We start from the raw sequence: 42,190 nt of genomic DNA, 5'->3' as shown, positions 1-42,190 counted from the left end.
GATTCGCGGCTGCTCCGGCGGCCGCCGTCGCCTCGATCTTCTTCATGCTCCGGCCCGCTCAGGGCGCGGAAAGGCGAAGCCGTGCGCGCAGGTGTCGCAACGGCTGGGCGGGATGAGGCCTTTGAGAACAAGTCTCGCCGGTTGCGCCCCCTCTCCCCGTAAGGACGGGGCGAGGGGGCGCAACCGGCACGCCACCTCCTTCAATCGTCTCATCTCGCCCAACCGGCGAGGGGACGCGAGCGCCCAACCGGCAAGGGTGCAGGGCGAGCGCCGAGGCTTGCACGATCGTTCAAGACGGATGGCCGGAAAGATTCCATAGCCTGCCGCTTCGACAGCGAGGCTAGGCAGACAGATGGAAAAGACGTACCAGGCGATTAAATTTTCGGAGAAGCTCGCGAAAATCACGGATTTCTGGCAGCCGCGCGTCGTCGCCGAGATGAACGACTACCAGTTCAAGATCGTCCGCATCGAGGGAGACTTCATCTGGCACGATCATCCCGAAACGGATGAGACCTTCATCGTGCTCGGCGGCCAACTGCGGATCGACTTTCGCGATGGCTTCGTCCTGATCGGCCCCGGTGAGATGTTCGTCGTGCCCAAGGGCGTCGAGCACAAGCCCTATGCGGAACGGGAGGTCGAGATGCTTCTGATCGAGCCGCGCGGCACGCTCAACACCGGTCATGTCGGCGGGGACCGCACGGCCCAGAACGACGTCTGGATTTGAAGGCGCCGCTGGAACTCCGCTTCACACCGCCCAGGGCTGCCGCACCGCCTGTACCGTGGTGCCACCAGCCACCGCCTCCTCGATCAGCAGCGAGAGATACTGGTCCTGCGCGGCCTCGGCGAAGCTGTAGACCGGCTTGCCGCCGCGCACGCTCTCGCCCATGCCGTCTAGGATGGCGGCCACGGCGATCTCGTCGTCGGTGAGCGAGGCGCCGGGATAGGGGTTGCGATAGACCCAGCCCTCGCCGGCCTGGATGCCGCGATGGAAATAGCCTTCGTGGTTGTTGTACTGGCCGGTGTCGCTGCGCCGGAGCGTGAGCTCCACGGGTGTGCGGAAATTCTTGAGGTAACGCACCTCGCGGTCGACGATCTCGCCCTTTTCGCCCCGCACGGTGAGGCGATAGGCCCGCACCCAGGAGAAATATTGCGAGCCGGCAAAATCGAAAATGCCGAGCCTGTCGCCGAAGTCGAGCTCGGCGATGACCTGGCGCACCGTATCGATCTTGTGCTCGGCCGGCGGCCCCTGCCGGTTCGGGCCGGCCACGAGGGTGGAGCTGAAAGCGCGCCCTCTGATCGCTGGCTCGGTGAAGCCGGCATCGAGATAATGCCGGATCAGGCTGGTACCGTGGTAGCCATGGGCGTGGCTGACATGGGCGTAGCTCACCGGCCCGAGCTTGCCGGCGTGGATGAGGGCGAGCCGGGCCTGGTGCAGCGGCTGATAGATATATTGTTCGGCCACCTCGATATGCGCGCCCTTTTCGACCAAAGCCCATAGCCGCAGCAGGCCCTCCAGCGTCTGGGCCGGCGGCGTTTCCGTCATGATCGGCAGGCCGGCGGCGGCCACCAGCTCGATCATCGCCGGTGCGGCCGGCTGGGCCACGGAGATGACGACGAAATCCGGACGCTGATGGCGGATCATCGCGTCGAAATCGGTGAAGGCCGGCACGCCCCATTCGGCCTGGAGTTTTTCCGCCTTGGCGCTGTCGCGCGTGAGAATGCCGGTGACGCGGAACTTCTCCGGCAGCGCCCTGGCGATGCGCAGGAAAAACAGGGTGCGCCAGCCCGAACCGATAATGGCAAATTGAACAGTGTTCATGATTTTCGTCATCCAAATTGACGGCCGTCGCGGCCGCCGCCCGTCCCTGTATAGGGTTCGCCGGGGGTCCAGTCATCGGCCGGTGGCATCTTTGCTTCGTCCTGCAACGGTAACGTGATGACCCGGCGCAGGCGGCTGGAGAGATAGGCGCCCTCGCACAGCTCCAGCGCCACCAGGGAACAGTCCGGAATGGTGTAGTCCGTCGTCCCGCCGGCGATCATGGCGGCGAGATTGTCGAGATGGCGCTGATGCGGCGGGCGCTCGTCATCCGCGGGCTCGAAGCGCTGGCCCGTGGGATAGGCGGCATTGAGCAGGCGGTAGTCGTTGGCCCAGCCCCAGAACTCGATCATGCCGAGCGTGCCGACCAGGCGGAAGACGAATTGACGTCCCTCCTCACCATTCACCCGCAGCGTGTCGCCGGTGTGCAGGATGCAGCGCACGCCCGAGCGGGTCTGCACCGAGGTGACGGCGGTGGTCTCCACCTGCATGCCATCGCGATAGGTCCGCGTGCCGGCATCGCAAACGCCGAGCACGTCCATTGGCGGATCTCCGCCCGTCAGCGCCACGAAGAAACTCAGCCAGTGGATGCCGGCATTGATGATGTCCCAGCCACGGCACTGGATCTCCACGAGCTTGAGATCGCCGATCTCACCGCCCTGCACGCGCTTGATGATCTCCAGCGGCGTGTGCTTGACCAGGAGGCCGTGCGGCACGGCCATGGGCAGGTGGCGCGCCTTGATCGCCTGGAGGATGCGGCGGCCGGAGGCGGCGGTGTGGCCGAGCGGCTTTTCGACCAGGATGCCTTTCAGGGGCAGCCTCAGCGCATCCATCGTCACTTCCTCGTGGGACGGCGGGAAGGTGGAGACGCAGACGATATCGGTCGGGCACTCCCGGAACATCTGCTGGTGGTCGGTGAAGGTACGGATGCCGGGAAAGTCTCGTTCCAAGGTGGCCAGGACCTCCGGGCGCAGGTCGCAGGCGGCCTTGAGCTCGTAATGCGGCGAGGCCGCCAGCGCTTTCAGGCTAAGTCGGCCACCCATGCCGCCGCCGACCACGGCGGCGGTGTATCGCTGCTGGGAGACGGTCATGGGGGCTCCGGGTTAGGGGAAACAGGGTGTTCGTTGGGGCGCGATGAGACAATTGAGAAAAGGGCCTGCCAATTGCGCGCCCTCGCCCCGGTTACAGTAGGGCCGTCCGGAGAAGGTAGGGCGCGGATCGCCTCCCCCAGCTCCGTGGGGGAGGCTTCCCGCGCCTACTCGTGCACTTTCACGCCACCCTTAACAGCGAGGCGATCGAGGGCTCCTTCTTGCGCAGGTTCTCGGGGATCCAGTCGCCATGGGCGTCCATAAGATCGTCCACCAGGCTCCAGATCTGGTCGAGATTGAGTTCGGCCGAGGTGTGCGGGTCGAGCATGGCGGCGTGATAGATGTGCTCGCGATTGCCGGTCAGGATGGCCTCCACCGTCAGCTGCTGCACGTTGACATTGGTCTGCATCAGTCCGGCGAGCTGGGGCGGCAGGCGGCCGATGCGCACCGGCTGCAGGCCGTTCTTGTCGACCAGGCAGGGCACCTCCACCGTGCAGTCCGGCGGCAGGTTGGTGATGAGGTCGCGGTTCTCGACATTGCCGTAGACCACCGCCGGCTTGCCTGTCTCCATGGCGTGGATGATGGTCGAGCCGTATTCGAGGCTGCGGTTCACCTCGAAGGGCACGGTGGGGTCCTGCAACTGGCGGGAAAGATCGCCCCATTTGCGGATCTGGCGCTCGCTGCGGTCGATATATTCGTCGAGCGGGATGTTGTAGCGCTCGATCAGCTTCTCCTGGCCCGATTTGATGTACCAGGGCACATATTCGCAGAAATGCTCCGAGGATTCGGTGACGAAATAGCCCAGCCTGAGGAACATGTCGTAGCGCACCCGGTTCCAGTCCGGCACGCGTCCCTCTTCAACCACCTTGCGGATGAGAGGATAGAGATCCTCGCCATTGCGCTGGAAGGTCAGGTAGAAGGCCATGTGGTTGATGCCGGCGCAGGTGTAGTTGATCTCCTCGATCGGCACGCCGATATCCTCGGCGATTTGCGCGGCGGTACCCTGCACGCTGTGGCACAGGCCGACATTCCTGATCTTCGTCGCCCGGTTCAGCGCCATGATGTTCATGCACATCGGGTTGGCATATTGCAGGTGGAAGACGTCCGGGCAGAGCCGTTCCATGTCCCTGCTATAGTCGAGCAGCACCGGGATGGTGCGCAGGGCGCGCATGATGCCGCCGATGCCGAGCGTGTCGGCGATGGTCTGGCGCAGGCCGTATTTCTTCGGCACCGCGAAATCCGTCACCGTGCCGGGCTTGTAGCCGGCGACCTGGATCATGGTGATGGCATAATCGGCGCCGTCGAGCGCACGCTCGCGATCCGTCGTGGCCTCGATGGTGGCCGGGACCTTCAGCGTCTCGACGATGCGGCGGCCGACGCGTTCGGAAACGGCGAGGCGTTCGGGGTCGATGTCATAGAGGCAGATGCGGGCCTCCGCCAATTCGGGGAATGACAGAATATCGCCCATCAGATTCTTGGCGAACACGGTGCTGCCGGCGCCAATGAAGGTGATTTTCGGGGAAGACATTATCGGGACTCCAGTATGAAGCTTCAAGGCGACGGGTAGGCCCGGCGCCGTTGCTGTTGGGCTCGGCGGTCGCGCCGCCCGCAAGGGCTGTGTCAGAACACGCTGTTCACGTGGTCATTGGCATCCTTGAGCACGGTTGCCGCGTCGACATCGTTGAGGAAGATCTGCTCCAGCGCCGCCTTCATGGTCGAGTTGATCTCGGACGAATGGTCGGTGATGGGGAAGTAGAAGGTCTGGTCGGGCGTTGCCTCCTTGAGGAAGGCCGAGACATCCCAGCCCTTCTTGAAGGAGGTGTCCTGCGAGAGCTTGGCGGCCTCCTCGATGGCCGGGAAGACCACCCCCGAGGCGCCCACGATCTTCTCGCAGGTCGGGGAGGCCAGGAACTTCACCCATTGCCAGCTTTCCTCGGGATGCTTGGTGCCGGTCCAGATGCCGTCGGCGAGGCCGTTGAACATGGTCCTGCGGCCCGCCGGACCCTTGGGCAGCAGGGCATAACCGACCTTGAACTTGGCATTGCTGCCATAGAAGCTGATCTTCCAGGAGCCATCCGGCGTGATCGCCGCCTTACCGGCGACGAACAGGCCCGAGGCGTTGTTGCCGACATCCTTCTGGGGAATGGCGAAGCCCTTCTTCAGCCCGAGATCGCGCTGCCAGGTGAGCGTTTCGGCAAGCTTGGGATCGTCATAATGGTAGGCGGTCGCCCACAGGCCATCGACGAATTTGAAACCGTCGGAGACGGCGAAATGGCTCCACTGCGTCTGGCCATAGCCGTCGAGCTCGGGCGTGACAAAGCCATATTGCCTGACGTTCTTGGCATCGAAATTCGGCGACAGGCCGTTATTGCCGTTGGCGTCGATCGAAAGCTTGGCGATGATCTTCTCGAAGCTGCCGCCGTCCTGGGGGTTCCAGGTGGCGCTGTTCAGCTCCTCCTCGCTCACCCCGGCCTTGGCGAGCATGTCCTTGTTGTAGACCATGGCCACGGTGTCCCAGTCCTTGGGCAGGCCGTAGACATGGCCATCCTTCGACCAGAGGTCGAGCAGGCCCTTGTAGTAGATGTCGGTCGGCACATTGTCGCGCTTGATCAGGTCGCTGATGTCGGTGACCTGGTTGTTGTTGACGAATTCCGGGTAGCGGCTGAGCTGGTTGGTGAAGACGTCGGGCGCCTCGCCGGAGACGAAGCCGGTCGACAGGGCGGTCCAGTAATCGTTCCAGCTGAATTGGCTGATCTTGATCGAGATGTCGGGATGCTGCTTGTGGAACTCGTCGGCGCAGGCCTGGTAGGGCGGGACCTGGTTGTTGTCCCACAGCCAGTAATTGAGCTGCGTCTCGGCCAAAGCAGGTGCGCAGGCGCCGCCAAAGAGCAGGGCTGTCAGCGCCGCAGTGATTTTTCTCATCGTTTCCTCCGGGATGATGTGTCGTGATCGTCTATTTCAGGCCGCTGAATTGCAGGGACTCGACCACGCGCCGGCCGAGGATGACGAGCAGCAGGATGATCGGCAGGATCGACAGGAAGGTCGCGGCCATCAGGCCGGTCCAGTCTGGATTGCCGTTGGGCTGCTGCTGCAGGAAATTGGTGAGCGCCACCGAGAGCACGCGGGCGCTCTCGTCGCGGCCCACCAGATAGGGCCAGAGGAACTCGTTCCAGCTGTTGATGGTAAGCAGGATGGCGAGGGTGGCGATGGCGCCGCGATGCACCGGCAGCACGATGCTCCAGAAGATGCGCAAGGGGGAGGCGCCGTCCAGCCTCGCCGCATCCTCGAGCTCGGAGGGCGTCGACAGGAAGAACTGGCGCAGGAAGAACACCGCGAAGGGGGTCATCAGCACGAAGGGTGCCACCAGGCCTGGCATGGTGTTCAGCCAGCCCAGTTGCTTGATCAGCACGAAATTGGGGATGAACAGCACGATGGCCGGCACCATGGTGGCCGAGATGAACAGATAGAAGATGACATCGCGGCCGAAGAAGCGCAGCCGGGCGAAGGCATAGGCGGCGAGGGAGGAGAAGGCGATCTGGCCGGTAACGCAGATCACCGTGAAGATCACGCTGTTGAGGAAGGCCGTGCCGAACTTCATCTCGGCGTTGAAGCCGCCCTGCTGCTCGCTGAGGCCGAAGATGCGGGTGAAGTTCGAGGTGGTGACCTCGGTCGGAATCGGCGAGGTGGCGGTGTCGTAGAGATCGAGCAGCGGGGTGATCGCCGTCTTGAAGGCGATCCAGATCGGGAACAGCGAGCCGAGGATGAACAGCCCCAGGATCAGCCAGGCGAAGGCCCGGCCCAGGCTCCATTGCCGGGTTGCGGTGGCTCCCAGCATCATTCGAGATCCGATCTGTCGGCGCGCAGCACGCGCATCTGCACGAGGGTGACGGCGATCAGCACCAGGAAGAGCAGCACCGACATCGCCGAGGCATAGCCCATCTTGGAGAAGCGGAAGGCGCTCTCATAGATGTACCAGATGATGGCGCTGGTGGAGTTGACCGGGCCACCCCTGGTCGCAACGGCGATGGTGTCGAAGATCTGGAAGGAGCCGATCACGCTGGTGACGACGATGAACACCAGCACCGGACGCAGCAGCGGCAAGGTGATGTGCCAGAACATGCGCCATTCGCTGGCGCCATCGATCTTGGCCGCCTCGTAGAGGCTTTTCGGAATGGCCTGCAGGCCGGCATAGAAGAGCAGGGCGATCAGGCCGGTATGACGCCAGATGTTGATGCCCACGATCGAGATCAAGGCAAGGCCCGGCGTGGTCAGGAAGGGCTGGCGGGCAATGCCGACAAGGTTGAGGAAGGCGTTGGTGACGCCGAGCACGGGATCGAGCAGCCACAGGAAGATCAGGGCGACCACGACATTGGAGAGCAGATAGGGCGCCACCACGATGGCGCGCACCGCCACCGATTTCGACAGGCGGTCGAGCAGCACCGCGAGCAGCAGGCCGAGAGCCGTCTGCAGCGGGATGTTGTAGATCACATAGAGCAGGGTGATCCTCACCGACTGCCAGAAGCGCGGATCGCCCATCAGCTTGACGTAATTGTCGAGACCGACGAATTTCGGCGCCCGCATCAGGTTCCAGTCGGTCAGGCTGATCTCGATCGCCCGGATGGTCGGCAGGAAATAGAAGACGATGAAGCCGATCAGGGCCGGCAGGATGAACAGCCAGCCGGTGAGGTTCTCGCGCCACCACCGGCCGCTCGCACTCCAGCCCTCAGGGCGCGCCGTCTCGGCAAGCGCAGCCTCGGCACGCGCAGGCACGGACCTGGACTCGTTGATCGACACCAAAGGCATCCCTCCCCAGGATGATTCGATTTATCGATTCAATTGTAGTGACACGTGTTATTATGCTATTTACACGTGTTAGTATGACTAATGTCGGTTGTCAAGGCAGGTTTCCAGCGGGGCCGCTTGACAATAGGCCGTCGGCTCAAGCCAAAGCGTTTTGCGATTTGACGAAATCGGCAAGAATCGCAGAGACGCGTCGAAACAAAAAGTGAGAGTAAAGCAGCGTTTACGCTTAAGCGGGCTCTGCTCGAGGAGAGGACGGGGAGGGGTGGATGGATCGGCCCAAGGTGACCAGCCATGACGTCGCCGAGCGTGCGGGTGTCTCGCGCGCCACCGTGTCGATGGTGCTCAATCGCTCTCCCGGCGTTTCGATCAGCCAGGAGACGCGCGAGCGCGTGCTGCTGGCGGCGGCGGCGCTCGGCTATCGGCCCAATTCGGCGGCCCGCATGCTGGTGCGTGGCGATACCGAGACGATCGGCCTCGTCGTCACCGAGCCGGCCTCGCTCCATGTCGACGGCTTCGTGCCGCAGCTTCTCACCGGCATCACGCGTGTCAACCAGCGCCACGGCTATGGCGTGCTGCTCGAGGTCGTCGAGCCCAATCGCGCGCCCAATGCCTATGTCGACCTCGTCCGCAGCCATCGCATCGACGGGCTGATCGTGCTCAACCCGGCCACCCATGATCCGGCGCTGCACGCGCTCATCGACGACGCCTATCCGCTGGTAATTCTGGGTTCGGTCGGCCATCCCGGCGAGCATTCGGTGAATTTCTCCACGCGCCGCGCCATTCGCAAGGCGGTGGACCATCTCGTCGACCTCGGCCACCGGCGCATCGCCCATATCGGCTTTTCGGACGTCGGCTATATCGCGACCGATGTCCGCCTCGCCGCCTATCAGCGCAGCCTGGCCGATCGCGGCATCACGCCGGATCCGGCCCTGGTCGGCTTTGCCCATTACAGCGCCGAGAGCGGCCATGCGGCCATGGCGGCGCTGCTGGAACGGGCCGATCCGGCCCCCACCGCGGTGCTGGCCGGCAACGACACGGTGGCGCTCGGCGTGATCGCGGCCATCAATGCACGGGGGCTGGCGGTGCCAGGGGATATCGCAGTGATCGGCTTCGACGACCTGCCCATCGCCGCCTATATGCGGCCCTCACTCACCACCATCCGCAATCCCGGCATCGAGCAGGGCGAGAAGGCGGCGGAAATGCTGATCAAGATGATCAACCGCGAGCCGGTGGAACGGCCGAAGCTGGTGGTGGCGACGGAACTGGTGATCCGGGAGTCGAGCGGGGGAGCGAGGACATAGGAAAACGGAGCCGGAAAAAGCGCGGGAAGCCTCCCCCACGAAGCTGGGGGAGGTGGCCGAGCGTAGCGAGGTCGGAGGGGGTGTGGTCAAGAGAAGGCACGGGAAGCGCCTTTCTAGAGTCCGTTTCCTGCGTCTCACTCCGCCCACACCCCCTCCGTCACGGCTTCGCCGCGACACCTCCCCCAGCTTCGTGGGGGAGGCTTTCCGCGCTCTTGTCGGTTCTGTCCTGCGTCCTACCGCGCCACTTTCGTCGCTTGGTACAGCCGCCGGAATGCCGCCACCTTCTCCGCATAAGCCTGCGTCAATTCTGTCCGCGGCTCGGCCACGTCGAGCACCGGCGGCTTGGTGGCGATGGCGGCGATGTCCTCACCCGTCACCGCCGCGCGGGCGAGGCGGGCGGCGCCGAAGGCCGGGCCTTTCTCGCCGCCGCGATAGCGCTTGAGCGGCATGCCCAGCACATCGGCGAGGATCTGCACCCAGAGGGCGCTGCGGGCGCCGCCACCGATCACCGCAGCCTCGCCGAGCGTCGTGCCGGCCTCCTCCAGGCAGGCGGCGGCATCGGCGAAGGAGTAGGCGACACCCTCGAGCACGGCGCGGATGAGATCGGCCTTGCCGGTGCCGCCCGTCATGCCGGAGAACACGCCGGTGGCGAGCGCGTCGTTGTGCGGCGTGCGCTCGCCGGCAAGATAGGGCAGGAACATCACCGGGCCCGGTCCGGCGGGCTGCGCGGCGACCTCGGCGAGAAGCTTTTCGATCGGCTCGCCGACCAGCCCGGCGGCCCAGGCCAGGCAGGAGGCACCGTTGAGCAGGGCCGCCATCTGGATCCAGCGCCCGGGCACGGCATGGCAGAAGGCATGCAGGAACTTGTCCGGCAACGGGCGGTAGGCGGTGCCGGGCACGAAGAACTGGCCGGAGGTGCCCAGCGAGATGAAGGCGCCGTCATCGATGGCGCCGATGCCGATAGCGCCCGCCATGGCATCGCCCGCCCCGCCGGCGACGGGAATGCCGGGCTTGAGGCCGAAGCGCCCGGCAATATCGGGACGCAGGCGGCCTGAGATCTCGGTGCCCTCGACCAACCGCGCCATCTGGCGGCGCTCGACGCCGGTGGCGGCCAGCGCCTTGTCGGACCAGTCGCGCCTGGCTTCGTCCAGCCACCAGCTCCCGGCGCCGTCGGACATCTCGCTGACATGTTCGCCCGTCAGCCACAGGCGCACGAAATCCTTGGGCAGCAGCACGCGCCGCAGGCGCGCCATCAACTCGGGCCGGTGGCGCGAGAGCCAGAGCAGCTTCGGCGCGGTGAAGCCGGGCGCGGCCGGCACGCCGAGCTGCCAGGCAAGCTCGGGATGGTCGCGGTTGAGCTCGGCCGCCTCCGCGACGGCGCGGCTGTCGTTCCAGAGGATGACGGGCAGCAAAGGCTGATCGGCCTCGTCGAGGCAAACGGAGCCATGCATCTGGCCGGACAAGCCGATGCCCTCGACGGAAGCGAGGATCCCCGCCTCGTCCGCGTGCCAGCGGGCGAGGATCTTTTCGACCGCGGCAAGCCAGTCCCGCGAGTTCTGTTCCGACAGGCCAGGGCCCGGCCGGGATGTCGCGAGGCTCTCCTCGCCGTCGGCCAGCACGGCCTCGCCCTGGTCGACGATGACGGCCTTGACTGCCGAGGTTCCGATATCGAGGCCGAGAAAAGGCATCAGGCGCACTCACGCTGAGGGGTGCGCCCTTAAGAGCACGGCGAGGGCCGGTTTGTCATCAGCCTGCTTGAAGCGAGTGCTGGACAGGCATTCCGAGAGGCTGCGCTACCTATCAGGTTAGCGCTTAGCGAAGCGACCGATCCTTACTCCGACAGCAGGCGCCGCAGCAGGTCGACCTCTTCCGCCAGGCCAGAATCCCTGCCCACCAGGCCTTCGATCTTGCGCACGGCGTGGAGCACGGTGGTGTGGTCCCGCCCACCGAAGCGGCGGCCAATCTCCGGCAGGGAGCGCGGCGTCAGGGACTTGGCGAGATACATCGCCACCTGCCGCGGCTTCACCACCGTGGCGGTGCGGCGCAAGGAGAGGATATCCGCCCTGCTGACATTGTAGTGCTTGGCGACGATGCGCTGGATGTCCTCGATCTTGACCCGGCGCGGTTCGCGGTTCTTGACGAGGTCGCGGATGGCGGCCTCCGCCGTCTCGAGCGACATGCCGGAGCCGGAGAGGGCGGAATGGGCAAGCAGGCGGTTGACGGCGCCGTCGAGGTCACGGCCATTGGTCGAGACCTGATGGGCGACATAGGCGACGACCGTGTCGGGCACGTCGAAATTGGCGTGGTGCGAGCGCGCCGCTTCGATACGGGATTTGAGGATTTTTACACGCAGTTCCTCGTCGAGGGCGCCGATCTCCACCACCAGGCCGCCGGAAAGGCGCGAGCGCACGCGCTCGTCGAGGGTCTCGAGGTCGGCCGGCGGACGATCCGCCGCCACCACCACCTGCTTGCCGCCATCGATGAGGGCGTTGAGCGTGTGGCAGAACTCCTGCTGGATCGACTTGCCGGCCAGGAACTGCAGGTCATCGATGACCAGGATGTCGATGGCGCGCAGTTTCTCCTTGAACTGGATCGCCGTCTGCGCCTTGAGGGCGGCGACGAAGCCATACATGAAGCGCTCGGCGGTGAGATAGAGCGCGCGCTTGCCCTGTGTCTCGGCCTGGTGGGCGATGGCCTGAATCAAATGAGACTTGCCCAGCCCCACCGAGGCGTGGATGAACAGCGGGTTGTAGGGCAGCGGCTCGCTCGGCGCGGATTTGGCGACCTGCAGCGCCGCCGCGTGGGCGAGCGCGTTGGACCTGCCGACATAATAGGCCTCGAAGGACATGCGGCGGTCGAGCGGAGAGCCAGCCAGGTCATCCTCGCGCACAGGCGCCTCCAAGGCACGCAGGAACGGCGCCATGGCAGGCTTGGCGGCCACGACCTCGGCGGGATTCTTGGCGCAGGGCGCCGTCTCCCTGATGACGATGGGCGGACGGGCCGCGGCGGTGCGGACATTGAGGGTGATGTGCGCTGTGCCGGGCAATTCGGCCGAGAGCAGGCCCAGGATCTTGTCGATGTAGTGGGCCTGGATCCAGCTGCGCAGGAAGCGCGTGGGCACGGACAGGCTCACGGTGTCGTCGGCGACGGCATCGAGTTCGAGCCGGGCGAACCAACTGGAAAAGACGTCCTCGCCATATTCGGCGCGCAGACGGCGCTTGACACGGTCCCAGGCTGCGGCCGGCGTGATCGCGGCATCGCCGAGGGAGGTGGAAAGATCGGCGACAGCGAGATTCTTGCTGTTCTGGGCCGCGGCGGAAAGTGTCAGGCGTTCGCTCGAGTTCATGGGGCTATCGTCTGGCATAAGAGTTCAAGATAAAGCTCCGGCGTCGTCCGGCTTGCACCGGCGGCCGACCGAGCCACGAATTTCTGTTCAGGACTGTATCCAGGGCAACTCAGAGGCTTTCCAGCCATCTATCGTGCCGCGGTGACGCTCCGCATTAACAGGGCCTTCAAAGCCGGCCGCTACATTGCGGCTGCCCTTCCATCCGGCGGCCAGCATGGCCTGCGCGGCGGCAAGGGAGCGCGCGCCGGATCGGCACAGGAACAGGATCGGATCCTCCTGTCCCACCGAACGGCGCTGGAGTTCACGTTCAAGCTGGTCAACGAAATCGGCGGCGACGTCCATGCTCGGGTAACGCTGCCACTCGGCCAGGATCGTCTCCTTGCCGAGCGCCGACAGGTCGGGAACGCCAACAAATGACCACTCGGCCCGGGTGCGGACGTCAACAAGCTGAGCTTTGGGCTGCTGGCCGAGAAGATCATAGGCTTCCCTGGCGGTGACGTCTCCCGCATAGTCATTCAACCACCCCGACGACATGACACCCCAATTCCGTCTTTTGCAGACTTCGTTCGTAAAAAACTTCAAAGCATGCCGGAAAGATCCGGCATGGGACATACAAAGTACGCCGCTGGGTTAACTGTATAGAAGTTCAATACGGAATGTTTCCAACATTACCTTACTGTCTTCTACACAACACGCGATCACTTGGCACACGCGCCCCCAATGCCCTGAATGGACGTCCGTCCGCTCGCAGTATCGGGAGGGAACCTACACAATGACCCGTTCCGAGAAAAAACATACCGAACCCGGACCAGCGGGCGCAACAGGCAAATCTCTATGATTCGTTAACGCGGCCTCCTTGTTCCCGATTCGGACAGTGGCGGCCTGGGGCCGCGAAGCCGCAAGGTGTTGAGGAGTCGACGGAATCATGGAGGCGGCAAAATGACTCAAAAATATTCGTTTCGGATGCGTAAAGATTGCGGGGCTTCGTAATTTGCCCGGGGCGCGCCCGGGCGCTCCCCGGGGCACTTTTCTCTTATCCCATAAAGCCATGATATCTATCAGGAAATTTTGTCCGGCCTGTGAAGAGGGATGCCCCCCTAGGCCAAAGGGTGAGTCAAGGGCAAAGATTACCCTCGCTGTATACGGAGGTATTTTTATACCTTAGTACGTCGGAATTATTACGTCGCCATGACAATCATAGGTAGAGTCGCTCGATCGCTCTTTTCGCGAAGAAGTCATTCCGGGGCGCGGTTTCGGGTCGCCAAAAGACGGTTTTGAAACAGGGTTGGTAGGTCCGACAAATACTTAGCCGGGAGCGCGGCGACAATGTCGGCGCGGGCCCCGCCCTCGTTCGCAAGGGGTAAGCCGCAGATCGTGGCATTCCGGTCACACTCGCTCCGAAAGAAAAAACCCGGCTGCGACAGCCGGGTTTTCTGACCTAACGGAACACAAATAAAAAGCCTTGAGCGAGGCGGCCCTTTCAGTGTCCAAAAAATGGCTCAGGCGCTGAGCTTCCTGACGGCCTGCGCAAGACGCGAGACCTTGCGCGAGGCGGTGTTGCCGGCCACGACACCCTTCTGGGCAGCGCGCATGATTTCCGGCTCGGCGCTCTTGAGCGCAGCGGCGGCCTTGACCTGGTCGCCGGAAGCAATCGCCTCCTCGACATTGCGGATGAAGGTGCGCACACGCGAACGGCGCGCCTTGTTCACTGCGGTGCGCACTTCGATCTTGCGCGTAGCCTTCTTGGCCGACTTCGTATTGGCCATGGTCCCTGCCTGTTGAGCCGGCCGCGTTCGCAGCGATCGAAAAATCGTCGCGAGGCCGTGCGTTGCCTGAAAATGATTAAAGCGGGCGCTGAGCACCCGACATTGGAGGCGGCTCTTTACATGGCGAGCAGCCGGACGTCAACGACGGACTGCAATGAATCCGCGAAATCGCGGCCTGGCCCAGCCAAACGGCCGGCCATGCCACGATGTCAGGCCTCACCGGTGCTTGAACACCGGCGGGCGTTTCTCGATGAAGGCAGCCATGCCCTCCTTCTGGTCCTCGCTGGCAAAAAGCGCGTAGAAGGCGCGGCGCTCATAGCGCACGCCCTCGGCGAGGGTCAGCTCATAGGCGCGGTCGACGCAGTCCTTGGCGGCGATCACGGCGGGCAGGGGCATGGCGGCGATGGTCTCGGCCGTCTTCAACGCTTCCGCCAGTAGATCGGCCGCCGGCACCACGCGGGCGACGAGACCGGCCTGCTCGGCCTCGGCGGCCTCCATCATGCGGCCCGTCAGCACCATTTCCATCGCCTTGGCCTTGCCGATGGCACGCACCAGGCGCTGCGTGCCGCCGATGCCGGGAACGACGCCGAGGCGGATCTCGGGCTGGCCGAATTTGGCGCTGTCGCTCGCAATGATGAGATCGCAGAGCATGGCGAGCTCGCAGCCCCCGCCGAGTGCAAAGCCGGACACCGCCGCGATCACCGGCTTGCGCAGGCGGGCGAAGCCGTCCCACACGGCGATGAAGTCTTCCAGCAGGGCCTGCGGATAGGCCTTGCCGGCCATTTCCTTGACGTCGGCGCCGGCCGCAAACGCCTTCTCCGAACCGGTGATCACGCTGCAGCCGATGGCCTCGTCGGCATCGAATTCCGCCAGCACGCCGGTAAGCTCGGTGGCGAGCGTAGCATTGAGGGCGTTGAGCGCCTTGGGTCGGTTCAGGGTGATCAGGCCGACGCGTCCGCGGCGCTCCACCAGCAAAGTCTCGAGGCTCTCGCCCGGCATTGTCAGCTCCAAATCGATATGCAAGCTGGTGTAGTGGAAGTCGGGCGCTGAGGAAACCGCCTTGCCGGGAGCGTTAGACCTTTCGATGACCGATATGCATTCCATCTGGCTGATGCCGGCTGCCGAGGACGCGGCCCTGCTCTCGGCCATCGTGGAGGATCTCGCCAGAGCCTTTGGTAGCGAGGTCTTCAGCCCCCATCTTACGCTGGTGGAGGACAGGCCCGTCGAGGTGGAGGCGCTCACGGTGCGGGTTCGGGCCATCGCGGCGGGGATCGCGCCCTTCGCCGCCCGCATCGAGGGCATCAAGACCGGCGAGCCCTTCTTCCGCGCCTTCTATGCCCTGTTCGAGGCGCAGGGGCCGATCCTGGCGCTCAAACAGCGCGCCATAGGTTCCATCGCCGCTTCGTCCCTCAGCGCCTTCATGCCCCATGTCTCGCTGGCCTATGGCGTCACCGATACGCCGCAGCGCCGACGCCTGTCCTGGGAAATGGACCAGCGCCTCGCCGGCCATAGGGTCCGTTTCGACCGCATCGGCGTGGTGCGCTCGGCGCAGACTATCCCGATCGCCGAATGGGAGGTCCGCGCCAGCGTGCCGCTCGTCTGAGGAAGGGCTTATTCCGGGTGCACGGGCATCTTGCCCGTTCTTCCTCTCCTGCACGCGCCACGGTTCAAGAACGGGCAGGATGCCCGTGCACCCGGACAGCCGCTATGTCTGGCAGCTGCGGCACCAATAGGTCGAGCGACCCGCTTGTACCAGGCGCTCGATGGTGCCCTTGCAGCGCGGTGTGGTGCAGGGCTCGCCCTCACGGTCATAGACGCGGAAGCGGTGCTGGAAATAGCCGAGCGAGCCGTCGGTGTGGCGGTAATCCTTTAAGGTGGATCCACCAGCCGCGACCGCCTCCTCCAGCACGTCGCGGATCACGGTGGCCAGTCTTGCCGCCTGTTTGCCGGTGAGCGTGCCCGCCGCCCGCTCCGGCGCCAGGCCGGCGCGGTTGAGGGCCTCGCAGACATAGATGTTGCCGAGGCCCGCGATCAGGCCCTGGTCGAGCAGGGCGGCCTTGAGCGGCGCCGCCTTGCCCTCGAACAGCCGCTCGATCGCATCCCCGCTCAGCTCGTTGCCGAGCGGCTCGATGCCCATCGCCTTGAAATGGCGCGAGGTCTCCAGCCCGGCGCGCGGCACCAGGTCCATGAAGCCGAAGCGGCGCACGTCGTTATAGGTGATGGCGAAGCCGTTGGAGAGGCGGAAGACGACGTGGTCGTGCCTGGCGTCCTCCTTCACCTCATTGGCGAACTCGCCCGGCTCGTCCACATGGCCATCCGGCGCCGTGATCAGGAAACGGCCCGTCATGCCCAGATGCATCACCAGCACCTCGCCCGAGGAAAGGTCGCCCAGGAGATATTTTGCGCGCCGGCCCATGGAGAGGATGGTCTCGCCCGTGAGGCGCTTGACGAAATCAACGGGAAAGGGAAAGCGCAGATCCGGCCGCCTCGCCTCGACCGCCACGAAGCGCGCGCCCGTCATCGCCGGTTCCAGGCCGCGGCGCACGGTCTCGACTTCGGGCAGTTCGGGCATGATTCCTCCGGAGACGGGTGAGAAGGCGAGAGATAGGGTGGAAGACGCGGGTTTGCCAGCACCTTCCTGGGATCGCAGGCTTCCAGCCTGAGGCGCCGCGTTTCAGGGAGAGGCGCCGAAACCGGTGTGCCGGTCTTCAGACCGGCATCTTAACCCATCGCCGCGGGCATGCCGGTCTGAAGACCGGCACACCGAAAGCGCCGCTTCTTCTTACGGCGCGAAGGCGATCAGGCAGGTGGCAGGCGATAACGGTCGACGGTGACCGTGCGATCGGCCGCAACCGAGATTTCGAGCGCCTCATTATACGGCTCTGCCTCTCCGATTTCCGCGAGGACCAGGAGAAACAGCGATCTCTGGAGCGCAAGGTCCATCATCCTGGCGGCCGTATTGAAGCCAACAAGACCGAGATGGATCTCCTCTCGCCCATAGAGCGGGCGGAAGTCGGCTGTGTTGTGGGTGACGAAGACGAAGCTCTCGCCGACGGCGCGGCGCATGATCACGTGATCCTTGGCGCCCGACAGTCCAAGCCAGGTGACGTGCGTGGATTCCGCAAAGCCGCACTCACGGGCGAGCAGAGCGAGGTCCGGGCTCAAGCACTCATCGATCAGAAACTTCACGACGCTGGCAGATCCTTGATGTTCAGCCTGCGTGTGGTCTTCGGCACCTTTCTGAGCCAGGCCGGCTTCCTGAGCGGCGGACGGCCCCGGAGCGGATAGGCCTCGGCATAGGTCCCGGCCAGCCGGATTTGCTCAGCCGACAGGCTGGGATAGGCTTCGAGAAGGGCAGCCTCGCTCTCGCCCTTCGCGGCCATGTCCGCGATCATGTGAACGGGGATGCGCGTCCCCTCGATGCAAGGTGTGCCACCCATAATCTCGCTGTCGATCCTGACCAGGGCCTTCGCTTTCTCCAGCCGGTCCAGCCCCTGTTCGACATCGGCCATGATAGGCTTCAGAGGAATGATGATGGCCTCTTCGGCGATCGTCTCGGTATCGGCGTGCTTCACGACCCTGGCGATGACCCGCCTGCGGGCGTCGAGCGTGAGGGTGCCGGCCGTGAGATAGGCGAGCCGCAGCCCGACAAGGGCATTGCGCCGGATGGTGCGCGACCCCCTGGCCAAGGGCAGCACGCCGGCGTCGATGATGCGGTGGACCTGGCGGACCGGGACGCGTGTGACAATGGCAGCCTCATTGGCCGTCAAGGTTGCTTTTGCGAGGGGTGCCATGGCAGCTTCTCAAATCATTCCACAAAACTGGAAGATATATAAGAGATTGGACGATGGAAAGCCATGGCGGGGCCGGATTGTTCGCATTCTCTTCCCAGGCTTTCCTTTTCTGCTCTATAGAAGCCGTACCATCGTCCGGAGTTGCCCCATGCCCGCCAGCGCTGAAACCCATTTCGGCTTTTCCACCGTGAAGCTGGAGGAGAAGCAGACGCTGGTCGACGATGTCTTCCACAAGGTCGCCGGGCGCTATGATTTGATGAACGACCTGATGTCCGTCGGGCTGCATCGCCTGTGGAAGGACGATCTGGTCACCATGCTCAATCCGCCGCGCCAGCGCCCCTTCCGCCATCTCGACGTGGCCGGCGGCACCGGGGATGTCGCCTTCCGGATCGTGAAGGCGGGCGGGCCGCAGACCCATGTCACCGTGCTCGATATCAACGGCTCCATGCTGGAGGTCGGCCGCCAGCGCGGCGAGGAGCGCGGGCTCTCCGGCCAGCTCGATTTCGTCGAGGCGAATGCCGAGGAACTGCCCTTCGAAAACTCCAGCTTCGATGGCTACTCCATCGCCTTCGGCATCCGCAACGTGCCGCGCATCGACAAGGCGCTAGCCGAGGCCTATCGCGTGCTCAGGCGCGGCGGGCGCTTCCTGTGCCTGGAATTCTCGACGGTCGACATGCCCGGCCTCGACAAGATCTACGACCTCTATTCCTTCAACGTCATCCCGCCGGTCGGGCGCATGGTGACGGGGGATGCCGAGCCCTATCGCTATCTGGTCGAGTCCATCCGCAAATTTCCCAAGCCCGCGGCGTTCTCCGCCATGATCCGCGAGGCCGGCTTCTCGCAGGTGAGCCACCGCTCCCTGACGGGCAACATCGTCGCCATCCATTCGGGTTGGAAGCTGTAATGGTGTGCCGGTCTTCAGACCGGCATCTTGGCAGGCACATCATCGTCGGCGAGGGCGGTAGTTCCACGCCGGGTCTGAAGACCCGCCCCCCATTTTTCATGCCGCTCCGTCACATTTCGTTTGGCGAAGCAGGCGCCTTCGTTGTTCCCTGTTGCTGAGGGCTGCACTCGAACGGCGAAGGGATCGGGATTGGCTGCAACGGTCGACGTCACCGCATTGAAGGACGCCCTGGTCGTGCTCGGCGCGGCCGGCGTGGTGGTGCCGCTCGTGCGCCGCCTGCATGTCAGCCCGGTGATCGGCTTCCTTGCCGCCGGCGCGGTGATGGGGCCGACAGGCCTCGGCGCTCTTTCCTCGCGCCTACCCTTCATCGACTGGATCACCATCAGCGAAGAGGAGACGATCGGCCATATTGCCGAGCTTGGCGTGGTCTTCCTGCTCTTCGTCATCGGCCTCGAACTTTCGCTCGCCCGCCTGATGACCATGCGCCGCCTGGTCTTCGGCCTCGGCGGGCTGCAGGTGGTCTCCTCCATCGTCGTGGTAGCCTTGCTGGCGAGCTTTCTCCTGCCGACCACCGCGGCGCTCGTGCTGGCCTCGGGCCTCGCACTCTCCTCGACCGCCATCGTCATCGAGGTGCTGGCCAATCAGAAGCGCATGGCCTCCGTTAGTGGGCGCGTCAATTTCGCCGTGCTGATCCTCCAGGATCTCGCCGTCGTGCCGGTGCTGTTCCTGGTCGGCACCATGGGCGCCAACAGCGATCAGTCGGTGCTGATGGGGCTCGGCTACGCGCTGGCCTCGGCCGTGGTGACGATCGGTGCCATCGTGGTGGCCGGCAATTTCCTGCTGCGCCCGCTGTTCCGCCTGGTGGCGCGGCCGGAGAATCCCGAGCTCTTCATTGCGGCGACCCTGTTCGTCGCCATCGGCACGGGCGTGGCCGCCGCCGCCGCCGGCCTTTCCATGGCCCTCGGCGCCTTCATCGCCGGTCTGTTGCTGGCCGAGACCGAATATCGGCGTGCCATCGAGGCGACGATCGAGCCCTTCAAGAGCCTGCTGCTCGGCGTCTTCTTCTTTGCGGTCGGCATGAGCCTCGATTTTGCGGTGGTGCTGCGGCATCCGCTGCTGATCCTCGCGGCGCTGATCGCCCTGGTGGTGGTCAAGGGCGCGCTGATCTTCGGCCTGTGCCGGGTCTTCCGCCTGCCGAAATCGGTGTCGATCGAGACGGCCTTCCTGCTCGCCTCGGCCGGCGAGTTCGCCTTCGTGGTGTTCAAGCTGGCGACGCAGCTCTCCATCTTCACGCCGGAGCAATCGGCCCTGGCGGTGGCGATCGCCTCACTCTCCATGGCGATCATCCCCCTGCTCGGCATGATCGGACGGCGCATCGCCAAGCGCTACGAACTGGTGGTGCAGGTCGAGGCCGCCGCGCTCGAAGCCCCGCCCGAGGACAAGCAGCGCCGCGCCATCGTCGTCGGCTATGGCCGCGTCGGGCGGCTGGTGGCGGAGATGCTGGCCGAGCACAAGATCGCCTATCTCGCCGTCGACGCCGATGCCCGGGCGGTGGCGCGCTGGCGCGGCGAGAAGAAGCCGGTTTATTGGGGGGATGCCACCAATGCCGGCTTCCTGGAGCGCTGCGGCCTCGCCGAGGCCTCGGCTCTGGTCGTCACCATCGACCAGCCCCGGCAGATCGAGGCGGTGGTCGCGGCCGCCCGGGCAATGCGGCCCGATCTCGTCATCGTGGCCCGCTCGCGCGATGCCGACCACGCCAGCAAGCTCTACGCCCTCGGCGTCACCGATGCCGTGCCGGAGACGATCGAGGCAAGCCTGCAGCTCTCGGAAGCCGCGCTCGCGGGCCTGGGCGTTCCGGCCGGCCCGGTGATCGCCTCCATCCACGAGCGCCGCGACGTCTTCCGCCGCGAGCTGCAGAGCGCCGCCGGCCGCGAGACCCACGCCGTCAAGCCCAAGCGCAACCGCCGCACGATGATCGGCACGCCGTAATCCTGGGATCGCGCTTTGTGGCGCGTAACAGGTGTCATGATTGACGTACCACGGTATGTCGTGGGCTAATAGTGCTACTCAGCGCTTCGCCGAAACCGGCAAATGCAAATTCTCCGGCCTCGACGAAGAGGCGGCCTCAGATCTGCTGGCAGTTTTGGACGCGGCGACATCGCTCTCCGACTTGAGTCCGCTGCGATCCGTCGGTCTTCATAAGTTGAAGGGGCGCCGCAAGGAGCAATGGGCAATGACGATCAACGGCCCGTGGCGTTTGTGCTTTCGTTTTGAAGAAGGCAATGCCTGGGACGTCGAGATCGTGGATTATCACTGAAAGGACACGCCAATGATGCCAGTGCACCCCGGCCGCTTCCTGAAGCGAGAATTGAAGGCGCGCAATCTTTCCGCCAACCGGCTGGCGATCGAGCTGAAACTGCCTTCTGGACGGATTACCGACATTCTGAATGCCAAGCGCGGCGTCTCGCCCGATACGGCGCTGCGCCTCGGCAGGTTCTTCGGCACCAGCGCCCGTTTCTGGCTCAATCTGCAGACCGCTTATGAACTGGCCGTTGACGAGCGGGAAATCGGGGCGCTTGTGCAGGAGGAGGTCAAGCCGGCGGCCTGATATCGCCTCCCGGCAGAGCCCTATCGAAAATGACTCGCAGGCTGAAATCTTGGCGTCATTATGGCATGGTAACCAGGGCCATAATGTTGGGAGAGCGGTGATGGGCCAGACGCCGGATATGCGCTTCTACAGCCCCTGGACGGTCCGCGAGGGTGCCCGCGGTTTCCAGGTGGTCGATGCGACGGGCTTTCCGTTGTTCTATGTTCCCTTCGAGGACGAAGCCGCGCGAGCCATCGCCGAAAAGCGCATGAGCAAGAAGCAGGCGCAGGCGATGACCTCGAAGATCCTGCAGATGATGAACACGCTCGAGCAGTTCCAGCGCGCCGTCGACAAGCAGGCCGGCTCCGAGCGCCTGAGCCAGCCGATCCGCTCGCCGGTGACCTCGCCGAATGGTGGCGTGCACAGATCGGCGGGCCTGTAAGGCGGGTTTCCGCCGCAAGAACCAACCTGGCGGGATGAGGCGCCCGAAACGCGGGTCGCCATCTTCCTTTTCTGCAAAGGTGCCGCTGCGAAGATTGTCGATCGGTGATCGACACTCCCCACAACACATGCCCTCAGCGCTTCAGGAACGCCGCAAACGCCTCTGCATAGTCCGGATGCCAGCGCGACAAAGCCGGGCGGTTCTCGATGATGTCGCCGGCCGCCCAGGCGATGCGGCGTTCGTCGAGCGAACGCGGCACGTCATTGTCAGGGCAAAGGATGTAGAAGTCGCCCCGCTCCAGGCTCGCCAGCATGAAATCGACGGTCTGCTCCGGCGTCCAGGCGGCGGCCGGCTTTTCCGTCCGGCCATGGGCGGTGAGGCCGGTGAAGACGAAGCCGGGGATGAGCAGGTGGGCGCTGATCCCGCAGCCGGGCGTGTTGCGAAGTTCATGCTGCAGCGCCTCGGTGAAGGCCTTCACGGCGGCTTTCGAGACATTGTAGGCCGGATCACCCGGCGGGGTGGTGATGCCCTGTTTGGAGCCGGTGTTGATGATCAGGCCCGGCTTTCCGCCCGCGATCATGCCTGGCCCGAAGACCTTGGTCCCCTGGATGATGCCCTTGAGGTTGACGGCGAAGATGCGCTCCCAGCTGTCGTCGTCCTTGTCGTTGAAAATACGGGAGCCCGGCCCGATGCCGGCATTGTTCATCAGCACATCCGTGCCGCCGAAGCGCTGGCGCACGGCGAGCTGCAGGCGCAGGAGATCATCGACATTGCTGACGTCGGTGGCCTGGGCGAGCACGGCTTCCGCGCCTTCGGGCGAAGCGGCGGCAACCGCCTCGGCGGCCTTGGCGAGCTTCTCCTCGCCGAGATCGGCGATCACCACCTTGAGGCCGAGGCCGGCGAACTTGGTCGCGGCGGCAAGGCCTATACCGCTTGCACCGCCGGTGATGACGGCGACCGCGCCGGGGACGAGGGCGGGATGGGACATGGGCGTTCTCCAGGGTGATTCCAGGCGGATAGTCTGGGGCTATGGTATCGCGGCTCGTGCCGTCTGCAATGTGATAGGCTCGACTCTGGACAAATGGTAAGTGTACTGCCATATTAAATGTCATAGAAATATGACATTTGGGATGACATACTCGTGGCAAAGAGCGCGATTTCAGATTCCGTACGCAAGAAGGCGCCGTCGAAGGCCTCTGCTGGCACGTGGCCGCAGCGCAACCCTCTTACCGGCCGTTACGAGTTCGTCTCGAAATATTTCGACGCAACCGGCAAGGTGTCGGTGGATCGTGTCGCCGCCGGCTTCGGCATGTCCAAGCTGCAACTCGCCGAGACGATCGGCGTCAAGCGTGAAACCGTCTACCGCTCCGCGCGCGCTTTAGGTCGCAAGCCCCAGAGTCGCACGATCGAGATGTTGGAGATCATTGCCCGCATCGCGGCCTGGGCGGGTGGGGAGGTCCAGGCCATGGCTTGGTATCGCGCTGAACCCATCCCCGCCTTCGGTGGACGCACGGCCGAGGCATTGGTCAAGGACGGCAAGGCGGCGGCCCTGCGGGACTATCTCGACCATATCGCCACGGGCGGTTTTGCGTGAGGTGGCAGGGCATTTGCTATCGTGCCCATAACCCGATGTGGGCCTGGGCGCCGATATCGGGCGCCGGAGCGGCGATTCGCGGTGCCCGCTTCAATTCTTTGGGTATACCCGCTCTCTATCTCGCCTTGACGATGGAGGGCATGTTTCTTGAGATGGGGCATGGCTTCGGTCATCTCTTCGATCCCCTAACCATCTGCTCCTACACGGTGGATTGCGAGGATATTGTCGATCTGCGCACAGATGCACATCGTGTAACAGCAGGCGTCGATCTCGATGACATGCGCTGCGCTTGGGCGATGGACCTGGCGGCAGGGCGTAGACCTGCTTCGTGGGGTGTCGCTGAGACCCTGATCAAAGCGGGAGCTGCCGGTATCCTCGTCCCGTCCTTCGCCGTTGGTGCACGATCCGATATGGCGAACCTCGTCCTCTGGACCTATGGCCCCGACCTGCCGCATCAGGTCGCGGTACACGATCCCTCCGGCGTCCTGCCCCGAGATCCGTCGTCTTGGCGCACGCCGCTAGCGTAAATAAAAGCTACTCTTGGTCTTCGGCGGCCTCGCGCTTCCCGAACGACGCCACGATCCCCTCGGCCATGCGCACGAACCTCGCGCTCGGGCCTTCGGCGCCGACGCTCTGGCGGCTGAGGCGGGCGCCTTCGAGGAGGAGCCAGAGCGTATCGGCCACTAGCTCGGGCTGGTCGAGATGGGCGTTGCGACAGACGACAGCCAGGCGGTCGCGGTGCTTCTTCTTGCACTCTTCCACCAGGCGCCGGGCCGGATGGTCTTCCTCGGCGAGCTCGACGGCGGCATTGGCGAGCTCGCAGCCGCGTTCGTCGCTCTCGATGCAATCGGCGCCTTCGCGGATCCAGGCGCGCAGCTGCGCCTGCGGATCGCCGGGATACTCGACCTCGAGATCGTCCCAGAAGGTCACCATCTCCTCGGCGGCTTCGCGCAGGCAGGCAACGATGAGGTCGTCCTTCGAGCCGAAATGGCGGTAGAGCGTCATCTTGTTGGTGCCGGCGGCCTCGGCGATGGTGTCGACGCCGATAGTCTTGATGCCGTGGCGGTGGAAGAGATCGCGCGCAGTCACCACGATGCGGTCGCGCGGCCTCAGCCCGCTACAACCAGGAGTTGCTTCGCGCTGCAAAATTTTTGTGCCCAATTTGGTACGCCCTGGCTTGACGGCGATGTTACCGTCCTGTAACAGTTGCGTTGTTACTGACCGGTAACACCTTGGTCTGACGCCGTCAAGGATGATTCGCTGCCCCGTCGCCGCGGCAAGGGGTAAGTCACCAGCGCGCCACCCGAGCAGGACATTTCAAACATCGATTTTGGCGGAGCGTGCCCGGCATGTTTCCGCGAAGGAGGACTCATGGCTTCTCATTGCATCGATCTGACTGTCGACCAGCTGCTCAACGATCCCATGACCCTTTTGGTGATGCGGGCGGATGGGGTCGACCCGGTTTCCTTCAAGGCGATGCTGGCCGGCCAGGCCGCCAGGCTCCGCCAGGCGGGAGTATCAGCCGTGTCCGCCTTCGCCCCGAGCGGCACCATTTCCGTTTCGGGAGGTCCGGCGTTCATCGCGGCGCGCACTCTCTATGACAGTTGCAGAGCATTCTGATGGTAGGCTTCTTCATCCAACGTCCGATCTTCGCTTCGGCCATCGCCGTGATCATGGTGCTGGCCGGGGCGATTTCTTATTTCAACCTCCCCGTCTCCCAGTTCCCCGACATCACGCCGCCTCAGGTGGTGGTGAGCGCCAACTATCCCGGCGCCAGCGCCCAGGTGGTGGCCGATACCGTCACCACGCCGCTCGAACAGCAGATCAACGGCGTCGAAGGCATGACCTACATGTCCTCGTCGAGCTCGAATGACGGCTCGTCGAACATCACCGTCACCTTCGATGTCGGCTATCCCCTGTCGATCGCCGCGGTCGACGTGCAGAACCGCGTCTCACAGGCTGCTTCCTCGCTGCCGGCGATCGTCAACCAGGCCGGCGTCACCATCAAGAAGCAGAACCCGAACTTCGTGCTGATCGTCAACCTGACGTCGCCGGACAAGTCGGTCGATCCTGTCGCCCTGTCCAATTACGCCTATCTCCAGGTGGTTGACCCGCTGAAGCGCCTGCCGGGCGTCGGCGACGTGCAGATCTTCGGCGAGCGGCGCTATTCCATGCGCGTCTGGCTCGATCCGGACAAGCTCGCCAATCTCGGCATCACCGCGGTGGATGTGCAGAACGCCATCGCCGAGCAGAATGTCCAGGTCGCCGCCGGCAAGATCGGCCAGTCGCCCGCGCCGCAGGGCACGCCCTTCGAGATGCAGGTGAACGCCACCGGCCGCCTCTCCGATCCCAAGGAATTCGGCGACATTGTCGTGCGCGCCAATCCCGCCACCGGCTCGCTGGTGCGCCTGCATGACGTGGCGCGCATCGAGCTCGGCGCCCTGCAATATGCCTCCTCGGCCTTCTTCGGCGAAGATCCTACCATCGTGCTCGCCGTCTACCAGATGCCGGGCTCGAACGCCCTCGACCTGCAGCAGCGGGTCAAGGACAAGATGGAACAGCTCTCCAAGCGCTTTCCCAAGGGCATCGAATACGCCATGCATTACGACACGACCCGCTTCGTGTCGGCCTCCATGCATGACGTGCTGATCACCCTGGGCGAGGCGCTGCTGCTCGTCATCTTCGTGGTCTTCATCTTCCTGCAGAGCTGGCGCACCACCATCATCCCCACCATCGCGATCCCGGTCTCGCTTATCGCGACGCTGGTGGTGATGGAGATGTTCGGCTTCTCGCTCAACATGCTCAGCCTGCTCGGCATGGTGCTCGCCATCGGCCTCGTCGTCGACGACGCCATCGTGGTGGTGGAGAATGTCGAGCGCCAGCTCGATGATGGCCATCCTCCGTTGGAAGCGGCCAGGCTTGCCATGAAGGAAGTCACGGGGCCGATCATCGCCACCACGGCTGTGCTGATGGCGGTGTTCGTGCCGGTCGCCTTCATTCCGGGCGTCGCCGGCCGGCTCTACAACCAGTTCGCGCTGACGGTGGCGATCTCGGTCGGCATCTCCGCCTTCAACTCGCTGACGCTGAGCCCGGCGCTCGCCGCCGCCTTCCTGCGCCATCGTCCGCCCACCAGTTTCCCGCCCTTCCGCTGGTTCAACCGCGGTTTCGAGGCGATATCGCACTGGTATGCCTCGATGGTGCGCGGCTTCATTCGCTTCCGCTGGGCGATGCTGGCGCTGTTCGTGGCGGGGCTGGCGGGCACCTATGTGCTCTCCGCCCGCATCGCCACCACCTTCCTGCCGGTCGAGGACCAGGGCTATTTCTTCGCCGTGATCCAGCTGCCTGACGGCGCCTCGCTGGAGCGCACGGATGCCGTGGCCAAGCAGGCTCGCGCCATCCTGCAGTCGACGCCGGGCGTGCAGATCGTCGGTTCGATCAGCGGCCTCAACTTCCTCACCGGGGCGGCGCAGTCCAACTCGGCGGTGGAGTTCGCCATCCTGAAACCCTGGGAGGAGCGCGGCAAGGGCCAGAGCGCCAGCGAGATCGTCAATGCCGTCCGGCCGAAGCTCCTCGGCATGCCCGACGCCTTCGCGCTCTCTTTCGATCCGCCCTCGATCCCGGGCCTTGGCACCACCGGCGGCTTCGAGTTCCAGGTCGAGGATCTCACCGGCAAGGGGGCGATCGCCCTGAACGATGCCACGCAGGCCCTGATCGCCGAGGCGCGCAAGCAGCCCGAGCTCAACCCGCAGGCCCTGTTCACCACCTTCTCGACCTCGACGCCGCAGTTCAACTACGACCTCGACCGCACCAAGGCCAAGCTGCTCGGTCTTAATCTGCCGGATGTGTTCAACACCCTGCAGATCTATCTGGGCTCGCTCTATGTGAACGACTTCAACCTGTTCGGCCGCACCTTCCGCGTGACCCTGCAGGCCGAGCAAGGCGCCCGCGCCAAGGCCACCGATCTGTCGCGTCTCTATGTGCGCAACAATACGGGAGAGATGGTGCCGCTTTCCACGCTCGGTACGCTGAAGCCGATCGTGGGCCCGGAAACCGTGCCGCACTACAACAACTACACCTCGGCCAAGATCAACGGCAACGCCGCGCCCGGCTTCTCGTCGGGCCAGGCGGTGACGGCGATGGAGCGGGCGGCGGCGACGGCCCTGCCCAACGATTTCAGCTTCGAATGGACGGGCATCACCTTCCAGGAGCTGAAGGCGGGTTCGATCGCCACCGTGGTGTTCGCGCTGGCCATCGTCTTCGTCTTCCTGATCCTGGCGGCGCAGTATGAGAGCTGGTCCATGCCCTTCATGGTGCTGCTCGCCGTGCCGCTCGCCTTGTTCGGCGCGCTGCTGGCGATCTACAGCCGCGGCATGCAGATCGACGTCTATTCGCAGATCGGCTTCGTGATGCTGATCGGCCTAGCCGCCAAGAACGCCATCCTGATCGTCGAATTCGCCAAGCGCCGCCGCGAGGAGGGCCTGGGCATCGTCGAGTCGGCCATGGAAGCGGCAAGGCTGCGCCTTCGCCCGATCCTGATGACGGCCTTCGCCTTCATCCTCGGCGTGGTGCCGTTGATGCTGGCGACGGGCGCCGGCGCGGCGAGCCGCCAGTCGCTGGGCACAGCAGTGTTCGGCGGCATGGTCGCCGCCACGGTGCTGACGCTGATCTTCGTGCCGGTGTTCTACGCCGCGATCGAGAAGTGGCGGGAGCGCGGCTCCCGTCACGAGGACGACACCCATCATGACGACGCGCCTCCCAAGGCGGAGGAGCAGCACGAGCTGTTCCCCCATATCGAGGCGGCGGAATAAAGGAACGCATTATGGCCAAGAACCCTATCTGGAAAATCACCACGGCGGTCGCCGTGCTGGCCGTGGCGGGCGGCCTCGTCTATGCCCGCAACGAGCCGGGCTTGCTCGCCTCGCTCTTCGCGGCTCCGGCTGGCGCCGCCACACCCGCGCCGGCCATGCCCGCCATGCCGGTACCGGTGACGGCGGTGGTGAAGAAGACCATTCCCATCACGCTCGATTATTCGGCGCGCACCGAGTCCATCCGCTCGATCGTGCTGCAGCCCAAGGTCCAGGGCTATATTCTCGATCAGGCCGTGGCCGATGGCGCCGACGTCAAGCAGGGCGACCTGCTCTACCGCATCGACCCGCGCGACTTCCAGGCGGCGCTCGACCAGGTGAAGGCGCAGGCCCAGCGCGACGCGGCGGCGCTCGACTATGCCAAGGCGAGCCTCACCCGCGGCAATGAGCTGTCGAAGACCGGCTTCCTCTCCAAGGACACCTTCGACCAGCGCGCCAGCGCCGTGCAGCAGGGCGAGGCGGCCATCGCGGCCGACAAGGCGGCGATCCAGACGGCCGAGCTCAATCTCGGCTATACCGAGATCCGCGCACCCTTCCCCGGCCGCGTCGGCCGCAACCAGGCGCCCTCGGGCACGCTGGTGAGCCCTGGCAGCAACCCGCTCAACACGCTGGTGCAGCTCAGCCCCATCTATGTGACGTTCTCGCCGAGCGAGGCCGATCTCGCTCTGATCCAGAAGGCCAGGGCCACCGGCAAGGTGATCGCCGAGGTGGTGGTGCCCGGCGAGGCCGGCGCGAGCCACAAGGGCGAGCTCACCTTCATCGACAACGCCGTCGACCATGCCACCGGCACGATCACGGCGCGGGCCACCATCGCCAATGACGATCTCAGCCTGTTGCCCGGCCAATATGTGAACATCCATCTCACCATCGGCGAGCAGCCCGATGCCCTGATGGTGCCGCAGGTGGCGCTCGGCTCCAGCCAGCTCGGCAAATATGTCTATATCGTCGGCGAGGGCAGCAAGGTCGACATGCGGCTTGTCGAGCTCGGCACCGCCGACGGTGCGCTGATCTCGGTGACCAAGGGCATCAAGGAAGGCGACCAGATCATCTCGGGCAACCTGCAGAAGATCGGGCCTGGTATGCCGGTGCAGGTGCTGCCGGGGAAGAAGTAGGGGCTGGGTTTATAGGCTCGTATGAGATGAAGGCCCCGGTGCAATGAGCGCCGGGGCTTTTTGTTTGGGGCGCAGCGCGAAAGCCGCTCTTGCGCCAAATTCACAGCTACTCCGTCAAGAGATCGAAGCGACACGCCCCGGACTTTCCGCCATGGCGTAATGCGTCATGACGCGTCAGTTCATAGAATGGCTTCGATGCCTTTGCGCTTGATGACATTCAAAAGCACCAGAGCGGGGCCTGTTGGGTGCTTGGTCCCGCGCTCCAGTTGCGAGACGTAGCCTGCCGTCAGATTGAGATGCCTTGCCCATACGGCTTGGCTCATATGCGCGCGCTCTCGCATCATCCGGATCTCGCCTGGCGACAGGGATGCGATGGCTGGAGCCGCTTTCTCACCAAGATGGCGCATCGTGATCTTCTCACGCGCAGCATCAGACAGAAGGCCGGAGCGGTTCATATCGTCGGCCGTTTCGAGCAATGCCTTCGCGAGGCGGCTCAGCTTCCCGGTTTCAATTGCCATCTTGCACCTCCAACAGAACGCCATTCGCGACTGCCCGCAACAGATCGGCGGGCGCTGCCGCAAGCCACGTCACAGCGATCTCGCGCATGGTTTCCAATTCATCGTCCTCGATGTTGTCCCGCTCGTTCTTGGCGAAACCGTAGATAAACACTGCCAGGTCTCCAGCCCGAAAGACGACTATCATCCGGTAGCCACCCGAACGGCCCTGCCCAGCCCGAGCGATACGTTGCTTGATCAGGCCACCTCGAGGTCGGCATCCACCAAGCCTCTCTCAGCGCGTTCGATTGCTTCCCGCAGATTGGAGTCGGTGATGCGTGCCCGGCGTGCGAGTCTGGCAAAGGTCTAAGTCTTGTAAATGGGCATGGCATCTCCATGACACAATGAACTATAATTCAAAGTGTCATAGTTTCAAGCTCGAATGCTTTTTCTAGGTTAATGGCGGACTTCGTCCCGACGCGTCACGAACCGGCGCTGCGGTCTCCCTCCACCGCCTTCACCGCCTCTGCCAGATGCGCCTTGTAATGCACCAGCGGCGGCCTCACACCATGCGCCAGCAGCACCTTCAGCACCGCGGGCCGCGCCCCGACGATCTGCACGCTCGCCTTGCCCCGGGCCGCCTTGCGCACCACGCCGTGGATGGTGGCCGCGGCGGTGGAATCGATCACCGGCACGGCCGAGAAATCGATGAGATAGGCCTTCGGATGCTCGCCGATGCTGTCCAGCGCCGCGGCGACCGTGGCGGCTGCGCCGAAGAAGAAGGCGCCGGAGATACGGTAGGCCACGATGTCGGGATTGCTGGCCAGGATGAGGTCATAGGGCGGGGGCTCGGTGGTGCCGTTGGCGTCGGCCATGTCGGGCTCGGCGATCGGCCTGAGCGGCTCCACTTCCACCGCTTGCGACATGCGGTGCAGGAAGAGAAGGGAGCCCAGCGTAAAGCCAGTGAGGATGCCTTCGGTGAGGTCGCGGAACACCACCACCAGGAAGGTCACGGTGACCACCGCCGCATCGCCGGCAGAGGCGCGCACCAGCGTGGCGAACTGGTGCCGCTCGGCCATGTTCCAGCACACCACGGCCAGGATCGCCGCCAGCGCGGCCAGCGGGATGTAGCTCGCCAGCGGCGCGGCGATCAGCATGAAGGCCAGCACGAAGGCCGAGTGGAGAATGCCCGAGACCGGCCCGCGCGAGCCGGCGCGGATATTCGTGGCGGTGCGCGCGATGGCGCCGGTGACGCAGATGCCGCCGAACAGGGACGAGGCGATGTTGGCGAGGCCCTGCGCCACCAGCTCGGCATTGGAGCGGTGGCGGCGCCCCGTCATCGAATCGGCCACCACGGCGGAAAGCAGGCTCTCGATGCCGCCGAGCAGCGCGAAGGCAAGCGCCGTCGGCAGCAGGTCGATGGCCTTGCCGAGGCTGAAGGCGGGCAGAGCCGGGGCCGGCAGCGAGCGTGGAATGCCGCCGAAGCGCGTGCCCAGCGTCTCCACCGGCAGGCCCATCAGCCAGACGAGCAGGGCGGCCACCACCGTGCCGATCAAGAAGGCCGGCCAGTGCGGGCGCAGGCGCCTGACGCCCACTACCACGCCGATGGTGAGGAGGGCGACCGCCGCGGCCGAGAGGTTGAACGTGGGCAGGGCCGCACCGAGCGCCTGGAATTTGGCGATGATCGGACCGGGCTCGGCGCCCTGCAAAGTGAGGCCCAGCAGGTCCTTGATCTGGCTGGAGAAGATGATGATGGCGATGCCGGAGGTGAAGCCCACCGTCACCGGATAGGGAATATATTTGATGAAGGTGCCGAGCCTGAGCACCCCCACCGCCAGCAGGATGAGGCCGGACATGAAGGTGGCGAGCAGCAGGCCGTCGAGCCCGTGCTGCCGCACGGCGGCGGCCACCAGCACGATGAAAGCGCCGGCCGGGCCGCCGATCTGGAAACGGCTGCCGCCCAGCGCCGAGATGACGAAGCCACCCACGATGGAGGTGTAGAGGCCGCGGTCCGGCGTGACGCCGGAGGCGATGGCGATGGCCATGGAGAGCGGCAGCGCCACGATCGCCACGGTGAGCCCGGCCAGCACGTCCGCCTTGAGTTTGTCGAGGCCGTAGCCCTCGCGCAGCACGGTGACGAGCTTAGGGGTATAGAGCTCGGTGAAGCTCGGATTGCGGAAACTTGGGTTGCGGAAATTTGCGTCTCGGACTTCGGCCTTCATCGCTCCTCGCAGTCCGGAGACGAGGGGGAGCCGCTGGATCGGCCGGGCCTCTGACCGCCGGTGAACCTATTCGGGCGGCGGGCCAACCGGCGGCTTAGCGAGCTTCAGGCGCACGCCGCGCCCTCCCTCGCGGCTGACGGCATTGTCGCCGATCAGCTCCACACCGGCGCGGTCAAGCGCCTCGATCACTTTCGTCAAGGTATCGACGACACCACGAACATTGCCTTCGCTTGCTTCCATGCGCTGGATGGTGGGCAAGGACACGCCCGACAGGTCGGCAAGCTGGCGCTGATCGATCCCGACAAGGGCCCGGGCAGCGCGCATCTGGGCAGCGGTGATCATGACGAACCTCGCATAGGGTCTCCTGTATCAGACGGCAGTTATGATGTCTAGAACATCATTTAAGATGTTCATGACTTTGATCTTGATTTCTCGGGATGGAGGTTCGTCCCCCTCATCCAGCGTCATTTATCGCGGAGGAAATCTGAAAACGCGAGTCTCCCGGCTCATGGCAGCGAATGAGGGTGACGGTGTTCAACACCTCGATCGCAGCTAAACATCACAGGAAACATTACGAATTGAACGCACTGTCATCGTAATTCCCGCGGCAGTCAGCGCCGGGGTCTTTCATTGGGCGCGACGCAAAGCCTCCCCCAGCTTCGTGGGGGAGGCTTTCGCGTCGCGCCCTTCATCTGAAGTCCAAAACCTAATGCCGCCGCGCCGGCCTCATTCGCCTGCCCCAGCCCCCGCTTTAGCCATGCCGAGCACCCCGGTCGAATACCGTGCCGCTACCCATAGCGCTTCCAGCCCTATCCACCGATAAACCCCGACCCCCTCCAGGCGGCGCAAACACCGGAAGGGCCCCTCCGTGAAGAATAGCTGTTGCAAGGAAGAAAGCGTGAAGGCTATCGTCTTGAAAGTCGGGGCGGCAAAGCATTCGAGGGGGATGCCAGAAGCGGCTTTTCTTCGGCATTACTCTTGCCCTCGATGATATGACATCCGCGCCGGCCGTCGGCGCCGATGAAGCTCGGGACCTGCCATGGCGGTTGCGGATCTCATCCTGCCGGTCTTCGCCGTCATCCTGACGGGATGGGCGGCCGGCTATTTCGGCTATGTCTCGCGCAGCCTGGCAGAGGCGCTGATCCATTTCGCCTACAACATCGCCATGCCCGCTCTGCTGGTCGTCACCATCGGGCAGGAGCCGGCGCGCTCGCTTCTGGCCTGGCGGTTCCTGATGGCCTTCGGCGGCGGCTCGCTGCTCTGCTTTGCCGCCGTCTTCCTGATGAGCGGGCGATGGGCCGGGCCGGCGATGCCGAGCCGGACGATGTATGCATTGTGTGCCTCGATGACCAATACGGGCTTCGTGGCTCTGCCGATCCTCCAGGCGCTGTACGGGCCGCACGCGGTTCTGCCGGCGGCGATCGCCACGGTCTTCGTCGCGGTGGTGATGTTTCCCCTGGCCGTGCTTCTCCTGGAACTGCGCGGCCCGGCCGGCCGGGTGCGGGGCGGGATGCTGGCGCGGCATATCCTGCTCAACCCCATGGTGCTCTCCACCCTGCTGGGCGTGGTGTGGGCGATCGTCGGCCAGCCGATTCCTGGCCCCGTCGCCGCCTATCTGAAGATCTTCGCCGACGCGCTGACCCCCTGCGCCCTGTTCGCCATCGGGCTTGGCCTGTCGCTCGACGGCGTGCGCGCCAATCTGGGCCCGTCGCTGGCGCTCGCCGCCATCAAGCTGATCGCCATGCCCGTGCTCGTCTACGGCCTGGCGCTGCTTTGCGGGCTCGATCCGCTCTACACCATAGCGGCGGTGATCTGCGCCGCGGTGCCCACGGCCAAGACGGTCTTCATTCTCGCGGGCGAGCACCACTGCGAGGAGCCGCTGGTGGCCTCTACCATTTCCATCACCACGTTGTTCTCGATCGTTTCGCTGGTGATCTGGCTCTACGCCCTGTCCGGCCTCAATGCCGGCGCGGCCGTGGGGCATTGAGCACCGAGGGCATGAAGACTCCGTGTTCGGCGGGCCTTATCCTGCAAAGGCGCCGCCATGGCTCCGAGGCAAGGATGGAAGACGCAGACCAATGAGTACGACGTTGTCATGAGCCACGTCGAAATCCAGCCGCCGCCGGGCGGGGTCGGCGATGCCACGGCGCTTGCCGCCGCTATCGCGGCCGGGGAACTGAGCTGCGTCGAGGCGATGGAGGTGGCGCTTGCCGCCGCCGGGGCCGATGCCTGCGGTGCGGTCTGCCATCTCGACGCGGGCCTGGGCCTTGCTGCCGCCGAGGTAGCGGATCGCGAGAGGCGCGAGAATCCGGAGCGCTTCCGGGCGCGTCCCTTCGCCGGTGTTCCGACCCTGGCCAAGGATCTCGGCGGCCCCTTCGCCGGCCTGCCCGTGCGGGCTGGCTCGCATCTCTTCGACCATCTCGCCGACCCCGGCGCCGACTCGGACCTGGCGGTACGCTACCGGCAGGCGGGCCTGTGCGCCTTCGGCCTCACCACCACCCCCGAGGTCGGCCTCTCGCTCACCAGCGAGCCGGCCCGGGGCCCGCTCTGCCGCAATCCCCTCGCGCCGGCCCTGATCGCCGGCGGCTCCTCGGGCGGGGCGGCGGCTGCGGTCACCTCGGGCATCGTCGCCATCGCCCACGCCACCGATGCCGGCGGCTCGATCCGGGTGCCGGCGGCCTGCTGCGGCCTGGTGGGCCTGAAGGCAACGCGCGGCGCCATGCCCTCTGGGCCGCATTTCGGCAACCACCTCGCCGGTATTGCCAGCGAGCTCGCCGTTTGCCGCTCCGTGCGCGATTTGGCGGCGATCTTCCGGGCGCTGCGCGGCGATACCTGGGGGCCCTATGCCGACCCGCCGATCCTCGAACGCCACGCCGCCCGCCTTCGCATCGGCCTCCTGACCGACACCGGCCTGGCCTGGCCGACGGCGCCGGAACGGCTTCAGGCCGTTGCCGAGGCCGGGCGCAGCCTCGAGGCCGCCGGTCACCGGCTCGTCCCGCTCGCCTGGCCGCGCCTCGAGGCGAGCGTCAGGCGCAGCGGCGCCGTCTTCGCCGATATCATCTCGGCCAATCTCGCGGCGCTCGCGGACGAGCTGAAGCTCGACATGCACAGGGCCGAACCGCTGACCCAGGCCTTCGCCGAACGCGGCCGGGCCCTCTCGGGCGCCGGCCTCTGGAACAGCCTGAGCGGCGCCGTGCATGTCAGCCGCGACCTTTGGGAGCTGTTCGACGATATCGATTGCCTGCTGGCTCCGATGCTCGCCTCGGCGCCGCTTCCCCTCGGCTCGTTCCCGATGGATCACCCCGACACCGAGTTGCACCTCAACCGCATGGCGGCCTTCGCCCCGCTCGCCGCCCTCGCCAATATCGCCGGCCACCCGGCCCTCACACTCCCCTTCGGCCACGACCCCGCCGGCCTGCCGCTCCCCCTCCAGCTCATCGCCCCGATGGGACATGAGCCGACCCTGCTGGGATTGGCGGCGCGGCTGGAGGCGGAGGGGAGGTGGATACATCCGCACCCCGTGGCGGGATTCGCAGGCTGAGGCTTGGGCTTTTGTGTTGGCCGTACCGGCCGATACCTCACTCCGGATTCGTTTGGCGGTTTATCATGCGGCTTACGACCAGTGCGGGCTTTTTAGTAAATTGTCACCGTAATCGCAGATAGAATCACCAAGAATCGCAAACTGCATTTGCTACCAAAGAGTAGATCTGAAACTCTGCTCTCCTGCCTGAATGCATTTTGCTCCGGGGAAGGAAACATCCAAATGAAAGTCGGCTACCTTTGCCTTGCTGGTCTCGTCAGCGCAGGACTCGCGGGCTGCACGGGCCAGAATGGCCAGCCGGAGGTCGGTCTGAGGAGTGATTCCGGCTATACGATCCACGCGAAATCGAGGCAATCGGTGCAGATCTATGATGCCTATCAGGTGACCGTTGACTGCTCGACGCTTGGAGCCACGCCGTCGATAAGTATTACCGGCAAGCCGCAGCACGGCACGGCCACCGTTGCCATCAAGTCCGCTCATCCCGCCTATCCGGCGACAAACCCCCGCTACAAATGCAACCAGAAGACCATTCCGATGGCCGTGGTCAACTATCAGTCAAACCTGGGTTTTGTGGGGACGGACACGGTGAAGCTGCACACAGATTTCCATGAGTCGCCGGACAACCCCTCCGAAGACATCGTGGCGGTCATCAAGGTAGGGCCGTGAGCCGGCGTCTACCGCGACAGCGGTTGAAAGAGGAAAAGGGGCGTTGGTGCGCCGCCGCTTTAACCTCCAGCGTCACACACCGCCAAGCGAGCGGAAGATCGCCGCATAATGGCAGATCGCGGCCAGGCAGACGAAGCCGTGCCAGATGACGTTGTGGAAACGCAGGCTGTTCCAGAGGTAGAACAGCACGCCCAGCGAATAGATCACGCCGCCGATCACGATAAGGGCCAGGGTTTCCACGCTGAAGGAGGCAATGAGGAGCGGGCTTGCCACCAGCCCCACCCAGCCGAGGGCGAGATAGATGACGATGGCATGTCTGTCGAAGCGCCCGGGCAGGGACAGTTTGAGGACAATGCCGACGAGGGAGCCCGTCCAGATCACCAGCCCGAGGACCCAGGCCCACGGCTTGCTCGAAAGCTGGGTGAGGAGCGGGGTGTAGGTGCCGGCAATCAGGAGATAGATGCCGGAAAGGTCGAACCGGCGCAGGAGCCATTTCAACCGCCCCATCGGCCAGGCATTGTAGAGCGCCGAAGCGCTGAGCATGGCGAGCAGGGTAAAGCCGTAGACGCCGGCCGCGGCGACGACCCCCGGCTCCCTGGAGCCGGCGACCTCCCACAGGAGAACCGCCACGCCAACGATGGCCGCCGCGATGCCCACGCCATGCACAGCGATATCGGCCGCGATTTCGCCGCCCGTATAGGGGCGCTCCGAGAGCAGGGGATGGTTGGCGCTGATCATCGGCTCTTCCGCTGGCTTATCCTGCGTCTTGCTTCTGAAGTCAGGTGCATCATGGCGCACGCGCCGTGAATTGGAAGTGAAGGATTTGGCGTGGTGCGCGGGGGGCGGTGGGAGTGCGGCGCGGAGGATCACGGAATGACGGGGACAGGTGCGCAGGGATTGCGGTGACAGTGCGCCCAATCTATCGACCGCGAGAAAACGAGATCGGTAGTTGATGTCGCTTAGGGGCCGTTAGAAATCAGTGAACCGGCAAGCCGGTGTCGGGAATGCGGGAGAGGCGCGGCGCTTAAAGCGCTTAATTCTTAAACGATCCCTTGGTTACCCGGTCAAACCGCTCGTCAGCGACCGGATCAATCGACAGCACCCTGCCTAGCATCCACCTTCGGCGGCATAAGCACAAAAAGACAGGGTAAGTGGGCGAACGCTTTCAAGGTCATCCCGTGGGCACTGCACCACATCACTGTGTGGCGCAGTGCGCACGGGATGACCATAAAAGCATTCATCCGATTGCATTGGACAAACGCAGAACCAGTGTTGACTTTCATTCATCCCCATGTTCTCATCCGTCCTGGAACGAGGCGTCAGCGGCCGGCGTATGATCAACCCGGCTCCGAACGCCTCCATCCACCCCGAGTGCCTATCCAAGCGATAGGCGCGCGGCGGTCACGCTTCTCTCGAAGCCGGCCTCCAGGGGTGACGAGCGGGACAGACGGGATCGGCACCCCATGGAAGTGCCACGCGATCCCGGGACGGAGCGTGAAGGGCTTGAGCCCGGCAACGCCTTTGTCCCCATGTCCCGCCGATGCGGTGAAGACGGCTCATGCCACTGTCCGGCCAGGACTGCAGCGCTGAGCCCCTTGACCGAGCCGGCTGGTCAGGTTCGGATGGTCCGTGCCATCCGCTCCCGGCTCGCCTCCGCCTGTGCTAAAGCAAAGCGCGTTTCAGTAGAAACGCTTCTTTGCTCCAGCTCTTTGGTTGGACGCGTCTTTGCGATTCTTGGCGATTCCGCCAAATCGCAAAACGCTTTGGGCGGAAAAAACAGGTGGCCTTGCGCGCCTTGTCAGCGGGCGAGGCAGCCGGAACGGGGCGATGGCGGCCTGCACCGACAGTGCGGCCTGCATCTTCCATGATCTTGCTTTCACGGCTGCTTCGCAGCCGCCATCGCCCTGTCTCTTCATCAACCCAGCCGGAAAGGGCGTGGGAACGAGAGCGCTTGCGCATCGCGGTGAGAAAACGGCGGAGGCGAAAGAAGCTGACGCTTGGGGATCGTTGTGCATTTTTTGCACATTGCTTTCTTCAGGTAACCCTCCCTCGGCCAATATGTTATTGATATGCTTGGTTATAACCATTCGGTCGCGGCCGAAGAGTTACCCGATCTGGGCCTGCGTCATCCAGAGGGTCTCATCCTCATAGCGGATATCGAGCTTCAGGCCCTTGTCAGTGCCATAGACCAGGAATCGATCGCCGGACTCCGCATCCTCCACGAGATGAACCGGTCCGCTGTCACTATCACTCATGAGGCACGCCTGAAATCATCGATGGAGAATCGATAACACGGTCACCATGGCGCCGCTATCCGGGTGCACGGGCATCTTGCCCGTTCTTCCCATCCTGTGAGCGTTTCAAGAACGGGCAAGATGCCCGTGCACCCGGATAAAGCCGGCGCCGTAAGCCCACCCCCTTCCACCTCACCCCACCTTCCGCTATCACCGCCCGACATCCCCCTTTCCCCGCGGACTCCATGGCCCTTCTCCTCGGCATCGACACAGGCGGCACCTTCACCGATGCCGTGCTCTACGACGAATCCTCCGGCGTCGTCGCCAAAGCCAAGTCCCTCACCACCCATCATGACCTTGCCATCGGGGTCGGCGGGGCGGTTGGCGCCGTGCTGGAACAGTCGCGCATCGATCCCGCCGCCATCGCGCTGGTGTCGCTCTCCACCACGCTCGCCACCAATGCCATGGTGGAGGGGCAGGGCGGGCGCGTCGGGCTCGTCTATATCGGCTTCGATGCCGCCGATGCGGAGCGACCCGATCTCAAGGCGGCGCTGGGCGGGGATCCCGTGCTGCTGATCGGCGGCGGGCATGATGCCATGGGCCATCAGCGCGCGCCGCTCGATGCCGTCACCCTCGCGGCGGAGGTGAAGCTTCTGGCGCCCTCGCTCACCGGCTTTGCCGTCACCGGGCGCTTTGCTGTGCTCGACCCCTCCCACGAGATCGCCGCGCGTGAGATCCTGCGCCGCGAGACAGGGCTGCCCGTCACCTGCGGGCATGAGCTCTCGGCCAAGCTCGACGGGCCGAAGCGGGCGCTCACCTGCGTGCTCAATGCCCGCCTCATCCATCTGCTCGAAGCCCTGATTGCGGCGACCGAAGGCCGGCTCTCGGTGCTCGGCATATCGGCGCCCCTGATGGTGGTGCGGGGCGATGGCTCGCTGGTGGCGGCCGAGGTGGCCAAGACCAAGCCGATCGAGACGATCTTTTCCGGTCCCGCCGCCAGCGCCGTGGGCGGCGCCTTCCTCGCCAGGGCGCCGGACGCGCTGGTCTCCGATATAGGCGGCACCACCACCGATGTCGTGGTGCTGCGCGAGGGGCGCCCGCGCATCGATCCGGCCGGGGCGCTGATCGGCGGCTTCCGCACCATGGTGGAGGCCATCGCCATCCGCACCTGCGGCCTGGGTGGCGACAGCGAGCTGATGCTCGAGCAGCACGGGCTGGAGAGCCACCTCAAGCTCGGGCCACGCCGCGCCGTGCCGCTGTCGCTGCTCGCCATCGAGCATGGCGAACTCGTGCATGGCACGCTGGAGCGGCAATTGCGCGCCGACCTGCCCAACGAACTGTTCGGGCGCTTTGCGCTACGCCTCAATCCCTCGCGGGCCGAGCTGCCGGCGCTGGAGGCCGAGGTGCTGGCGCGGCTGGAGAAGGGGCCGCAGGCCGCCGACAAGCTCATCCAGAACCGGCGCGAGCTCAATGCGTTGCAGCGCCTGGTCAACCGGCGCCTCGCCATCATGGCCTCGCTCACGCCCTCCGACGCCGCCCATGGTCTGGGGCTGCACCAGGCCTGGGACAAGGAGGCGGCGGCCAAGGGCATGCTGCTATTCTCGCGCCGGCGCAACGCCATGGGCCTGCCCTTCGCCGAGACGCCGGATATCCTCGCTCGGCTGATCATCGCCACGCTGACGCGTCGCTCGGCCGAGTTCCTGCTCGAATGCGCGCTGGCCGAGGACGGCTTCCGCGAGGCGGGCCTCTCCCGCCATGCCTTGGCGGCGGCGGCGCTGGACGGCCATAGCGGGCTTGTGCGCATCGGCCTGTCGCTGACGACGCCGGTGGTTGGGTTGGGCGCTTCGGCCGCCACCTATTATGGCGACATCGCCGGCCTGGTCGGCGCGCCCTCGCTGGTGCCGGAGCATGCCGAGGTCGCCAATGCCGTGGGCGCGGTGGTCGGCGGCGTGCATGTGTCGGCTGAGGTGAAGGTGCTGCAGCCGGTGGAGGGCATCTTCCGGGTGTTCACCCGGGGCGGTACGCGTGACATCACGGATATCTCCGAGGCCCTGGCCTTCGCGGAGGTGACCGCGCGGGCGCAGGCGGAGGCCGAGGCGCTACAGGCAGGCGCGGCGGCGGTGGAGACGAGCGTGGCGGTGGAGCAGAAGAAGGCGGTGGCGGAGGGGCGGGAGATCTTCGTCGAGGCGCTGGTGACGGCAAGGGCCTCTGGGCGGCCGCGGATCAGTGGGTGAGAGGCACCTGCGACGTTCGAGGCAGGGCGCGACGCGAGCCTCGATGCAGGGCGCGGCCTAAGCCTCCCCCACGAAGCTGGGGGAGGTGGGCCGGCGAAGCCGGCTCGGAGGGGGTGTAGTCAGTAAAGGGCACGGGAAACGGAACAACGGGCTTACGTTTCCCACACCTCACTCCGCCCACACCCCCTCCGTCATTGCTTCGCAATGCCCAGTGACAACTTCGCACGCGAAGTTGTCACGGATACCCCCAGCTTCGTGGGGGAGGCTCAAGCGGCGCCCTATATTTTCATCATATAATTTGTATTGATTGAAAATTGTATCGACGAAAATCCTGTCATTCGCTACAAATCCCTGCGGCTGCTCCTCAACACGCGGCCGGCCTCGGGAGGAGGGCGATGGGGGACGAGGCGGGTGCGCCGGGCGTCAGCGTGAGCGTCATCGAGGAATTGCGGCGCATGGCGGATAGCCTGCCTGTCGGCTCGCGCCTGCCCACAGTGCGCGAGCTGGTGTCGCGCTATGGCGTCAGCCAGCATCTGGTGCAGCAGGCGCTGCAGGCGCTGCGCGCCGAGGGCGTGGTCGCCACCCACGTCGGGCGCGGCACCTTTGTCGGCCCGCGTGCGCCGCTCTCCGCCCGCGCCACGGCGCGGCAGGTGCTGACACTGCTCCATCACTCGCAATATGAACGCGGCGATCTGATCGCGCAGACCATCCACCAGCGCCTGACGGCCGAGGGCCACACCTCGGTGGTGCTGACCTATTCCGACGCCGAGCACGCCATGGCGATGCTGCGCGACGGGCCGCGCTACGACAGCTGCATCCTGCAGCCGCGCACCTCGGTGATCCCGGTACGCCTGCTCGCTCTGCTGCGCGAGATCAGCAACAATGTCATCGTCGAGAACCGGGCCGTCGACCAACTCGATGTCGACGCCATCTCCAACGATCCGAGCGTGCTCGCCCGCCTGGTGCTCGAGCATCTCACCCGCCTCGGCCACCGCCGCATCGCCTGGATCGTCGAGGACCGGCCGGACTATTTCTACGAGCGCCTGGGCCGCCTGTTCGAGGCCTACCGCCTGTGGAACGGCCTCTCGCAAGCCGAGGCGCCGCTGGTCTTCTCACCCTCGCGCAGCGGGCATCACGGCTATGTCGACCTCGCCGGCACGCTCAACGCCCTGTTTCGCGGCGGCCCGGGCCAGCACCCCACCGCCGCGGTGCTGCTCACCTTCGAGAGCGGCGCGCGCATTCTGGAGGCCTTCGGCAAGGCGAGGCTGGCCATTCCCGGCGATGTCAGCGTGGTTCGCGTCGGCACGCCCGATATCGAGAGCGAGCATCTGGGCAAGCTCGCGGTGGCGGGGCGGCCGAGTAGGCAGGCGGCGGAGACGGT

At 65.0% G+C, this 42,190-nt stretch carries 42 protein-coding genes (1 of these 42 only partly in view); 18 read left to right on the top strand and 24 right to left on the bottom strand.

All coding sequences use genetic code 11. From position 1 onward, the window contains the following. Window positions 1-352 precede the first annotated feature (352 nt). Window positions 353-724: a cupin domain-containing protein gene (locus QQL24_RS31655; RefSeq protein ID WP_284316282.1), complete on the top strand. Its 372-nt coding sequence runs from the start codon at window positions 353-355 to the stop codon at window positions 722-724. 21 nt (window positions 725-745) lie between these two features. On the opposite strand, the gene QQL24_RS31650 is transcribed toward QQL24_RS31655, so the two are convergent. The 6 genes from QQL24_RS31650 to QQL24_RS31625 form a co-directional block, all read right to left on the bottom strand. Beyond that, on the bottom strand, window positions 746-1,819 hold the full coding sequence (locus tag QQL24_RS31650; protein WP_284316281.1) for a Gfo/Idh/MocA family protein: 1,074 nt from the start codon (window positions 1,817-1,819) through the stop codon (window positions 746-748). 8 nt (window positions 1,820-1,827) lie between these two features. Next, window positions 1,828-2,907 (bottom strand): Gfo/Idh/MocA family protein, encoded by a 1,080-nt coding sequence (locus tag QQL24_RS31645; RefSeq protein WP_284316280.1) that lies wholly within the window; start codon window positions 2,905-2,907, stop codon window positions 1,828-1,830. Between the two features lie 178 nt (window positions 2,908-3,085). Further along, window positions 3,086-4,432 carry an alpha-glucosidase/alpha-galactosidase gene (locus QQL24_RS31640; protein WP_284316279.1) on the bottom strand — a complete coding sequence of 449 codons (1,347 nt, stop codon included), beginning with the start codon at window positions 4,430-4,432 and terminating at the stop codon, window positions 3,086-3,088. A 92-nt stretch (window positions 4,433-4,524) separates the two neighbouring features. Continuing rightward, window positions 4,525-5,826: an ABC transporter substrate-binding protein gene (locus tag QQL24_RS31635; protein WP_284316278.1), complete on the bottom strand. Its 1,302-nt coding sequence runs from the start codon at window positions 5,824-5,826 to the stop codon at window positions 4,525-4,527. Window positions 5,827-5,857: 31 nt separating this feature from the next. After that, entirely contained in the window at window positions 5,858-6,742 is an 885-nt protein-coding gene (locus tag QQL24_RS31630) for a carbohydrate ABC transporter permease (protein WP_284316277.1), read from the bottom strand. Continuing rightward, window positions 6,739-7,674, bottom strand: coding sequence for a carbohydrate ABC transporter permease (locus QQL24_RS31625; protein ID WP_284316276.1), 936 nt, complete (start codon window positions 7,672-7,674; stop codon window positions 6,739-6,741). The genes QQL24_RS31630 and QQL24_RS31625 overlap by 4 nt, the downstream gene beginning before the upstream one ends. Window positions 7,675-7,973: 299 nt before the next feature. Here QQL24_RS31625 and QQL24_RS31620 point away from each other — a divergent pair, with 299 nt between their 5' ends. Further along, entirely contained in the window at window positions 7,974-9,008 is a 1,035-nt protein-coding gene (locus tag QQL24_RS31620) for a LacI family DNA-binding transcriptional regulator (RefSeq protein WP_284316275.1), read from the top strand. A gap of 233 nt (window positions 9,009-9,241) precedes the next feature. Here QQL24_RS31620 and xylB read toward each other — a convergent pair whose 3' ends face one another. From xylB to QQL24_RS31595, 5 genes are all read right to left on the bottom strand, one after another. Next, window positions 9,242-10,696 carry a xylulokinase gene (gene xylB / locus QQL24_RS31615; RefSeq protein WP_284316274.1) on the bottom strand — a complete coding sequence of 485 codons (1,455 nt, stop codon included), beginning with the start codon at window positions 10,694-10,696 and terminating at the stop codon, window positions 9,242-9,244. 143 nt (window positions 10,697-10,839) lie between these two features. Beyond that, the gene (gene dnaA, locus QQL24_RS31610) at window positions 10,840-12,354 is read right to left on the bottom strand and encodes a chromosomal replication initiator protein DnaA (RefSeq protein ID WP_284316273.1); all 1,515 of its coding nucleotides are present in this window, start codon (window positions 12,352-12,354) and stop codon (window positions 10,840-10,842) included. Between the two features lie 87 nt (window positions 12,355-12,441). After that, window positions 12,442-12,888, bottom strand: a complete 447-nt coding sequence (locus QQL24_RS31605; RefSeq protein WP_284316272.1) for a rhodanese-like domain-containing protein — start codon at window positions 12,886-12,888, stop codon at window positions 12,442-12,444. Between the two features lie 965 nt (window positions 12,889-13,853). Then, window positions 13,854-14,120, bottom strand: a complete 267-nt coding sequence (gene rpsT / locus QQL24_RS31600; protein WP_284316271.1) for a 30S ribosomal protein S20 — start codon at window positions 14,118-14,120, stop codon at window positions 13,854-13,856. A 216-nt stretch (window positions 14,121-14,336) separates the two neighbouring features. After that, a complete protein-coding gene (locus QQL24_RS31595) occupies window positions 14,337-15,119 on the bottom strand; it encodes an enoyl-CoA hydratase (RefSeq protein WP_284316270.1) in 783 nt (260 codons plus the stop codon). Window positions 15,120-15,204: 85 nt separating this feature from the next. Here QQL24_RS31595 and QQL24_RS31590 point away from each other — a divergent pair, with 85 nt between their 5' ends. Continuing rightward, the gene (locus QQL24_RS31590) at window positions 15,205-15,723 is read left to right on the top strand and encodes a 2'-5' RNA ligase family protein (protein ID WP_284316269.1); all 519 of its coding nucleotides are present in this window, start codon (window positions 15,205-15,207) and stop codon (window positions 15,721-15,723) included. Window positions 15,724-15,825: 102 nt separating this feature from the next. Here QQL24_RS31590 and mutM read toward each other — a convergent pair whose 3' ends face one another. The 3 genes from mutM to QQL24_RS31575 all read right to left on the bottom strand — a co-directional run bounded on the left by mutM (window position 15,826) and on the right by QQL24_RS31575 (window position 17,914). Continuing rightward, a complete protein-coding gene (gene mutM, locus QQL24_RS31585; protein WP_284316268.1) occupies window positions 15,826-16,692 on the bottom strand; it encodes a bifunctional DNA-formamidopyrimidine glycosylase/DNA-(apurinic or apyrimidinic site) lyase in 867 nt (288 codons plus the stop codon). Window positions 16,693-16,919: 227 nt separating this feature from the next. Next, window positions 16,920-17,309 carry a DUF5615 family PIN-like protein gene (locus QQL24_RS31580; RefSeq protein ID WP_284316267.1) on the bottom strand — a complete coding sequence of 130 codons (390 nt, stop codon included), beginning with the start codon at window positions 17,307-17,309 and terminating at the stop codon, window positions 16,920-16,922. After that, window positions 17,306-17,914: a DUF433 domain-containing protein gene (locus QQL24_RS31575; RefSeq protein WP_284316266.1), complete on the bottom strand. Its 609-nt coding sequence runs from the start codon at window positions 17,912-17,914 to the stop codon at window positions 17,306-17,308. Before QQL24_RS31575 ends, QQL24_RS31580 begins: the two co-directional genes overlap by 4 nt. 148 nt (window positions 17,915-18,062) lie before the next feature. Here QQL24_RS31575 and ubiE point away from each other — a divergent pair, with 148 nt between their 5' ends. From ubiE to QQL24_RS31550, 5 genes are all read left to right on the top strand, one after another. Continuing rightward, window positions 18,063-18,818 carry a bifunctional demethylmenaquinone methyltransferase/2-methoxy-6-polyprenyl-1,4-benzoquinol methylase UbiE gene (ubiE, locus tag QQL24_RS31570; protein WP_284316265.1) on the top strand — a complete coding sequence of 252 codons (756 nt, stop codon included), beginning with the start codon at window positions 18,063-18,065 and terminating at the stop codon, window positions 18,816-18,818. A gap of 189 nt (window positions 18,819-19,007) precedes the next feature. Beyond that, the gene (locus QQL24_RS31565; protein WP_284316264.1) at window positions 19,008-20,807 is read left to right on the top strand and encodes a cation:proton antiporter domain-containing protein; all 1,800 of its coding nucleotides are present in this window, start codon (window positions 19,008-19,010) and stop codon (window positions 20,805-20,807) included. 40 nt (window positions 20,808-20,847) lie between these two features. Continuing rightward, entirely contained in the window at window positions 20,848-21,135 is a 288-nt protein-coding gene (locus QQL24_RS31560; protein WP_431310779.1) for a type II toxin-antitoxin system RelE/ParE family toxin, read from the top strand. Between the two features lie 12 nt (window positions 21,136-21,147). Further along, entirely contained in the window at window positions 21,148-21,426 is a 279-nt protein-coding gene (locus tag QQL24_RS31555; protein ID WP_284316263.1) for a HigA family addiction module antitoxin, read from the top strand. Between the two features lie 100 nt (window positions 21,427-21,526). Next, window positions 21,527-21,847: a hypothetical protein gene (locus QQL24_RS31550; protein ID WP_284316262.1), complete on the top strand. Its 321-nt coding sequence runs from the start codon at window positions 21,527-21,529 to the stop codon at window positions 21,845-21,847. A 133-nt stretch (window positions 21,848-21,980) separates the two neighbouring features. Here QQL24_RS31550 and QQL24_RS31545 read toward each other — a convergent pair whose 3' ends face one another. Beyond that, window positions 21,981-22,835: an SDR family NAD(P)-dependent oxidoreductase gene (locus QQL24_RS31545; protein WP_284316261.1), complete on the bottom strand. Its 855-nt coding sequence runs from the start codon at window positions 22,833-22,835 to the stop codon at window positions 21,981-21,983. A 153-nt stretch (window positions 22,836-22,988) separates the two neighbouring features. On the opposite strand from QQL24_RS31545, the gene QQL24_RS31540 reads away from it, so the two are divergent. Together QQL24_RS31540 and QQL24_RS31535 are read left to right on the top strand one after the other, a co-directional pair. Beyond that, window positions 22,989-23,441, top strand: coding sequence for an MbcA/ParS/Xre antitoxin family protein (locus QQL24_RS31540; RefSeq protein WP_284316260.1), 453 nt, complete (start codon window positions 22,989-22,991; stop codon window positions 23,439-23,441). Further along, window positions 23,438-23,968, top strand: coding sequence for an RES family NAD+ phosphorylase (locus tag QQL24_RS31535; protein WP_284316259.1), 531 nt, complete (start codon window positions 23,438-23,440; stop codon window positions 23,966-23,968). The genes QQL24_RS31540 and QQL24_RS31535 overlap by 4 nt, the downstream gene beginning before the upstream one ends. Before the next feature lie 7 nt (window positions 23,969-23,975). On the opposite strand, the gene QQL24_RS31530 is transcribed toward QQL24_RS31535, so the two are convergent. Beyond that, window positions 23,976-24,533 (bottom strand): TetR/AcrR family transcriptional regulator, encoded by a 558-nt coding sequence (locus QQL24_RS31530; RefSeq protein ID WP_284316258.1) that lies wholly within the window; start codon window positions 24,531-24,533, stop codon window positions 23,976-23,978. Between the two features lie 279 nt (window positions 24,534-24,812). Here QQL24_RS31530 and QQL24_RS31525 point away from each other — a divergent pair, with 279 nt between their 5' ends. From QQL24_RS31525 to QQL24_RS31515, 3 genes are read left to right on the top strand one after another with little or no spacing between them, the layout of a single operon-like run. Then, the gene (locus QQL24_RS31525) at window positions 24,813-25,061 is read left to right on the top strand and encodes a hypothetical protein (RefSeq protein WP_284316257.1); all 249 of its coding nucleotides are present in this window, start codon (window positions 24,813-24,815) and stop codon (window positions 25,059-25,061) included. Further along, on the top strand, window positions 25,061-28,249 hold the full coding sequence (locus tag QQL24_RS31520; RefSeq protein ID WP_284316256.1) for an efflux RND transporter permease subunit: 3,189 nt from the start codon (window positions 25,061-25,063) through the stop codon (window positions 28,247-28,249). Before QQL24_RS31525 ends, QQL24_RS31520 begins: the two co-directional genes overlap by 1 nt. Before the next feature lie 11 nt (window positions 28,250-28,260). After that, window positions 28,261-29,418: an efflux RND transporter periplasmic adaptor subunit gene (locus QQL24_RS31515; protein ID WP_284316255.1), complete on the top strand. Its 1,158-nt coding sequence runs from the start codon at window positions 28,261-28,263 to the stop codon at window positions 29,416-29,418. A 179-nt stretch (window positions 29,419-29,597) separates the two neighbouring features. Here the strand turns inward: QQL24_RS31515 and QQL24_RS31510 are convergent, their stop codons facing one another. From QQL24_RS31510 to QQL24_RS31490, 5 genes are all read right to left on the bottom strand, one after another. After that, on the bottom strand, window positions 29,598-29,936 hold the full coding sequence (locus tag QQL24_RS31510; RefSeq protein WP_284316254.1) for a helix-turn-helix domain-containing protein: 339 nt from the start codon (window positions 29,934-29,936) through the stop codon (window positions 29,598-29,600). After that, window positions 29,926-30,120, bottom strand: a complete 195-nt coding sequence (locus QQL24_RS31505; protein WP_284316253.1) for a type II toxin-antitoxin system RelE/ParE family toxin — start codon at window positions 30,118-30,120, stop codon at window positions 29,926-29,928. Before QQL24_RS31505 ends, QQL24_RS31510 begins: the two co-directional genes overlap by 11 nt. A gap of 50 nt (window positions 30,121-30,170) precedes the next feature. Further along, on the bottom strand, window positions 30,171-30,233 hold the full coding sequence (locus QQL24_RS31500; protein WP_284316303.1) for a hypothetical protein: 63 nt from the start codon (window positions 30,231-30,233) through the stop codon (window positions 30,171-30,173). 161 nt (window positions 30,234-30,394) lie between these two features. Beyond that, complete coding sequence (locus tag QQL24_RS31495; RefSeq protein ID WP_284316252.1) at window positions 30,395-32,134, bottom strand: SulP family inorganic anion transporter; 1,740 nt, start codon at window positions 32,132-32,134, stop codon at window positions 30,395-30,397. Between the two features lie 66 nt (window positions 32,135-32,200). Then, window positions 32,201-32,476, bottom strand: a complete 276-nt coding sequence (locus tag QQL24_RS31490; RefSeq protein ID WP_284316251.1) for a helix-turn-helix domain-containing protein — start codon at window positions 32,474-32,476, stop codon at window positions 32,201-32,203. Between the two features lie 697 nt (window positions 32,477-33,173). On the opposite strand from QQL24_RS31490, the gene QQL24_RS31485 reads away from it, so the two are divergent. From QQL24_RS31485 to QQL24_RS31475, 3 genes are all read left to right on the top strand, one after another. Beyond that, complete coding sequence (locus QQL24_RS31485) at window positions 33,174-34,121, top strand: AEC family transporter (RefSeq protein WP_284316250.1); 948 nt, start codon at window positions 33,174-33,176, stop codon at window positions 34,119-34,121. 108 nt (window positions 34,122-34,229) lie between these two features. Further along, entirely contained in the window at window positions 34,230-35,675 is a 1,446-nt protein-coding gene (locus QQL24_RS31480) for an amidase (protein ID WP_284316249.1), read from the top strand. Window positions 35,676-35,897: 222 nt separating this feature from the next. Next, a complete protein-coding gene (locus QQL24_RS31475; RefSeq protein WP_284316248.1) occupies window positions 35,898-36,341 on the top strand; it encodes a hypothetical protein in 444 nt (147 codons plus the stop codon). 72 nt (window positions 36,342-36,413) lie between these two features. On the opposite strand, the gene trhA is transcribed toward QQL24_RS31475, so the two are convergent. From trhA to QQL24_RS31460, 3 genes are all read right to left on the bottom strand, one after another. Further along, on the bottom strand, window positions 36,414-37,079 hold the full coding sequence (trhA, locus tag QQL24_RS31470; RefSeq protein ID WP_284316247.1) for a PAQR family membrane homeostasis protein TrhA: 666 nt from the start codon (window positions 37,077-37,079) through the stop codon (window positions 36,414-36,416). 941 nt (window positions 37,080-38,020) lie between these two features. After that, a complete protein-coding gene (locus QQL24_RS31465; RefSeq protein ID WP_284316246.1) occupies window positions 38,021-38,428 on the bottom strand; it encodes a hypothetical protein in 408 nt (135 codons plus the stop codon). 18 nt (window positions 38,429-38,446) lie between these two features. Then, entirely contained in the window at window positions 38,447-38,596 is a 150-nt protein-coding gene (locus tag QQL24_RS31460) for a virulence RhuM family protein (RefSeq protein WP_284316245.1), read from the bottom strand. A gap of 224 nt (window positions 38,597-38,820) precedes the next feature. On the opposite strand from QQL24_RS31460, the gene QQL24_RS31455 reads away from it, so the two are divergent. Continuing rightward, window positions 38,821-40,809, top strand: coding sequence for a hydantoinase/oxoprolinase N-terminal domain-containing protein (locus QQL24_RS31455; RefSeq protein ID WP_284316244.1), 1,989 nt, complete (start codon window positions 38,821-38,823; stop codon window positions 40,807-40,809). A gap of 395 nt (window positions 40,810-41,204) precedes the next feature. Beyond that, window positions 41,205-42,190, top strand: partial view of a GntR family transcriptional regulator gene (locus tag QQL24_RS31450; protein WP_284316243.1) — the 5' portion only. The gene runs 103 nt beyond the window's last position; the window shows 986 of its 1,089 coding nt (coding positions 1-986); it begins with the start codon at window positions 41,205-41,207; the stop codon falls past the right edge of the window.

The sequence above is a fragment of the Labrys miyagiensis genome, from assembly GCF_030160835.1.
In the GTDB taxonomy this organism is placed as follows: Bacteria; Pseudomonadota; Alphaproteobacteria; order Rhizobiales; family Labraceae; genus Labrys; species Labrys miyagiensis.
This window is presented reverse-complemented; position numbering and strand designations above follow the sequence as displayed.

What these genes read in the sequence shown, in the direction of transcription:
- QQL24_RS31655 (WP_284316282.1), top strand. Translation starts at nt 353, where the DNA reads ATGGAAAAGACGTACCAGGCGATTAAATTTTCGGAGAAGCTCGCGAAA.
- QQL24_RS31650 (WP_284316281.1), bottom strand. Translation starts at nt 1,819, where the DNA reads ATGAACACTGTTCAATTTGCCATTATCGGTTCGGGCTGGCGCACCCTG.
- QQL24_RS31645 (WP_284316280.1), bottom strand. Translation starts at nt 2,907, where the DNA reads ATGACCGTCTCCCAGCAGCGATACACCGCCGCCGTGGTCGGCGGCGGC.
- QQL24_RS31640 (WP_284316279.1), bottom strand. Translation starts at nt 4,432, where the DNA reads ATGTCTTCCCCGAAAATCACCTTCATTGGCGCCGGCAGCACCGTGTTC.
- QQL24_RS31635 (WP_284316278.1), bottom strand. Translation starts at nt 5,826, where the DNA reads ATGAGAAAAATCACTGCGGCGCTGACAGCCCTGCTCTTTGGCGGCGCC.
- QQL24_RS31630 (WP_284316277.1), bottom strand. Translation starts at nt 6,742, where the DNA reads ATGATGCTGGGAGCCACCGCAACCCGGCAATGGAGCCTGGGCCGGGCC.
- QQL24_RS31620 (WP_284316275.1), top strand. Translation starts at nt 7,974, where the DNA reads ATGGATCGGCCCAAGGTGACCAGCCATGACGTCGCCGAGCGTGCGGGT.
- xylB (WP_284316274.1), bottom strand. Translation starts at nt 10,696, where the DNA reads ATGCCTTTTCTCGGCCTCGATATCGGAACCTCGGCAGTCAAGGCCGTC.
- dnaA (WP_284316273.1), bottom strand. Translation starts at nt 12,354, where the DNA reads ATGAACTCGAGCGAACGCCTGACACTTTCCGCCGCGGCCCAGAACAGC.
- QQL24_RS31605 (WP_284316272.1), bottom strand. Translation starts at nt 12,888, where the DNA reads ATGTCGTCGGGGTGGTTGAATGACTATGCGGGAGACGTCACCGCCAGG.
- rpsT (WP_284316271.1), bottom strand. Translation starts at nt 14,120, where the DNA reads ATGGCCAATACGAAGTCGGCCAAGAAGGCTACGCGCAAGATCGAAGTG.
- QQL24_RS31595 (WP_284316270.1), bottom strand. Translation starts at nt 15,119, where the DNA reads ATGCCGGGCGAGAGCCTCGAGACTTTGCTGGTGGAGCGCCGCGGACGC.
- QQL24_RS31590 (WP_284316269.1), top strand. Translation starts at nt 15,205, where the DNA reads ATGACCGATATGCATTCCATCTGGCTGATGCCGGCTGCCGAGGACGCG.
- mutM (WP_284316268.1), bottom strand. Translation starts at nt 16,692, where the DNA reads ATGCCCGAACTGCCCGAAGTCGAGACCGTGCGCCGCGGCCTGGAACCG.
- QQL24_RS31575 (WP_284316266.1), bottom strand. Translation starts at nt 17,914, where the DNA reads ATGGCACCCCTCGCAAAAGCAACCTTGACGGCCAATGAGGCTGCCATT.
- ubiE (WP_284316265.1), top strand. Translation starts at nt 18,063, where the DNA reads ATGCCCGCCAGCGCTGAAACCCATTTCGGCTTTTCCACCGTGAAGCTG.
- QQL24_RS31555 (WP_284316263.1), top strand. Translation starts at nt 21,148, where the DNA reads ATGATGCCAGTGCACCCCGGCCGCTTCCTGAAGCGAGAATTGAAGGCG.
- QQL24_RS31550 (WP_284316262.1), top strand. Translation starts at nt 21,527, where the DNA reads ATGGGCCAGACGCCGGATATGCGCTTCTACAGCCCCTGGACGGTCCGC.
- QQL24_RS31545 (WP_284316261.1), bottom strand. Translation starts at nt 22,835, where the DNA reads ATGTCCCATCCCGCCCTCGTCCCCGGCGCGGTCGCCGTCATCACCGGC.
- QQL24_RS31525 (WP_284316257.1), top strand. Translation starts at nt 24,813, where the DNA reads ATGGCTTCTCATTGCATCGATCTGACTGTCGACCAGCTGCTCAACGAT.
- QQL24_RS31520 (WP_284316256.1), top strand. Translation starts at nt 25,061, where the DNA reads ATGGTAGGCTTCTTCATCCAACGTCCGATCTTCGCTTCGGCCATCGCC.
- QQL24_RS31515 (WP_284316255.1), top strand. Translation starts at nt 28,261, where the DNA reads ATGGCCAAGAACCCTATCTGGAAAATCACCACGGCGGTCGCCGTGCTG.
- QQL24_RS31510 (WP_284316254.1), bottom strand. Translation starts at nt 29,936, where the DNA reads ATGGCAATTGAAACCGGGAAGCTGAGCCGCCTCGCGAAGGCATTGCTC.
- QQL24_RS31505 (WP_284316253.1), bottom strand. Translation starts at nt 30,120, where the DNA reads ATGATAGTCGTCTTTCGGGCTGGAGACCTGGCAGTGTTTATCTACGGT.
- QQL24_RS31495 (WP_284316252.1), bottom strand. Translation starts at nt 32,134, where the DNA reads ATGAAGGCCGAAGTCCGAGACGCAAATTTCCGCAACCCAAGTTTCCGC.
- QQL24_RS31490 (WP_284316251.1), bottom strand. Translation starts at nt 32,476, where the DNA reads ATGATCACCGCTGCCCAGATGCGCGCTGCCCGGGCCCTTGTCGGGATC.
- QQL24_RS31485 (WP_284316250.1), top strand. Translation starts at nt 33,174, where the DNA reads ATGGCGGTTGCGGATCTCATCCTGCCGGTCTTCGCCGTCATCCTGACG.
- QQL24_RS31480 (WP_284316249.1), top strand. Translation starts at nt 34,230, where the DNA reads ATGAGCCACGTCGAAATCCAGCCGCCGCCGGGCGGGGTCGGCGATGCC.
- QQL24_RS31475 (WP_284316248.1), top strand. Translation starts at nt 35,898, where the DNA reads ATGAAAGTCGGCTACCTTTGCCTTGCTGGTCTCGTCAGCGCAGGACTC.
- trhA (WP_284316247.1), bottom strand. Translation starts at nt 37,079, where the DNA reads ATGATCAGCGCCAACCATCCCCTGCTCTCGGAGCGCCCCTATACGGGC.
- QQL24_RS31465 (WP_284316246.1), bottom strand. Translation starts at nt 38,428, where the DNA reads ATGGTTATAACCAAGCATATCAATAACATATTGGCCGAGGGAGGGTTA.
- QQL24_RS31460 (WP_284316245.1), bottom strand. Translation starts at nt 38,596, where the DNA reads ATGAGTGATAGTGACAGCGGACCGGTTCATCTCGTGGAGGATGCGGAG.
- QQL24_RS31455 (WP_284316244.1), top strand. Translation starts at nt 38,821, where the DNA reads ATGGCCCTTCTCCTCGGCATCGACACAGGCGGCACCTTCACCGATGCC.